47 protein-coding genes and 2 tRNA genes are annotated in these 57671 nt (G+C 33.3%); 16 read left to right on the top strand and 33 right to left on the bottom strand.

Translation table 11 applies throughout. The features are described 5' to 3' along the window. The first annotated feature begins 14 nt into the window (after nt 1-14). Complete coding sequence (locus tag ABIN61_04245; protein ID MEO0293418.1) at nt 15-3746, top strand: FG-GAP-like repeat-containing protein; 3732 nt, start codon at nt 15-17, stop codon at nt 3744-3746. Nucleotides 3747-3804: 58 nt separating this feature from the next. Here the strand turns inward: ABIN61_04245 and ABIN61_04240 are convergent, their stop codons facing one another. The 13 genes from ABIN61_04240 to ABIN61_04180 all read right to left on the bottom strand — a co-directional run bounded on the left by ABIN61_04240 (nt 3805) and on the right by ABIN61_04180 (nt 16588). Next, nucleotides 3805-4773, bottom strand: coding sequence for a UDP-glucuronic acid decarboxylase family protein (locus tag ABIN61_04240; GenBank protein ID MEO0293417.1), 969 nt, complete (start codon nt 4771-4773; stop codon nt 3805-3807). Between the two features lie 58 nt (nt 4774-4831). Further along, nucleotides 4832-6766 carry a sialate O-acetylesterase gene (locus ABIN61_04235; protein MEO0293416.1) on the bottom strand — a complete coding sequence of 645 codons (1935 nt, stop codon included), beginning with the start codon at nt 6764-6766 and terminating at the stop codon, nt 4832-4834. 10 nt (nt 6767-6776) lie between these two features. Continuing rightward, nucleotides 6777-8186: an amidophosphoribosyltransferase gene (locus tag ABIN61_04230; protein ID MEO0293415.1), complete on the bottom strand. Its 1410-nt coding sequence runs from the start codon at nt 8184-8186 to the stop codon at nt 6777-6779. 17 nt (nt 8187-8203) lie between these two features. Then, nucleotides 8204-9364 (bottom strand): O-antigen ligase family protein, encoded by a 1161-nt coding sequence (locus ABIN61_04225; protein MEO0293414.1) that lies wholly within the window; start codon nt 9362-9364, stop codon nt 8204-8206. 31 nt (nt 9365-9395) lie between these two features. Next, nucleotides 9396-10385, bottom strand: coding sequence for an endolytic transglycosylase MltG (mltG, locus tag ABIN61_04220; GenBank protein MEO0293413.1), 990 nt, complete (start codon nt 10383-10385; stop codon nt 9396-9398). Beyond that, nucleotides 10375-10770, bottom strand: a complete 396-nt coding sequence (gene ruvX / locus ABIN61_04215) for a Holliday junction resolvase RuvX (GenBank protein ID MEO0293412.1) — start codon at nt 10768-10770, stop codon at nt 10375-10377. Before ruvX ends, mltG begins: the two co-directional genes overlap by 11 nt. Nucleotides 10771-10818: 48 nt before the next feature. Beyond that, the gene (locus ABIN61_04210; GenBank protein MEO0293411.1) at nt 10819-11982 is read right to left on the bottom strand and encodes an iron-containing alcohol dehydrogenase; all 1164 of its coding nucleotides are present in this window, start codon (nt 11980-11982) and stop codon (nt 10819-10821) included. After that, a complete protein-coding gene (locus tag ABIN61_04205) occupies nt 11979-12284 on the bottom strand; it encodes an antibiotic biosynthesis monooxygenase (protein ID MEO0293410.1) in 306 nt (101 codons plus the stop codon). Before ABIN61_04205 ends, ABIN61_04210 begins: the two co-directional genes overlap by 4 nt. Nucleotides 12285-12386: 102 nt before the next feature. Next, nucleotides 12387-13043: a sugar transferase gene (locus ABIN61_04200; GenBank protein ID MEO0293409.1), complete on the bottom strand. Its 657-nt coding sequence runs from the start codon at nt 13041-13043 to the stop codon at nt 12387-12389. 52 nt (nt 13044-13095) lie between these two features. Continuing rightward, on the bottom strand, nt 13096-14079 hold the full coding sequence (locus ABIN61_04195) for an NAD-dependent epimerase/dehydratase family protein (GenBank protein ID MEO0293408.1): 984 nt from the start codon (nt 14077-14079) through the stop codon (nt 13096-13098). A gap of 67 nt (nt 14080-14146) precedes the next feature. Further along, nucleotides 14147-14668, bottom strand: a complete 522-nt coding sequence (locus ABIN61_04190; protein MEO0293407.1) for an NUDIX hydrolase — start codon at nt 14666-14668, stop codon at nt 14147-14149. Continuing rightward, nucleotides 14649-15959 carry a ComEC/Rec2 family competence protein gene (locus tag ABIN61_04185; GenBank protein ID MEO0293406.1) on the bottom strand — a complete coding sequence of 437 codons (1311 nt, stop codon included), beginning with the start codon at nt 15957-15959 and terminating at the stop codon, nt 14649-14651. The genes ABIN61_04190 and ABIN61_04185 overlap by 20 nt, the downstream gene beginning before the upstream one ends. A gap of 5 nt (nt 15960-15964) precedes the next feature. After that, nucleotides 15965-16588, bottom strand: a complete 624-nt coding sequence (locus ABIN61_04180; GenBank protein ID MEO0293405.1) for a DnaJ domain-containing protein — start codon at nt 16586-16588, stop codon at nt 15965-15967. 117 nt (nt 16589-16705) lie between these two features. Between ABIN61_04180 and ABIN61_04175 the strand changes: the two genes are divergently transcribed. The 3 genes from ABIN61_04175 to ABIN61_04165 are packed head-to-tail and all read left to right on the top strand — an operon-like array spanning nt 16706 to nt 19942. After that, complete coding sequence (locus ABIN61_04175) at nt 16706-17845, top strand: glycosyltransferase (protein ID MEO0293404.1); 1140 nt, start codon at nt 16706-16708, stop codon at nt 17843-17845. Further along, the gene (locus ABIN61_04170; GenBank protein ID MEO0293403.1) at nt 17838-18923 is read left to right on the top strand and encodes an NAD-dependent epimerase/dehydratase family protein; all 1086 of its coding nucleotides are present in this window, start codon (nt 17838-17840) and stop codon (nt 18921-18923) included. Before ABIN61_04175 ends, ABIN61_04170 begins: the two co-directional genes overlap by 8 nt. Then, nucleotides 18923-19942, top strand: coding sequence for a lysylphosphatidylglycerol synthase transmembrane domain-containing protein (locus ABIN61_04165; protein MEO0293402.1), 1020 nt, complete (start codon nt 18923-18925; stop codon nt 19940-19942). The genes ABIN61_04170 and ABIN61_04165 overlap by 1 nt, the downstream gene beginning before the upstream one ends. Here the strand turns inward: ABIN61_04165 and ABIN61_04160 are convergent. The 4 genes from ABIN61_04160 to ABIN61_04145 form a co-directional block, all read right to left on the bottom strand. Beyond that, a complete protein-coding gene (locus ABIN61_04160) occupies nt 19884-21218 on the bottom strand; it encodes an HD domain-containing phosphohydrolase (GenBank protein MEO0293401.1) in 1335 nt (444 codons plus the stop codon). The genes ABIN61_04165 and ABIN61_04160 overlap by 59 nt on opposite strands. Further along, nucleotides 21205-22755: a hypothetical protein gene (locus ABIN61_04155; protein MEO0293400.1), complete on the bottom strand. Its 1551-nt coding sequence runs from the start codon at nt 22753-22755 to the stop codon at nt 21205-21207. Before ABIN61_04155 ends, ABIN61_04160 begins: the two co-directional genes overlap by 14 nt. Before the next feature lie 82 nt (nt 22756-22837). Continuing rightward, nucleotides 22838-23647, bottom strand: a complete 810-nt coding sequence (locus ABIN61_04150) for a phospholipase D family protein (protein MEO0293399.1) — start codon at nt 23645-23647, stop codon at nt 22838-22840. 59 nt (nt 23648-23706) lie between these two features. Then, nucleotides 23707-24051, bottom strand: coding sequence for a hypothetical protein (locus tag ABIN61_04145; protein ID MEO0293398.1), 345 nt, complete (start codon nt 24049-24051; stop codon nt 23707-23709). A 148-nt stretch (nt 24052-24199) separates the two neighbouring features. Between ABIN61_04145 and ABIN61_04140 the strand changes: the two genes are divergently transcribed. From ABIN61_04140 to ABIN61_04110, 7 genes are all read left to right on the top strand, one after another. Beyond that, nucleotides 24200-24273: transfer RNA gene (locus tag ABIN61_04140), tRNA-Met, on the top strand. A 14-nt stretch (nt 24274-24287) separates the two neighbouring features. Then, on the top strand, nt 24288-24866 hold the full coding sequence (locus ABIN61_04135; GenBank protein ID MEO0293397.1) for a glycerol-3-phosphate acyltransferase: 579 nt from the start codon (nt 24288-24290) through the stop codon (nt 24864-24866). Continuing rightward, nucleotides 24863-25447 carry a hypothetical protein gene (locus ABIN61_04130; protein MEO0293396.1) on the top strand — a complete coding sequence of 195 codons (585 nt, stop codon included), beginning with the start codon at nt 24863-24865 and terminating at the stop codon, nt 25445-25447. The genes ABIN61_04135 and ABIN61_04130 overlap by 4 nt, the downstream gene beginning before the upstream one ends. A 117-nt stretch (nt 25448-25564) precedes the next feature. After that, nucleotides 25565-25786 (top strand): hypothetical protein, encoded by a 222-nt coding sequence (locus tag ABIN61_04125; protein MEO0293395.1) that lies wholly within the window; start codon nt 25565-25567, stop codon nt 25784-25786. A gap of 21 nt (nt 25787-25807) precedes the next feature. Continuing rightward, nucleotides 25808-27346 carry a YifB family Mg chelatase-like AAA ATPase gene (locus ABIN61_04120; protein ID MEO0293394.1) on the top strand — a complete coding sequence of 513 codons (1539 nt, stop codon included), beginning with the start codon at nt 25808-25810 and terminating at the stop codon, nt 27344-27346. Then, nucleotides 27331-27819, top strand: a complete 489-nt coding sequence (locus tag ABIN61_04115; GenBank protein ID MEO0293393.1) for a hypothetical protein — start codon at nt 27331-27333, stop codon at nt 27817-27819. Before ABIN61_04120 ends, ABIN61_04115 begins: the two co-directional genes overlap by 16 nt. Then, entirely contained in the window at nt 27816-30617 is a 2802-nt protein-coding gene (locus ABIN61_04110; protein ID MEO0293392.1) for a hypothetical protein, read from the top strand. The genes ABIN61_04115 and ABIN61_04110 overlap by 4 nt, the downstream gene beginning before the upstream one ends. Nucleotides 30618-30629: 12 nt before the next feature. On the opposite strand, the gene ybeY is transcribed toward ABIN61_04110, so the two are convergent. From ybeY to ABIN61_04085, 5 genes are all read right to left on the bottom strand, one after another. Beyond that, nucleotides 30630-31007: an rRNA maturation RNase YbeY gene (ybeY, locus tag ABIN61_04105; protein MEO0293391.1), complete on the bottom strand. Its 378-nt coding sequence runs from the start codon at nt 31005-31007 to the stop codon at nt 30630-30632. A gap of 3 nt (nt 31008-31010) precedes the next feature. Beyond that, nucleotides 31011-33026 (bottom strand): HDIG domain-containing metalloprotein, encoded by a 2016-nt coding sequence (locus tag ABIN61_04100; GenBank protein MEO0293390.1) that lies wholly within the window; start codon nt 33024-33026, stop codon nt 31011-31013. After that, nucleotides 33004-33933, bottom strand: coding sequence for a PhoH family protein (locus tag ABIN61_04095; protein MEO0293389.1), 930 nt, complete (start codon nt 33931-33933; stop codon nt 33004-33006). Before ABIN61_04095 ends, ABIN61_04100 begins: the two co-directional genes overlap by 23 nt. A gap of 63 nt (nt 33934-33996) precedes the next feature. Then, on the bottom strand, nt 33997-34590 hold the full coding sequence (locus tag ABIN61_04090) for a LysM peptidoglycan-binding domain-containing protein (GenBank protein MEO0293388.1): 594 nt from the start codon (nt 34588-34590) through the stop codon (nt 33997-33999). Between the two features lie 61 nt (nt 34591-34651). Continuing rightward, a tRNA-Glu gene (locus tag ABIN61_04085) sits at nt 34652-34724 on the bottom strand. A gap of 84 nt (nt 34725-34808) precedes the next feature. Between ABIN61_04085 and ABIN61_04080 the strand changes: the two genes are divergently transcribed. Together ABIN61_04080 and ABIN61_04075 are read left to right on the top strand one after the other, a co-directional pair. Beyond that, nucleotides 34809-37745 (top strand): hypothetical protein, encoded by a 2937-nt coding sequence (locus ABIN61_04080; GenBank protein MEO0293387.1) that lies wholly within the window; start codon nt 34809-34811, stop codon nt 37743-37745. After that, nucleotides 37742-38302, top strand: coding sequence for a hypothetical protein (locus ABIN61_04075; GenBank protein MEO0293386.1), 561 nt, complete (start codon nt 37742-37744; stop codon nt 38300-38302). Before ABIN61_04080 ends, ABIN61_04075 begins: the two co-directional genes overlap by 4 nt. A gap of 8 nt (nt 38303-38310) precedes the next feature. Here the strand turns inward: ABIN61_04075 and ABIN61_04070 are convergent, their stop codons facing one another. The 4 genes from ABIN61_04070 to ABIN61_04055 form a co-directional block, all read right to left on the bottom strand. After that, entirely contained in the window at nt 38311-39486 is a 1176-nt protein-coding gene (locus ABIN61_04070) for a hypothetical protein (GenBank protein ID MEO0293385.1), read from the bottom strand. A gap of 67 nt (nt 39487-39553) precedes the next feature. Further along, nucleotides 39554-40858 (bottom strand): replication-associated recombination protein A, encoded by a 1305-nt coding sequence (locus tag ABIN61_04065; protein ID MEO0293384.1) that lies wholly within the window; start codon nt 40856-40858, stop codon nt 39554-39556. Nucleotides 40859-40886: 28 nt separating this feature from the next. Then, nucleotides 40887-42143, bottom strand: coding sequence for a phosphoribosylamine--glycine ligase (purD, locus tag ABIN61_04060; GenBank protein MEO0293383.1), 1257 nt, complete (start codon nt 42141-42143; stop codon nt 40887-40889). Next, on the bottom strand, nt 42143-42940 hold the full coding sequence (locus ABIN61_04055) for a hypothetical protein (protein ID MEO0293382.1): 798 nt from the start codon (nt 42938-42940) through the stop codon (nt 42143-42145). The genes purD and ABIN61_04055 overlap by 1 nt, the downstream gene beginning before the upstream one ends. Nucleotides 42941-43243: 303 nt before the next feature. Between ABIN61_04055 and ABIN61_04050 the strand changes: the two genes are divergently transcribed. After that, nucleotides 43244-49621: a C25 family cysteine peptidase gene (locus ABIN61_04050; GenBank protein ID MEO0293381.1), complete on the top strand. Its 6378-nt coding sequence runs from the start codon at nt 43244-43246 to the stop codon at nt 49619-49621. A gap of 1247 nt (nt 49622-50868) precedes the next feature. After that, nucleotides 50869-51561, top strand: a complete 693-nt coding sequence (rpiA, locus tag ABIN61_04045) for a ribose-5-phosphate isomerase RpiA (GenBank protein ID MEO0293380.1) — start codon at nt 50869-50871, stop codon at nt 51559-51561. 12 nt (nt 51562-51573) lie between these two features. On the opposite strand, the gene ABIN61_04040 is transcribed toward rpiA, so the two are convergent. The 3 genes from ABIN61_04040 to ABIN61_04030 are packed head-to-tail and all read right to left on the bottom strand — an operon-like array spanning nt 51574 to nt 52842. Then, complete coding sequence (locus tag ABIN61_04040; protein ID MEO0293379.1) at nt 51574-51891, bottom strand: YbjQ family protein; 318 nt, start codon at nt 51889-51891, stop codon at nt 51574-51576. Continuing rightward, nucleotides 51888-52328 (bottom strand): hypothetical protein, encoded by a 441-nt coding sequence (locus ABIN61_04035; GenBank protein ID MEO0293378.1) that lies wholly within the window; start codon nt 52326-52328, stop codon nt 51888-51890. Before ABIN61_04035 ends, ABIN61_04040 begins: the two co-directional genes overlap by 4 nt. Then, entirely contained in the window at nt 52321-52842 is a 522-nt protein-coding gene (locus ABIN61_04030) for a sigma-70 family RNA polymerase sigma factor (GenBank protein ID MEO0293377.1), read from the bottom strand. Before ABIN61_04030 ends, ABIN61_04035 begins: the two co-directional genes overlap by 8 nt. A gap of 184 nt (nt 52843-53026) precedes the next feature. Here ABIN61_04030 and ABIN61_04025 point away from each other — a divergent pair, with 184 nt between their 5' ends. Beyond that, nucleotides 53027-53320, top strand: a complete 294-nt coding sequence (locus tag ABIN61_04025; protein MEO0293376.1) for a DUF3467 domain-containing protein — start codon at nt 53027-53029, stop codon at nt 53318-53320. A 10-nt stretch (nt 53321-53330) separates the two neighbouring features. Here ABIN61_04025 and ABIN61_04020 read toward each other — a convergent pair whose 3' ends face one another. The 4 genes from ABIN61_04020 to ABIN61_04005 are packed head-to-tail and all read right to left on the bottom strand — an operon-like array spanning nt 53331 to nt 57389. Further along, nucleotides 53331-53798, bottom strand: a complete 468-nt coding sequence (locus tag ABIN61_04020; protein MEO0293375.1) for a cytidine/deoxycytidylate deaminase family protein — start codon at nt 53796-53798, stop codon at nt 53331-53333. Further along, the gene (locus ABIN61_04015; protein MEO0293374.1) at nt 53776-54579 is read right to left on the bottom strand and encodes an inositol monophosphatase family protein; all 804 of its coding nucleotides are present in this window, start codon (nt 54577-54579) and stop codon (nt 53776-53778) included. The genes ABIN61_04020 and ABIN61_04015 overlap by 23 nt, the downstream gene beginning before the upstream one ends. Continuing rightward, nucleotides 54580-55092 carry a hypothetical protein gene (locus tag ABIN61_04010; protein MEO0293373.1) on the bottom strand — a complete coding sequence of 171 codons (513 nt, stop codon included), beginning with the start codon at nt 55090-55092 and terminating at the stop codon, nt 54580-54582. Beyond that, nucleotides 55092-57389, bottom strand: a complete 2298-nt coding sequence (locus tag ABIN61_04005; protein ID MEO0293372.1) for a DNA translocase FtsK 4TM domain-containing protein — start codon at nt 57387-57389, stop codon at nt 55092-55094. Before ABIN61_04005 ends, ABIN61_04010 begins: the two co-directional genes overlap by 1 nt. Nucleotides 57390-57671 lie beyond the last annotated feature (282 nt).

The raw sequence follows: 57671 nt of genomic DNA, 5'->3' as shown, positions 1-57671 counted from the left end.
TAAAAGGAGGTCAAATGCGAGAAATAAAAATTTTAGTTATATTATGTTTTCTTATGTTTGCAAGTAGTATGTTTGCACAGCTTTCTTTTGAGGATGTAACAGGGAAGTCTGGAATAGTGGGTAACGGCAATGTAGGATTTTCTTGGGGTGATTATAACAACGATGGTCTGATAGATTTCTTCCATAGTTCAGCAGGTAAATTGTATATCAACATGGGAATAGGTGATACATTTGCACTTGTTTCTAAGAACCCGGATCCTTCGACTGCAACTACCTATGGTTCCCTGATGGCGGACTTCACTGTAGATGGTAATTTAGACCTATTAATGACGCAGGGTAATTATTTATCTCTTGTAGAAAACACAGGGGATACTTTATCGTTTCCGGATATTACATCTGCTGTAGGTTTGAACCTGATTACCATACCCAGTGGTAATATTGCTGAGGCAGCGGCAGCGGACTTTGACCGGGATGGAAGATTGGAGATAGCCTTTGCCGGTGGTTATGGTGCAAACACCCAAACACCTGTCCGATTGGCAAAGTTGAATACAGGAACAGGTCAATACGAGGATGTAGCATCTGGAGTGCTTGATGATATTACTCATCAATTCGAGGCATGGAATCCTGCCTGGGTTGATGTCAACAATGATGGGTATCTGGATTTATTTATGCCATCGATCAGAAGTAATTTCCCGACAAACAGGTCTGGATTATACATAAACAATAATGGTAGTGCGTTAAATTGGAGTGAGATTATTGTTGATGGTTCAGCCAGAAATGTTTCGGCAATTGCTTCTGCCTGGGGAGATATTGATAATGATGGAGATATGGATTTGATTGCACAAGCGTTTACAGATGACGGTGGTGCTTTGAATGTATTGTTGAACAATGGAGATGGCACATTTACTGATGCTACAGGCTCATCAGGTATAGTAGCGAACGTTCAGATGAGAGGTTTATCTTTGGGAGACTATGACAATGACGGAGACTTGGACTTATTAATTGGTGGAGGTGGTATGGATTTGACGATATACCAGAACCAATTAATAGAGTCAAGCGCTCTTACATTTACCAATGTTACAGCGAGCACAGTAGGAACTGGAATACAGCAGCATCGTTCTGCGTTATTTATTGACTATAATAATGATGGTAAGCTTGATATATTTGCTGGCTGGACAAGCTCTACTTTCAGGTTATTCAGGAATAAGGTAGAAAACACAAATAACTGGATTGGGTTCCGTCTTGCGATGATTGGGACGTATAATAAGTCAGCCATTGGAGCTCGGATTAAAGTTGAAGCTGGATCTCTCTCTATGATTAGAGACATTCAAGCAGGTGGTTGTGGAGGAATGACAGGTGGAAATATTTGGGCTAATTTTGGTCTTGGAGAAAATACCTCTGCAACTGTCACAGTTTATTGGCCAAATGGGGTTACCCAAGTAATTGGTGATTTGGCTATTAATCAGTATCATTATTTAGAATCACCTCTTGCACCTCCAGCACTCCTATCCCCAGAAAATAACGCTGTTTTAGACCCAGGGGATGTGACCTTAGAGTGGCAAGAGCTCCCAGATGTAGATGGTTATCATCTTCAAGTGGCAAGAGATGCTAATTTCTCAGAGTTGATTGTGGATGAATATCTTTCTGAGACAAGCTATATTTTAACAAGTTTGTCCTATGGAGAAAGACTCTATTGGCATGTAAGCTCATATATTGAGGACGAAGAAGAAAGTGAATTCTCAGGAGCTTGGACATTTAGAATTAGAACTATATACACCGATGTAACAACCATCTTACCAGCTCCGACAGCGAATCCTGATTTAGGATTCTCTTGGGGAGATTATGATGACGATTGGGATTTAGATTTATATATTCCTGGAGCAAGTGGAAAGGGTTCTTTAATGAGGAATGAGGGTGAGAGTTTTACCCTTATTAAGAATATTGGAGTTGGTTATAAGCAGGGTAGTGCATTTGCAGATGTGGATAACGATGGGAATCTTGACCTTGTTGTTCAGTCTGGGAATAGGATTATCGTTTATTATGGAAATTTAGAGAATGCGACCCTTGATTCAACTATCTTGGGTCCGATTGGTTCTGGGAACCTTGGTAATCCTGCGGTTGGTGATTACAATCAGGATGGGCTTCTTGATATAGCTGCTGCTGGGAATACTACGGGTTCTGGTGGAGGGACAATTATAGGTCTTTATAAGCAAGTGAGCCCAAGGAGTTTTGAATTGGCTTCAGGTGATGCAACTGCTGACCTTGATACGACAGATGGTAGGAAATTTGAGAGCTGGAATATGGCATTTTTAGATGTGGATAATGATGGAGATCTTGATTTGTGGGCTCCTTCAATTCGTAGTGATTGGCCTACGAATAAGAGTGCGATATACATAAACAATGGTGGTAAGTTTGGTCAGGCTCAGCCGATAATTGTAGAAGGTAATGAATTAAATGTTTCTGCGATTGCTTCTGCCTGGGGTGATTTTGACAATGATGGAGATTATGATTTACTTGCTCAAGGTCTTGGTGCTGATGGTGGAAGGTTGTATTTATTGAAGAATCTAATTGAAGGTGGAACATTGGTATTTGACACATTAACAGCAGCAACCGGTTTGGGTATAGCTCAGAATGCTGCTTATCGTGGATTTTCCTGGGGTGACTTTGACAATGATGGAGATCTGGATTTGGTAGCTGGAACAGCGGGCGCTGATTTTAAGGTTTATTCTAATAATGGTGATGGGACATTTAGTGATGTATCAAGTGAGGCTGTTGGTTCTATAGGTCAGCATCGTCGTTCGGTTTTGTTTGTTGATTACAATAATGATGGTAAGCTTGATATATACACGAACTATCAAGCCAATAGGCATTTATTGAGAAATGACCTAGTTGACCCTGGGAACTGGATTGGGTTCCGTCTTGCGATGATTGGGACGTATAATAAGTCAGCCATTGGAGCTCGGATTAAAGTTGAAGCTGGATCTCTCTCTATGATTAGAGACATTCAAGCAGGTGGTTGTGGAGGAATGACAGGTGGAAATATTTGGGCTAATTTTGGTCTTGGAGAAAATACCTCTGCAACTGTCACAGTTTATTGGCCAAATGGGGTTACCCAAGTAATTGGTGATTTGGCTATTAATCAGTATCATTATTTGAATAATGCTGCGGAAGTTCCTCCAGCACCCACTCTTGTTTCACCTCCAAATGGTGCAGAGAATCAACCACTTTCTTTAAATTTGATATGGAATAAAGTTCTCACTGCTACAGGATACCGTTGTCAGGTTGCGACTACAGAGACATTTGAAGATCCTTCTATTATAGTAGATGCGACCTCTTACGATACCGTCGAAGCTATTAGTGGCCTTACAGAAAATACGCAATACTATTGGCGCGTTCTTGCATTTAATTCTCTGGGTGAGGGGGAATGGTCAAGTGTTTGGAGCTTTAAGACCCTGGCTCAGGGTGTACTAGAGGAAGCTTTACCCAAAGTCTTTGCTTTAAGAGAAAATGGTTCTCTTGTGAATACGAAAGCGGTAATAACTTATGATGTCCCACACGAAAGCTCTGTAAGAATTGTAATTTGTGATTTACTCGGTAGAGAAATTGCTTCTCTGGTTAACGAGGTTAAGAAACCTGGAAGATACACTGTTGATTGGAATGTGGGTAACTTGAAAAATGGTGTTTACTTCTGTAAGATGGAAGCAAGCAACTTTACTGCTGTAAGAAAGCTGATCTTAATGAAATAAGGGATTTTTTAACTAAAAGAAAGAGTGGGGCTTTGGAGTTAATCAAGCCCCACTCTTTTTATTCTAAGCCAAGTTCTTCTTTAAAATAAGGGAGAACTTTCTTAAGCCCTTCTTCTCTTTTTATCTTTGGCTCCCAATTTAGAAATTTTTTAGCTTTACTTATGTCAGGCCTTCTCTTTTTTGGATCGTTAATAGGCAAAGGCTTAAAAATAATTTTGCTTTTGCTTTTGGTGAGGCTTAAGATTTCTTTTGCGAAGTCAAGAATACTTATTTCGCTTGGATTCCCTAAATTGATTGGAGTATTTACATTAGAAAGCATCAATCTGTAAATCCCCTCAATTAAGTCATCTACATAACAGAAGGAGCGAGTTTGAGATCCATCTCCAAAAACTGTTATTGGCTCATTTCTTAAAGCCTGGCATATAAAAGTTGGCAAAACTCTTCCATCCTCAATGCGCATCCTTGGACCATAAGTATTAAAAATTCTCGCTATTTTTATATCTATTTTATGGACATTGTGGTAAGCTGTTGTGATTGCCTCAGCATACCTTTTCGCTTCATCATAAACACTTCTTGGCCCTACTGGGTTTACATTTCCCCAATATTCCTCAGTTTGAGGGGAGAGTTCTGGATCTCCATATACTTCTGAAGAAGAAGCTAAAAGAAAACTTGCTTTTTTAGCCTTTGCTAAGCCAAGTAAGTTATAGGTTCCAAGGGCTCCGACTTTTAAGGTATGAATTGGATATTTAAGGTAGTCTTTTGGACTTGCAGGACTTGCAAAATGAAGGATGTAATTTAATTCTCCTTCTATATTTACATAGCTTGTTACATCGTGATTTATAAAAGTAAAATTTTTGTTTTTAAAAAGATGTTGTATATTTTTTATCCTTCCTGTTATTAAGTTATCCATACATATAACATAATAACCTTCCTTTAACAATCTTTCACAAAGATGGGATCCTAAAAAGCCTGCTCCACCTGTTATTAAGACCCTTTTTGAGTTTTCATCTTTGACTTTTTCTTTCATTTTTTCTTCAATTCTATCTTGGGATAGAAATGTGTCAAGTAGTATTTAATTTTTAATATTATTCCCAATCATCGGTTCTAAAAGGAGAAGCTGGGAGCCCTTCTTTATTGTATAGATTCGCTTCCTCTGGATTATCTGCCCAAGCGTATCTAACAGCAATAGGATTTTTCACATTTTTATTCCAAACAATCACTTTATCTTTCTCAATTTTCGCTTTTGCCCATACAAATTTTTTATTGTGCCCCGCTATGGCAAAATGTTTAAGTTCTTTATTCCCTTTTGCCATAAGACCACTACCAACTTCCTTAAAGCTCAGAATTATCTTATTATCTTTTATCTCCATTGATTTGTAAATAGGCCCTGATGAAACAACATTCTCTTCACCATAAGCTATTTTTTGAGCAAGAAGGGAAAGACGCTTGCCCACATCTTTTTTATTTAGAGGATGGATGTCATTCCATTCTCCAATGTCAATTGTTACAGCCATTCCTGTATTTGGTAAAGATAAAGCCTTAAGTTGTGCTTCTCTTAAAAGCGCCCAATTACTTTCGGAAGGTTCTTTCTTTGCTTCCATAAAATTAGAAAGTTGGACAAAAAGAAATGGGAAGTCACCCTCTTGCCATTTTTCTCTCCAGTTTTTTATAAGAGCTGGGAATAGCTCTCTATACTCAATTGGTCTATCTGTATTGGATTCTCCTTGATACCATATTACTCCTTTAATACGATATTTGAGAAGAGGGGCAATCATTCCGTTAAATAGACCAACTGGCTTCCAGCTTATGAAAGTTTCTGGCAAAAGAGGCTCCATCTTTGCACCAAGTTGATATTTCCATTTTCCTTTCAAGTCAATTTTTTTGTTATTATAAGAGATCTCATAAGGTTTGTCTGGGACAAAACCTCCTATTCCTCTTTCACTTATAACTCTTATTACAATTATATTTTTCCCTTCTTTTAATAACCCCTCTGGAAGTTTATATCTTCTTGGAGGATATTGATAAGTAGTATTTCCTACAAAAACTCCATTTACAAATGTGGAGTCAGCATCTATAATTCTGCCTAAGATAAGTTCAGCTGGTTGCCCTGCCATAAATTTTGGTATGTTTACTTCTCGGCGGAACCATAAAACTCCATTTACAGGACCTAATTGATTAGCCCAGTAACCTGGGATTTTTATCTCAGGCCATTTAGATGCCTCAAATTTTGGGTTATACCATTTTTCAGATTCTTTATACCCCATATCTTTTTCTCTTAGTTCTTTATACCAATTTTGAATTCTTTCTCTATCTTCTTTTTTTATCTTGTTTATGAGAGAGCTATCCTTAAATCGCAAAGCCTCTTCGTAATAATGTGGGAATTGGTCTTTTAAAGCGTCTTCGCTCATCCAAGCTTCAGCTGGAGAACCTCCTAGACTCGCATTTATTATACCAATTGGGATTTTGTATTTTTCATAAAGCTCTCTACTGAAAAAATAAGCCACGCTTGAAAACTCAAGAACAGTTTCTGGATTTGTTTTTGTCCATTTCCCTCCTTTTAAATCTTCCTCAGGCTTATTAAAGTTATATTTTTCTGGAACCTTAAAGAATCTTATAAAACTGTTTTCTGAGGATGCGATTTCAGATTTATATATGTGGGAAACTCTTCGCATTGGTAATTCCATATTAGATTGTCCGGAAGCTACCCAAACATCACCGATTAGAATATCTTTTATAAAGAGAGTGTCTTTAGAATCCGTTATTTTCATTTCATGTGGGCCTCCAGCTATTAGCTTTGGTAAAGAAATTTCCCATTTTCCTGAATCATTAGTAGTGGTATTGTAAATAGAATCCAGAAAAACAATAGAAATTTTCTCCCCCTTTTTAGCCCAACCCCAAATTTTTAATTCTATATCTCTTTGTAAGACCATCCCATCACTTATAAGCTTTGGCAATTTTATCTCTCCATAAATTGTTATAGAAAGAAAGAATATAAAATAAAAGCTAAAAAACTTTTTCATTCTTTTCCTCCTAATCTAACTTTTCCTTTCCGTTCCAGCAATATGTGCATAAGTTTTCTTTTGGAAGACAAGTTGCTTTTATCAAATCTTCAAGTTCTTGATATTTTAAAGAAGTTACATTAAGGTCTTTTTCCATCTCCTTTATCATCCTAAGATATTCTTTTGAATTAGGGTCAAGATAAGGTTCTATATTATAGAGAGGCTTTTTATGAATTTTTTTAATGATCCTTCTTGCAAATAATTCTTCAATCTTCCTTGTTGAGAAAAGAAATTTGCAAGGAAACATAAGTGGAGGACAGGCAGGTCGGACGTGTATCTCTTTTGCACCTGCATTCCAGAGTTTAACCAAAAGATAATTTTTTAGTTGAGTTCCTCTAACAATAGAATCCTCTGTTATTATAAGTCTCTGTCCTTTGATGAGAGCGTCTGCGGTTATCTGTTTCATTAAAGCAATTAAGTTTCTTGTTTCCTGGCTTATTGGAACATAACTTCTTGCCCACCCTGGGGTATATTTAAGTAAAGGAGCTTTAACTGGAATTCCTGACTGAGAAGAATATCCATAGGCGTATGCCGTTCCTGAATCTGCAACTCCAGTGACAAGATCAGCTTTAACATTGTCTTTTTTCGCCATAAGCCTTCCAGAATACTCTCTAAATTCCTCTACGTTCTTTCCTTCATATTCTGAGGCTGGGAATCCTGTATACACATATAAAAAAGTGCATAATCTTAAGTCTTTACCAGGTTCTTTTAATACTTCTTTTTTGTCTTCATTTAAAAGCATTACTTCTCCAGGTCCAAGAAATTTCTTTGTAGAATATCCTAAATTTTTATAAGAGGAAGTTTCTGAAACGATAATTTTTGCTCCTTTTTTTTCTCCTAAGACAAGAGGGGTCCTACCATACTTATCTCTCGCAGCTATTAGACCTTCTTTTCCAAGAAGAAGTAAAGACATTGAACCTTCAATCCGAGAGTACATATATTCTATACCATCTAATAAGTCTTTCCCTCTATTAATAAGTTTTGCAATGAGTTCTATTTGATTTACATAACCATTAGACATTTCAGAAAAAATTTCTCCCTCTTTAACTAATTCAGCAGCGAGCTCAGTTTGGTTATTTATAAAACCTGCTCCACAGATTGAATACTCGCCAAATTTTAATCTTAGAATTAGAGGTTGTGAATCTCTATCGCTTATTACTCCAATTCCTGAATGTCCGTGCATATGTATATAGTCAAGATCCTCAACAAATCTTGTTTTGAATTGTGCCTTCTCTATTGTGTGGATTTTTTTATGCATTTTATTTCCATCAAAAATTGCAAGGCCACCATAAGAAGTCCCAAGATGTGAATGATAGTCAGTTGCATAAAGAAGTTCTTCTTTACAGTCTTTTTTTGAAACAATTCCAACAATTCCACTCATTATTTTTCTCCTTTTTATTAAATCAAATTTTTATTTTGAATACCACTTATTATTCCCATTCCTATCCAGAAAAGAAGACCAAGCCCTACCACATAAATAGTGTTGTCAATGAAATTGTGAATGAGAATTCCCCAAAAAGAAGAAAATAAAGCTTCCGAGATCCACTTTTTGTGAGTATGTTTTCTATTTAAGTTTTCATAACTACCTTTGAGGGCTCCTCCAAATAATAATAAAAGAGCAAATAAGCCTATAATCCCCGCTTCTACCATAAAATTTATATACATATTGTGAACATAAGGAGAACCTATTTTATGAGAGGGAGAGTACTTTGGGCATAAAAGATAATAATTGTGAATGCCTACTCCAGTGTATATTGAATGTTCTTCCCACATTTTGAGTCCAATCTTTATTCCTATTATTCTATTTGTGTCATTTTTATCTTTAAAGGTGTTTAAGAATCTCCATCTTAAATGAGGAGTTAAAAATGTTACTCCAATTAAGATAGTAAAAACCGCCAGAGCTAAAACTCTTTTTCTTTTTATAAAAAATAAGATTAATAAAGAAATAATTAAAGCTATTGTAGGCCCCCTTGAGAAAGTCAAGAAAAAAGCTACTGTTCCAAGAATTATTGCAAGCCAGTAAAATGTAAATCTTTTCTCTTCAATAGCAAAAGAGGCCAAAATTGGTAAACAAAATAAAATAAGAGAGGCCAAAATTAAGGGATTATGACAAACTGAGGTTATCCTTTCCTCTTTCATAGGGGTTATTATTGGGATTCCCTTATATACAAAAGAGGCTTTTGTTATATACTGAATTATTCCAATTGCGGATACAAAAGTAATTAACAAAGCTACCACGTTTAGAAATTTCTTTATTTGTTCTTCTTCCTTTATTAATTCTTTCCCAAGAAAATAAGCTAAAATATAAGAAAGAAAAGCAGAACCCGCATAAAAGCTATGTTTTTTATAAACTCCAAACAAAGAAGAAATTATAATGGCGAGAAGAAGAAAAAGCTGTAGTTTGTCTAAGAGATTAATTTTGAACTTCTTTTTACAAAATAATAATAAAATAAAGGAGATAAGAAATAAAGGAATTGAAAAATAAGCAGAAATAGGGGAAAAGAAAATCCCTGTGAGTAGAAAATAAAAAGCTGCATTTTGAAAAGAATGTTTTTTCACGATTATATTTATAACTCAAAAAAATAGAAAATCAAGATTTCGGTTTCTCTTTTCTCTCTTGAAGCTCTTTTTTCACTTGTAGATGTTCTTTATATGTCCGAGTAAATATATGGGTTCCTTTACCTGTAGCTACATAATATAAATAATCTGTTTTTGCAGGATAAAGAGCAGCTATTATTGATTTTTGGCCTGGATTGGCAATTGGCCCAGGGGGGAGTCCTTTATTCTGATAGGTGTTATAAGAAGATTCTATCTTAAGGTCTTTATATAAAACTCTATTTTTATGCCTTCCTAACGCATAAATCACTGTAGCATCTATTTGCAAAGGTAACTGTTTTTTTAGTCTATTGTATATTACTGAGGCAATTATTGGCTTTTCTCTATCTACCATTGCTTCTTTTTCAATCATAGAAGCTATTGTTAAAATCTCATGGAGATTAAATTTCATCTTTTCCACCTCAAAATATTCTCCTTTTGGGATAATTGAGAAGAGAGTAAAAACCATTTTTTTTATCACATTTTCTGCTCTTTCCCCTTTATAAAAAAAATAAGTGTTTGGGAAAAGATAACCTTCAAGAGTTTTCGCTTCTATCCCGAGTTCTTTAATGAAGTTCTTATCCCTTATAAGGGAGTCTATTCTTCTAACATCTATATCCAGTTCTTCTCTATGTTGCCAGAAAATATTTATAATTTCACTTGCTTTTAATCCTTCAGGGATTGTAATTTTTACAGTGAGTCTCCTCCTCTCAAGGAGACTTCTAATAACATTTCTTGGGTTCTCATAGATTTTAAATTTATACCAACCATAGGATAATGAACGGGATTTCTTCGTGAGAATAACTAAAAAATTAAAACCGATTCTGTCTTGGATTATTTTACTATCTTTTAAATTTTTGGAAATAACTTCTAAGTTATCCCCCTCTCTAATTTTTATTATAATATCTCTTTTCTTAGGAGAGAAAATTATTGGAAATAGAATTGATCCAATTAAAAAAATTAGAAGAAAACACTTAATTCTCATCAAGAAATTCTTTAAGAATCAAGGAGGCTGAAATTTTATCTATGAATCTTTTGTCTTTTGTTTTTCCCAATTGAGAAGCAATCTTTGTGGCTTCTTTTGTCGTAAAGCGCTCGTCTTGAAGTTTTACAGGGATATTCAATTCTTTCTGTATCTTTTTCTTCATTTCTTGGACAATTTTTGCTCTTTGTCCTATTTTGCCAGTTGTGGTTAACGGAAATCCAAGTATTATTCCTTTAAAATCGTATTCTTTATTCATTTCTTTAAGTTCTTTTATTAAGTGTTCAGTTTTAACAGTCTTTTTTGGGCTTGCTATCTTTACAAGCTCGTTACTTATTGCTATTCCAGTCCATTTTGTTCCTATATCTAAACCAATCCAATATTTCATTATTAAATTATAACCTTTTATATTTTATTTTTCAAGGGTTTTGAAAAATTAGAAAGCTTCTTTTATTATTTCTCTGAGTTCCTCATCAGTAAGGACAATTGGGTTTCCTTGCATACTACTTGATTTTTTAGCATTTTCAACAATCTCTTCTAACTTCTCTTTCTCTAATTTTAATTCGGAGAGGCAGGGAATATTAAAATTCCCATATAGATCTTCTATCCAGGAAATGAGATCCTTTTCTTCTGCTTTTTCTTTTCCTGTCACTATTTTTGCAATTTCTTTATATTTTATAAGAGTTGGAGAAAGAGGTTCTCTTTCCTTTAATGCTTTAATGTTCATCTTAATAACAAAAGGTAAGAGGATTCCGCAAAGTAGGCCGTGAGAAACATCGATAACACCACCCAAAGCTCCAGCGAATCCATGGACTGCTCCAAGTTTTGCGTTAGCAAGAGCAATTCCTCCAAAAAGACTTCCGATGCACATATCTTCTCTTGCTCTTGTGTTAGAACCATCCTTAATTACTTCAAGAATGGAACGACTTATTCTTTTAATTCCTTCTTTACATATTGAATCTGTTAAGGGATTTGATTTGTTTGAAACAAATGGTTCTATAACTTGAGTAAAAGCATCAAGACCTGTGTTTAAGGTAATTTCCTTAGGCATTGAATAGGTAAGAGCAGGATCAACAATTGCAATCCTGGGGAGCATAAAATTACTTCTAAGACTTACTTTAATAGAATGCTCTTTTGACTTTATAACAGCGTTTTTTGTAACTTCTGCTCCTGTGCCTGCTGTTGTAGGAACAGCTATGAAAGGAATGCCTGGATTCTTGAATGGTTTACCTTTGCCAATAACTTCTAAATAGTTAAAGAGATTTCCTTCGTTTGTGAGGAGAACAGCAATAGCCTTTCCTGTATCAATTGCACTTCCGCCACCAATTCCTATAACTACATCTACCTTTTTTCTTTTTCCTAACCCCAGACACTCTATAATTGTTTCTGTCGTTGGTTCACCTTCTACACTGTATATCTCCGGAGTTATTCTTTCTCTTATAAAAGAGTCGAAAAGAAAATTATATCTTTTTTGATTTTTACCTGTGACTATAAGAGGTCTTTTACCAAAGTTCAAAGCGTTTGAAGAAATTTCTTTTGAAGAACCTACTCCAAATATTATTTTTTCTGGGACTCTGAATTCAAAATTAATACTACTCACCAACCTGCCTCGGTAGGAAATATGTTTGTGTATTTTATACTATGTCTTGGGGTAGCCATCATCTTTTCTACTGTGTCTCTCCATTTTTTATAATGTTCAGTCTCCTTATGCTTACTAGCATCTTCTTGTTTTTTATAAACTTCCACAAGAATAAACTTGGTTTTATCATCAATTTGTTGGAGCACATCAAACCTAGCTATTCCAGGTTCTTTAACACTATTTTTAGCATTTTCTATCGTGGCTTTTTTAAAATCTTCTATATACTCTTCTTTTACATCTACATGAACGTGGACAATAAACATAAAAAACCTCCTTTTCTTTTATAAAAGTAGTAGTGTTTTTTTAAGAGTCAAGAGTTTCTTTTGGGTTGAAAACTTAGGTAGTTCCTTAAATCAATTTATTTTTTAATCCCACTTACCGAGGAAGCTTACAAAAAAAGAGATTAGAATAAGTTTTAAATCAAGGGTGAAACATTGCTTTTTTAAATATAACAAATCGTATTTTAATTTTCTTTCAAAATAATCATGCTTTCTTCTGTAAATTTGAGCCAGCCCTGTTAATCCCGGCTTCACTGAACATCTTTTATGAAAATCTGGAATTTCTTCCAAGTTTTCGTATCTACTTCCATTTATCTTTAGCTCCTCTGGATGAATTGGTCTTGGCCCTACAAAACTCATATTTCCTAGGAAGATAGAAATAAGTTGAGGGAGTTCATCCATTGCTGTTGCTCTTAAGAACTTTCCAACTCTTGTAACTCGTTGATTTAAAATTTCTCCTTTATGATTTACTGGAGATTCAAGGTGAGCATTTCTATCCATAGATCTAAATTTAAGAATTTTAAATATTTTTCCTCCTATCCCAATCCTCTTTTGTTTTATAAAAATGGGGCCTCCATCTTCCATAACAATAAAAATAGCAATAAGAACCCAAAAAGGGAAAGAAAGAATTAATCCTATTCCAGAAAGAAAAATGTCAAAAATTCTTTTAATATAAATGTATAATTTATTCTTTTTTTTAATTTTTTTATTCTCTTTTGTGCTTAACTCAAAAGATTTGATCATTTATAATATTTTATAATAATTTACTATTTCTGTCAAGTTTTTTTGGAATATTTTATAAATTTTTCTCTATTCTTTGATTTTGGATTTCTTTTTCAATCCAATTATAAGTTTTTTTAAGGCCCTCTTTTAAAGGTATAGAAGGTTCCCATCCAAGGACCTTTTTGATTAGAGTATTGTCAGAGTTTCTCCCTCTAACCCCTTGGGGTTTTGAAAGATCGTATTTTTTACTAATTTTTTTCCCAGAAATTTCAATTATTATATCTGCCATTTCGTCTATTGTCACTAATTCGTTTGAACCAATATTTAATGGTCCTTTAAACTCGGAATTCATTAATCTAATGCTTCCTTCTATGCAATCATCTATATAACAGAAAGATCTTGTTTGTTTCCCATCACCCCATATTTCAATCTCTCCTGGATTAGAGGCCAGAGCTACCTTTCTACAGAGAGCTGCAGGAGCTTTTTCTCTACCTCCTTCATATACTCCGAAGGGACCGTATATGTTATGATAACGTGCGATAGTAAAATTTAGTCTATAGTCTTTTCCAAAAGCTTCATAGAGCTTTTCGGCAAATAATTTTTCCCATCCATAAAATTGATCTGGTTGAGCAGGGATTGCATCTTCTTCCTTTAGAGGTTTTACTTTTGAGCTCAATTGTTTATATTCTGGATAGACACATGCCGAAGAAGAAAAGAATATTTTTTCTATCTTGTTTTCAATAGAAGCTCTAATTATGTTAATGTTTATAAGAGAATTGTTTTTCATAATTTCTGCCCCAACTTTTGTTATATATCCAATTCCTCCCATATCTGCTGCAAATTGATATACCAACTCAATTCCTTTTGTTGCTCTTAAGCAATTTTTGTAGTCTCTTAAATCAAGGGTTAATTTCTCTGAATAATAAGGTTCTTCCATAAAACCATCCCATTTTATATCAACGGCCCGGACGAAGTGTCCTTCTTTATATAGCCTTTTAGCCATATGGCTCCCTATGAAACCTCCAGCTCCACAGATTAAAATTTTCTTTTTAGACAAGTAACTCTCCTTTTTCTTTCTAATTTTATTAAATAAGTTTGTTTATGCAAGTAAAAAATTTCTTTATTTAAAAATTTTCTAAAATATGTTTAGCTATTCTTATAGCATCCCTATAAATTTCTTGTTTCAATTCAGGTAGTTCATCCCAAGAGAAAAAATCCACATCTATTGCATCATCTCTAGCTTTTGCTTTTCCTCCTGTTACTTCAACAAGAAAAGTAATTATAACAAGATCCCCATATATTTCTATTTTTTGAGAATAAACTCCAAGAAGATCTACAATTCTACCTCTTAAAGAAGTTTCTTCATAAAATTCTCTTAATGCCGCTTCTTCAGGACTTTCCCCTACTTCCATAAATCCTGAAGGAAGAGCCCACTCTCCTTTTGAAGGTTCTATACCCCTCTTTATAAGAACTATTTTGTTCTTTTTGAAACCTACAATTGATACACAAGGAAGAGGATTTTTGTAATCAACAAAACCGCAATAAACACAATTTTTTCTGTTTCTTCCTTCTATGAAACTAAGGCAAAGCTCTTTTCCACAAATAGGGCAGTAATGAAATTCTCTTTTATTCTTTGCTTTTTCCATATTTCCTTGAGAAAGTAAAAATTAGAATTAAATAAACTATATACAAAAGAAAACATCTATAGTCTTTTTCTGGAAGAGTTAAAATTGCAAAAGGGGAATTTTCTATTCCTATCATTATTTTATTAAATATAAAGCCAACTAACCAGAGAAAATTACCTGTAATCTCAGATAGAAAAGGGAGAAGTAACAACATAAAGCATCCTGAGATTAAAATTCCTGTTAAAGGGATAAGGATTAGATTCGCAAGAAGACTGAGTAAAGGAACATAACCAAAGTAAAAAGCAATTAAAGGAATAGTTCCAACTTGGGCGCTTAAGGTTATAAAAAAGGGAAGTAAAATCCAATGTTTAAACCAATTGTTTGGTATTTTTTCTAATTGCTCTTTTAATAGATTAAACATAATAAAAATTGAAAAAATAGCTAAAAAAGATAATTGAAAACTTATTGTAAATAAGCTTTTAGGGATTAAAAGTAGCATAAAAAGGCCTGTTACACAGAGAATATTTAAAAGATCGATATTTTTGTTTCTTATTTCTCCAATAGTCCAAAAAAAAGACATTATTGAAGCTCTAATTACGGGTGTCCGAAAACCTGAAAGGAGAGCATAAAAGAATATAAATAATTGTGATAGTAAAAGGGAGATATTCCTCTTTAATTGAAAAGCTCTCAAAAAAATGAAGACCACTGTGAAAGTAATCCCTATATGTAAACCACTTACTGCTAAAAGATGAGCAGCACCACAGGTTCTGAATCTTTTTTGGATGGAATAAGGAAGATTATCTCTTTTCCCAAGAGAAAGAGCCGAACAAATTTTTCCGACATCTCCTGGACAATACTTTTGAATTTTGTAATCAAAATAGTCCCTTAAAGAAAAAATTTTATTAAAAATTGTTGGGTAAGAGGTTTCTATATTAATATCCTTTAGCTTAGAATAACCATTTTTAAATTCAATAATTCCCTTGCCTTTAATAAAGAAGCCTTCTTTATTTGGTGTTCTTAGATACAATTCTCCTAAAACAAGGTCTATTATCCTGTCTCCAAAATAAATTCCTTTAAAATTTATCCTTTCTCCTATATGTTGGAAACCAATTTGTTGGTATAAACCTCCAGCAAAAAATAAAAGAATAAAGAGAAATATATCTATTTTTTTTATAAAATAAAAAATGGAAAAAAAGCAGATCCCTATAAGGAATATTCTTAAGTCTAAAAATGCCCCAACGGAAAGTCCTAATACAAAGGTAAAGAAAGGAAGTAATGCAGGTCTTTTTTTAAGAAATTCTTTTACGCTCACTAAAACTATTTTCTCTTAAAAAAGCTCCCTCCACCGTGATTTTTTAGCTTCTCATAGAAATTCTTTGCCTGTAAGTGATCTCTATCAAGTTTAAGAGCTCTTTTTGCATGGTCTAAAGCATGTCTATATTTACCGAGCTTAGCGTAACATTTGGCTAAGTTAAGATGGAGGTCCGCGCTTTCTTTATTTAATACAGCTTCTAGACAAAGATCTATGCCTTTACCATCCAATCCTGAGAGAACCAAAGATAGACCATAATAACTCTTATAAACTTCATTATTCTTATCAAGTGCAAAGGCTTTTCTAAAATATTTTGAAGCTCTTAAAGGGTCCGCAGAAAGGATTTTACACCCTTGCTCAAACAATTTTTCTCTACTTTCTCTTCTTTCTCTTTCTTCTTCTTCTTCAAATATCCCTAATTTACAATGTCTTATATATTCATTTCTTCTTTTTGGATCTTTAAGGGTAAGATAAGCACGGGTTATTTTCAGAAAATAAGGTAGGACCTTTTTAGCTTCTTCTGGAGATAAATGGTCAGGATGATATTTTGCAGCGAGTTTATAATATGCCTTTTTTATTTCAGCTTCACTAGCGTCTTCAGAAACGCCTAATAATCTAAAATATTCCATTGTTTTATTATAAATTTAAGAAAAATACGATAGATGTCAAGAGTTTTTTTAAACTTTCCTTAAGAATAATAAAGATGGGTTGACATATTTAAATTTTTGTTTTATAATTCTCGCTGTATGAAGAATCTTTGGATTGTTTATAGTTCAAGAAAAGGAGGACATAGATATCCGGCAGAGAGTCTCTTCGCCTACATAATGAATTATTATAGGGATAAATTTAAGAGTGTATGCATAAATTTTCTGGATTTCTGTTCATTGGCTTCTTTTTTTGACAGTTTTGGAAGATTCGCAGATTTAAAATTGAGAAAGATAACAAAAGTGTGTTATAAATCTGCAAAGGAAAATAGGAGTTCTTTGCTTATTCCTTATAAAAAAATAATCTCTTTAATTTTTAAAACTGGTAACCTTAAGAGAAAACTTCTTTCAAGTTTTGAGAGACCAGATTTGATTATATCAATTCAACCAGAAATAAATGCTATTGCTGGATTGCTAAAATTGTGGTTTGAGGTTCCAGTATATACTGTGATAATAGATCTTGTTGCTCATGGATTATGGGTAGATAAAAATATTGATCTTTTTTTTGTGCCGAATGAACTGGTGAAGAGAGAATTATTGAGATATGGAGTAGCAGCAAACAAAATTTTTATTACAGGAATTCCAATAAGAGAGGGTTTTAGAACCGTTTTTAAAAAAGAAAAAGACTCCTTAAGAAAATCTTTAGGAATAGAAATGGGATTACCAACAATTCTTATTATGGGTGGTCTACTTGGCGAGATGGTAAATTTTATTGAAATACTTGACTCTATTGGGAGAATAAAAATCCCTCATCAAACAATTTGTATTTTTGGAGAAAATATTGAAGGGAAAAAGGAAGTAGGGAAGATAAAATATCCATATAAATTATTAATAAGAGGGGTTACCGAAAATATTTATGATTGGATGTGGGCTTCAGATTTTATTGTTACAAAGCCCGGTTCTGTTACAATTGCTGAATTAACAGCTTTAGGGAAACCGGGTATCTTTGTTACTCCTCTTGCAGGTTCACTTCAGGAGACAAAATTTGCAGAACTTCTTGAAGAAGAGGAAGCTGGGGTTTGGGTTGAAAGAGGAGAAGATGTTGGTAAATGTATCCGGGAACTTCTCTTACGACCCGAAACAATCGAAAGAATTAAAAAAAACTCTCTCCTTTTTGGGGAGAGAAATCTCTATGCAACAGAAAAAATTATAGAATTTATCAGGAAGGAGTTTTATGGATAATGGAATAATACTTGTTACAGGCTCAGGTGGACTTATTGGATCAGAATCTGTGACTTTCTTTATAAAAAAGGGTTTCAAGGTAATAGGTATAGATAACGATATGAGAAAATATTTCTTTGGAGAGGAAGCTTCTACCTCCTGGAATATAGAGAGATTGAAAAAACTCTATAAGAAAGATTATATCCATTATGATGTTGATATAAGAGATTTCGAAAGTATAAGGAGAATTTTTTCTCAATATAAACCTTCTTGCATAATTCACACTGCAGCACAACCTTCTCATGATTGGGCGGCAAGGGAGCCTTTCACAGATTTTACAGTGAATGCGAATGGGACTTTGAATCTCCTTGAAGCGACAAGACAAATTGTTCCTGAAGCTGTATTCATATTTACATCTACCAATAAAGTTTATGGAGATACCCCGAACTCTTTGCCTCTAATTGAGTTAGAGAAAAGATATGAATTGCCAGAAGACCACTTTTATTATAACGGAATAGATGAGACAATGAGTATTGATTATAGCCTTCATTCTCTATTTGGAGCCTCAAAATTAGCGGCGGATATCCTTGTTCAAGAATATGGAAAATATTTTGGTATGAAAACCGTGTGTTTTAGAGGAGGATGTCTTACAGGTCCTTCTCATTCTGGAACAATGCTTCATGGGTTTCTTTCCTATATTGTGAGGTGTGCAATTACTGGGAAAAAATATCTTATATATGGATATAAAGGGAAACAGGTTAGAGATAACATCCATTCTTATGATCTTGTTAATGCTTTTTATCATTTCTTTAAAAACCCAAAAATTGGAGAAGTATATAACATTGGAGGGAGTAGATTTTCACATTGTTCAATGCTTGAGGCAATAGAACTTGTGGAAGAAATTTTAAAGAAGAAATTGAATTACGAATATAAAGAACAAAATAGGATAGGAGATCACATCTGGTATATAAGTTCTGTAAGGAAATTCAAAGCTCACTTCCCAAATTGGGATTTTGAAAAAGACCTTAGAACAATTCTTGAGGAAACCTGTGACTTTCAATCAACTCTTTATAAAAAAGGAGAAATTAAAGGATTTTAATGAATTTTGAAGAGAAAGGTTTCTATAAAGGTATTAGATTATTCCTTTTTATAAGTTTTCTCTCAATAACTGTAATTCTTTTAACCACTGTTAGTAAAGAAACAAAAAAGGGGCTTCAATTAATTTCTCCATTGTTTATTGGGATTACGCTTCTTTCCTCTTCTTTTAGTCAATTTTTTAATATATGGAGGCTTCGTTATATCATAAAAGCTATGGGGAAAAATTTAAGTTGGTCTGGTTCTTTTTATTACACAATAGGGGGGGCTTTCTTAGGAGGGATTACGCCTTTTCAGGTTGGAGGAATACCTCTTCAGTTATATTTATGTAAAAGAGAAAATATTACCATTCCAGAAGCAAGTGTGGCAATATTCACTCGGGGACTCTTATCTGCACTTGTGCTTCCATTATTAATTCCTCTTATCTATTATTATCGAGTTTATTTTACAAAAGGGATAATCCAGGGGATTATTAAATACGTTTCTATCTTTTATGGTTTACTTGTTTTACTCTTAATATTTGCTCTTTTGAAAACTGAATGGTTCATAAAAAAATTGAAGGGTAATTTTTTTAAAGGAATTTTAGAATTCAAAGAAGTTTTAGGGAAAGAGTTTTTCAAAAGGAAAAAAGATTTTTCAAAAGCATACATCCTAACAGCTATTTCTCTTTTCTTTAATTTTCTTATTGCCTTTTTTCTAATTCGTGGATTGGGGGTTGGTGTAGATTTCATAAAAGCCACGGTTATCCAGATCATTTTAACTTATGCTTTAGCCTTTATGCCTACCCCAGGAGCTTCTGGTCTTGCTGAGGGGAGTGCATATGGATTGTTTAAAGAACTTATGCCTCAGTCAATCCTTGGAGTTTATGTTATTCTTTGGAGATTCTTCACTGGATATCTTTGGATGATAATTGGGGGGTTTTCTTTAACTCGCCTTTTCTCTAAATTAAGAAAGAAGCAAAAACTTAGTTATGATGAGCCACAGCCGTTAAAACAGCACAAGGGTCAAAATCAACTTCGTTAGGAGATAGAGCTTTTATAATTTTGACTTCTTTTGGGAAGCTCTTTTTAATCTCTCCTTTATGCACAACAGCGACTTCTTTATCAGAAATCATTACCCCTTTTAGTCCTCCCTCAAGAAGAACTATTGAGCCAGGAGGATAAATCCCCATTATATCTAAAAATATCTTAACTAAAGAAGGGTCATAAATTTCCTTACTTTTTATTATATACTTGACAGCTTCAAAAGGAGTTCTTACCTCTTGGTAAACTCGGGGAGTTGTCATCGCATCATAGGAATCAACGATTCTTATAATTCTGGCAAAAAGAGTTGGCTTTTTTATGCTTAAATCGGGATAACCTGTTCCACAATAATCAATGTGATGTTCAAGAATGCCTCTAAGAGCAAAAACAGGAACTTCGTCAATTCCTTTTAAGAAAATTATTCTTTCAGCGGATAGATAAGGGTGTTGTTTCATCTTTTCGTATTCAACATTAGTAAGGATATCAGGTTTATTTAGAATATCTCCAGGAATATCTATTTTGCCAAGGTCATGGAAAAGCGCTGCAATTCCAAGTTCAAATAAGTCTTTTCTTGTAAGCCCAAGCTCTATCCCCATTGCTATAGCTAAAATGCAAACATTGGCAGAGTGATTAAAGGTGTAAGAACCTATATCTTTGATTATAGTTAAGGCGATCAAATAACTTCTTTCTTTAAGAAGAAGTTCAGAAAATTTCCTTACAATCCTTCGGGCCTCATAGATATTGGTTTCCTCTTCGGAGGAAATCCTCTTTAAATAAGAAATTGCGTCAAGAAGAGTAGAAACAGCTTCTTCCCTTACTGAAGCAAGGATGTCTTCTTTCTGTTTTACATTCTCTATTCTCCTTATTATTATTGATTTTACTCCTTCTTCTTCTAACTCAGCTAAAATTTCTTCAAAAGAATGACGGGATGAAGCGAGTTTCTTTCCTAAACAGCAAAGTAGAGATAGTAGCTCTTCAATAGGAGGAAGATTTGGGAAAAAGATCGTTCCTATCTCTAATGTTTTTAGATCATGAATAAGAGAAATATATCTTTCCATGAAACCCATTTCAACATTTGCTCTTTCATTATTAAAGAAGAGGTGATTATCAGAAATAGAGACTTCTATCTTGTTGAAATCTTTAAACAAAGATTCTAAAAATTGGTGGGTTTTTTCTACATGATGATAAAGAGTTCTACTTTTTGTTTGAAAAACCCGCGCTATATGGAGAGAAGAAGAGAAATATAAAATGAAGTTTCTGATATCATTTTCTTTCATATTTTTTTAAGATCTCCTCAACTGTTTTTTTAAGGCGTCTTCTTTTTCTATACTGTGAAATAATCTGGAGGGCTTTCTCATTTTTGTTTTTAGAGAGGATCCAAAGAGCCATTTCTTTAATCTCATAAATTTTTTCATTAAATAAATGTCTTTTACGAAGAATATCGCTAAAGATTTTTATTGCGTCGTCTGTAGAAAGAGAGCCAAGAAGTTCTAAAAGGGCTTTTATTTCATTTTTAGGAAGATTCCAAAAATTTTTGGAGATTATTATATTCTTTATGATTTCAAATTCTTCTGGATCCCATATTGCTTTAAGCTTTTCAAGAGCCATTGTTCTTACATCAGAGTTGGGATGACTTAAATATTGTAAGAGTTCTTTTCTTGGTAAGAGAGAAAATAGTATTTCTTGGACCTCTATGGAATTCCTTTTTTCAAATAATTCTTTTAAACATGGAATAAAATATGGATCCTTTAATTTCTTTATAATGAGCAATAAAATCTTAAAAACTTCATCTGAGACAGTAAAGAGTTTTGCCTTAAGTTTTTCCTTGTGTCCCGCAAATATATTTTTCAATATGGATAAAATTAAGTCCTTAACTATAAAATCTGTTGTGATCTCAAGTTCATTTATTAAGCTATCAACCGCTTTTATACCAACAAACTCGATTAGTTCAACAGCTTCCTCTTTTATTTTACTTGAAGCAGCACAGGATAAGCTCTTTACATATAATTGTAGAGCTTCCTCAGAAGTCAGCTTTTCTTTGATTTCTTCAATACTCTCAATAAAATCTCTTTTATTCTCTTCAATACTTTCTAACAACTTTTTCGTCTGATATAAAGCAGAAATGTTCCCACTAGATAGAAAATTAGGAATGGAATCTTTAAGAATTGAATAAAGACTTTTTCTCCTTCTATAGACTTTCTCGTAAGAGAGAAGATCTTTAATACTTTCAATTAATAGAAAATAAGCATTCTCTCTATCTAAAGAAAATTTCGGTTTGTAACTCAATCCTAAGGCTTTTTTCCCTTCGGAAGATTCCTTTTCTCCAACTTTAACAGAAAGAATCGCAATCTCATCACTTTTTATCCCTTTTGGAATTTTTATATCTTCATATTCACTTATTCCTTTCATTTTTTCCACAGCATGATAAATGATATGAGGGAATTTTTCTTCCCATAGGTCTTCTAAGAGTCCGACCTTAGAGGAATATTCTCTACTTGCAATAATTCTTATTAAAGACTCAAGTTCTTCTTTCTCTATCCCTTCAAGAAAAGTTAAAGACCTTATTCCATTCCGATACAGAAAAAGAGGAACAGAAGTGATACGTTTTGGGTCAGAATGCAACACTTTTGAATCGCTAATAATTTTATCTTCATTTATTAAAAGAACCACAGGCCCAGAGTTTTCCTGAACTTTTTTTAGACTCAAATAACTTTTATCTATAAAATCTCTCGTTGTATCTGATAGTTTCTGATATAATTTATGATTTTTAATTGCCTTTATAAAATTTGTAACAAAAAGACTCAAATCCTCCATTATAGTATAAATTTTACTCTTCTATAAAAAAATTTCAACCCCCTTTTGAAATTGTTTTTGTTGAGATGTTTTCTTAAGAAATCTAATTTTTTACAATCTGAATTGCCGTAGGATCAGATGTAGTAATTTCCAAACCGTATTTTTCGTGATCTATGAGTTTTCCTTCTATTTTTACTTTTGAGTTCGTTAATTTATTAAAATCAAAACCTTTTTCTTTTAGTTCATTAACTCCTTCTTTCCAAAGAACAAAAGTGAGATGGTCTTTCCCTTCTCCAAAATTTAAAAACAAATTTGTAGAGCGGGAGATTTTCCAACTTGTGGGTTTACCACAAATTATAACCCATTCTCCTATATATTCTCTTAATTTCTTTACATTGTAAGGATCTAATTCTGGATAAATAATTGGGCTTTTCCCTTTTTCCCAAAGTTTTGAAAACTCATGTTGAAATTTTTTAATAAGTTCTTTCTCATCCTTTATAATTAAGAGATTTTCATTATTTAGCTCTTCTGCAGAGTGTGTCCAATTAAAAGATCCTGTTATAATTGTTTTTTTATCTATTATCGCAAATTTGTTATGCATTATCCCTTTATATTTTCTATAGTTAGAAGGAGGAGCTTCGTATAACCTTACATCTACATTTTTATTTTTCAGAAAAAGATGTTTAGAATATTCTATTTCTTTAGCACTTTTGCCATCCAAAAGAACTTTTATAGTTACCCCTCTTTCTCTTGCCAAGACAAGAGCGTTTGATAATTCTCTATCAGTTAAGATATACATTGCTACATCTATGGTATTTTTAGCATTCTCTATCTCTCGTAAAATTGCTTCCTTTGCTCCACCATTAGGGCTAAAATAAACTTGGATAGAAAAAAATATCATTAATAAAAACATTCTACGCCTCTTTTTAATAAGGGATCCCCCATTAATGAGAGATCCCTTATTAATCTTCTTTACCTATAGAAAAGACCAACAATTCCAGCTATTATTGCAAGTATCCCAATTGGTATGGATAAACCTGCCATTACATTTTCAAGTTGCTTTTCGCTTTCCTTTTTAGATACTAAAAGCTTTAGCAAATCAAGTATTAATACTGCCCCTGCTATAAAACCAACGATTCCTTGGAAGGTTCCAGCTGCTCCGTGAGAGCCCCAGAATCCAATGCTTGTTAATATAACAACAATGCCAATTGGAACTTTTAATGCAGAGAGCGCTTTGATTGAGTTTCCAAACTCCTCACTTGCTTTTTTAAAGAGATCCATTGTTAATATTAGACCGCCTAAAATTAAAAACTCCATTTACTCCTCCTTTTTAGTTTTTCATTATTAACTCCTTATTTCTATTTTGTCAACCCTTTTAGAAACTTGGGTAAAAATAATTTGATTTTGAATGAACCGAGAAAAAGGACTTGACAAGAGAAAATTAAATCCTATATTATAATTTGACCGCGGGGTGGAGCAGTCAGGTAGCTCGTTGGGCTCATAACCCAAAGGTCGTGGGTTCAAATCCCACCCCCGCTATTAAAATTGATATTATGGTTAAAGTATTATTTCTAATTTTACTCGGATATTTATTTGGTTCTATCCCTAATGCTGTTTTAATTTCAAAGTTAAAAAGAATTGATATTAGGAAAGTTGGGACTGGTAATCCAGGAGCAGGGAATGTCTTTAGAGAAGTTGGGGCTATTTGGGGAATTTTAACTTTTGTTTTAGATGCAATAAAAGCAGTTATCCCAATGTTAATAGCTGATAAAGTTTTGCATTTTAGTTTATTTTGGACTGGTATTGTTGGTCTTTTTGCAGTGATTGGACATTGCCATTCTTTATTTTTGAATTTTAGAGGAGGGAAAGGAGTTGCAAGTTCAGGAGGTGTTCTTATATATCTATTCCCTAAATTCTCCTTAATAGCCATTGCCTCATATTTTATAATTCAAAGAAGCCCAAGAAACCCTAAGTTTGTTTTACCGATTTTTCTTTTAGCTTTTAGTTTATGGATTCTTTTGTATTGGAATTCTATGCCTCTTTTTTTCCCGTTTATTTTTATATTCTTTACTGTGGGGATTATCTTGAATATAGATGTGGTTAAAGAGTTTATAAAAGGAGGGAATAAATGAGTTTAAAAGCAAGAAAGACTTATAGGATTTTCGCAGGTATTGTATTTCCACTTATTTACTATTTTTCTCCAAATAAAATAATTGTTGAAATGTTGATTTTATACCTATTAGGGATAATGACGCCTATTGAAGTAATAAGGCACCTTTCTCCAAATCTTTGGAAAGTGATGGTTGAACACTCTCATGGGATTTTAAGAGAGAAGGAAGGCTTTATTATTTCAGGGACAACAGCTTTCCTTCTTTCTAACGCGATAGTAATCGCATTTTTCAAAAAATGGATAGCTATTGTTAGTTTATCATATATGCTTTTTGGGGATGCCGCTGCCTCCATTATTGGAACAAAATATGGAAAAATAAAAATAGGAGAGAAAACTTTGGAAGGAAGTCTTGCATTCTTTATTACGACAATGATAATTGCTCTTATTTTCTCTGAATGGATAAAAGTTCCAATCCATCTTATAATTTTGATATTTGGGGCAATAGCAGCTACTATTGGGGAAGCTCTACCATTAAAAATAAATGACAATTTTACAGTAGCTCTTATTTCCGCCATTATAATGCATATTTTTTCTCTTTATTGAAATCCATTTTGCTTAAAATTTTATAGGGCTTGACTTATTTATGCAGTAAATTATAATTTTAGACAAAGCAGATCCTGGAGTTAAATTGTGTTTGTTAACCTAAAAAGGGAGGTGGATGTGGATTTTATTATAGAATATCCAAAATGCTTAAAGTGTAATTTTGGTGTTCTTGTTCCTTTATCTGACTATGGACAAGGTGGTGCTTCAATACACTATAAAGCTTGGGTGTGTACCAATCCTGATTGCCATTATCATATTAGAGTGGATAATGGAGAGATAAGCTACGGAACAGGAATTGGAATGAGTCAGAAGCATCTCAGCAAAAAGGACTCTATTTAAAGGGACGAAGGGAGAAGATTATTGGAATTAGCCAGGGTTATTTCCTGTGCCCTTTTGGGTATTGAAGCTAAAACTGTTGAGGTTGAGGTTAGTTTATCGAGAGGGCTTCCTTCTTTCACAATAGTGGGTCTTCCAGAAACAGCGGTAAAGGAGTCAAAGGAAAGAGTTGAATCTGCAATAAAAAGTCTTAATTTAGAATTTCCTCTTAAGAAAATTACTGTAAATCTTGCCCCTGCAGATATTAGAAAAGAAGGAACAGCCTTAGATCTCCCAATAGCAATAGGGATCCTCTCTGCTTCAGGCCAGATCACTCCTCTTCATTTAGAAGAAACATTAATAATTGGAGAACTTGCCCTAGATGGTAGGATTAGAAAAGTAAAGGGGGTTTTATCTGCTTCAATTCTTGCAAAAGAGAGTAAGATAAAAAGAATTGTTGTTCCAACATCGAATGCTAAAGAGGCTGGAATTGTAGAAGGGATTCTTGTTTACCCTGTTGATAATTTGCAAGAATGTCTTCTTGTTTTAGAGGATAAATATAAACCGTCTTTTTCGATGAATGTGAAAGAGATTTTTGAAGAGAATTCCAAATTTGATCTGGATTTTTCTGATGTTAGAGGACAACATTTGGCAAAAAGGGCTCTTGAAATCGCAGTTGCAGGAGGACATAATGTGCTGATGATAGGGCCTCCAGGTTCTGGGAAAACAATGCTTGCCAAAAGAATTCCTACAATTCTTCCTTTAATGAGTATTGAAGAAGCTATAGAAACAACAAAGATTCATTCTGTTGCAGGAATTTTATCTCCAAAGACTTCTCTTATAGCAAGAAGGCCTTTTAGAGCGCCTCATCATACAATCTCTTATGCAGGGTTAATTGGAGGAGGAGCTTATCCTCAACCAGGAGAAGTTAGCCTTGCTCATAATGGAATTCTTTTTTTAGATGAGTTACCAGAATTTAATAGAAATGTCCTTGAGGTTCTCAGGCAACCTCTGGAAGATGGTTTTGTCACAATCTCAAGAGCAAAAACCACGATTGTTTACCCTGCTCGGTTTATGTTAATTGGGGCTATGAATCCCTGTCCCTGCGGATATTTTGGAGATTCTTATATAGAATGCACCTGCTCTCCTTCTCAAATAGAACGTTATCGTGCAAAGATTTCTGGTCCCTTACTTGACAGAATTGATATGCATATTACTGTGGGAAGAGTTAAGTATAATGAAATAATGAATGAAGAACCTGGTGAGAGTTCAGAAGTAATAAGGGATAGAATCGAACGTTGTAGAAAGATTCAGGAGGAAAGATACAAAAAAGAAGGAATATTTTTTAATGCTCATCTAAATTCAAGGATGGTGAGAAAATATTGCGAAATTGGAGAGGATGGAAAAGAAATACTTAACACCGCAATGGAGAAGTTTGGGTTTTCTTTAAGAGCTTTAGATAGAGTCTTAAAGATGGCGAGAACAATCTCTGATCTTGAAGGGGAAGAAAGAATTCAACCTCATCATCTAGCCGAAGCAATTCAATATAGAACCCTTGACAAAAAATTATGGTTGATAAAATAAAGAAGAGGGGAACTGTTATTAACTCGAAAAGGTCTAAAGATAAGAAACAAAATATGGTTTCTCTTGAGAAAGTAAAAATAGAGAATAGTATTTTATTGGAAGAGTCGGAGACTCCAAGAAGGAAGTGGATTCAATTGATTGTTCTTATTTTTGTAAGTGGTATTGTGATTTCCTTGGGGATTTATTACCGATGGGATAAACTCTTAATAGGAATAGGGGTGTTTCTTTTTGGTTTAGTAGCTCAGGGTTGGGCAAGTCTTGTTTCTCTTTTGGGTGGGATCCCTATTATAGGGAATGTGATAGTTAAATTTTTAGCTCTTCCTTTTCTTTTTCTCATAAATGCAATAGGGAATTTTTTGTCTTTTTTGGCAATTAAGATGGGTTATAAAAGAGAAATAATGGATGCAAAATTACTTGCTTGGGTTTTTGCGGGAGGGCTTCTTATAGGTTTTATAATAGGAGCGATATTATGATTTTATTTCTTTTATTAACCTCTCAATACCTTTTTGAGCAAAACAAAATTCAGTATAGAAGTCATCATTGGCTTTTGCACGAAACAGACCATTTCTCTATATATTATTATGAAGAAGAAAAGATTCTTTTGCCTTTTGCAATTAAGGTGCTTGAAGAAACTTACGAAAAGTTGAAAAAAAGACTCAATTACAAAGAAAGAAAATTTGAAGAGAAGATCCCTGTAATTCTTTATAAGTCTCATCCAGATTTTCAAGAAACTAATATAATCCTGGATAGGATTCCGGAAGGAGTTGGAGGATTTTCTGAGATTTTTAAGCACAGAATTGTTTTGCCTTTCACAGGATCTTATTCTGATTTTAGACACGTCTTGGCTCATGAGTTAGTTCATATATTTCAATACCGTCTTCTTTATGGAAAAGGTGTAGATGCAATTAAAAGAGCTTTAGCTTCTGATATTCCTTTATGGTTTATAGAAGGAATGGCAGAATTCGAATCTTTGGGATGGGATGAGAGTGCAGAAACTTACATAAAGGATGCTGTTCTAACCAATAAACTCTTCTCTATTTCTCAATTAAGTAGAATGGGAGGTTATCCTATCTACAAACAAGGGCAATCAATCTTATATTACATAAGAAAAAAATATGGTGATGAGAAAATCGGAGAAATTGTGAGTAAAATGAGACACACAAATTCTTTTGAAGAAGCCTTAAGTAGTGTGTTGGGTATTGGTGTCGGGAGATTAAACACGGAGTGGGAGCAGGAATTAAAGAAAAAATACTGGCCTATTATAAAAGAAAAACAATACATAAATGATTTTGCAAGACCAATTGTTACGCATAAAGGTTTTGAAGATTTATATAATTATGCTCCAGCCATTTCTCCAGAAGGAGACAAGGTAATTTATTTTACAGATAAAGTTGGAGAAGTTCAAATTAAGGTGATCTCTACTCTTACTAAAGAAGATCTGGGAACTCTTGTTAAGGGTGGGCTTACTTCGAAGTTTGAATCTCTTCACCTTATGGATGGGCATGTTGATTTTTCTCAGGATGGAAATAGAATTGTTTTTTCTGCTATGGAGAAAGGGAAAGATGTCCTATATGTAATGGATATAAGAGAAAAGAGGATATTAGATAGAATAGATTTAGACTTGGACAGAATAAGATGGCCAGAGTTTTCTCCTAATGGAGTAAAAATCGCTTTTAGTGGGCTTAAAAATGCTTCTTCAGATATTTACGTTTATGACCTTAAAAGCAAAGAAGTTTTAAATATAACCCATGATATTTATTCTGATGATTATCCTACCTGGTTTGGTGATTCTATAATTTTTGTTAGTGATAGACCAGAAATGGATCTTTGGGAATATGAGAAAAAAGATTTATATATTACTGATTTAAAAGGTAAAATAAGAAAATATTTTTCCTTTGGTAAAGAAATTATAGCTCCTCAGGTTTACAATTCTATGGTGTATTTCATCTCTTATAGAGATGGGAGTAAGAATTTATATGTGTATAAACCCAAAGAAAAGGCTATAAAACAACTTACAGATATTGTTGGTTCTATTGATGGTTTTTCTATCTCAAATTCAGGGCATCTATCTCTTTGTGTTTATTCAAATCTTGGATGGGATATATATTTTTTAGATTCAATAGAAGAATTAAAAGAAAAAGACCCAAATCCACCTATGGATTTTGAGTTAGAAGAGTTTATCCCTGTGGTTATGGAAAAAGAAGGGAAAGGGGACGAAAGAGCTCCTTTAATGTTTGGGGTTGATTATTTATTTGGAGCTTTGGGTTATTATTTAGATTATGGTGTTTATGGATATGGAGCATTGGGTCTTAGCGATATGCTTGGTAATCATCAAATCTATGGGGTATTTGATAATACAGGAGATCTTACAGAAAGTAATTTTTATATTGAATACCTTTATCTCAAAAATAGAGTGGATTTCGCAGCTTCTGTAATAAGACAAGTGGGATATTTTCTTCTTGGAGGAGGGCTTCCGGCCGCAGGAGATATTTGGAATTTAAATGGTATTGTTATATATCCTTTTAATAGGTTTAGAAGAATTGAGCTTGGTTTAAGTTCTTACTATCTTGGGGAAGAATTATGGATACCTTTACCAGAATACCCAGGATGGTGGATAAGAATTCCTTCTACAGGTTTACCTAATTTTGGTTTAATGGGAGATATATCTCTAATCCATGATAATGCAGTTTGGGGGAATATAAATCCTATAAAAGGAACAAGAGGAAGAATTTCTTTTAGTAAGTCTCTTTTGAAAGGAGAAAGGTATTGGGATATTTCCACAGCTTATTTAGATTTCAGAGATTACTTTTATCTCACCACTGGATATAGTTTAGCATTCCGCTTATTCTTGATCCACTCTTGGGGTAGAGATGCGGAATTATTTGGAATTTTCGGGATTGGTGGTAGTAGGACGGTTAGAGGATATGATTATTATACTCAAACAGGAAACTCTGCAGGGTTAATAAAGATGGAATTGAGACTTCCTTTAATAAAAAGGTTGGAGCTAGGTTTTCCTCCTATTTCCTTAAGTGGAATTGATGGGGCTCTTTTCTCAGACTTTGGAGTTGCTACATATGATTATAAAAAATTAAAGTTTTTCACAATAGAGGAAAATTGGATAAGACTTGTGGATCCCGTTATGTCCTTTGGTGTAGAATTTAGACTTAACCTTGGAATAGCAGTTTTGAATTTTGATATTTCTAAAAGGACCGATTTACACAGTATTTACGAAGGAACCTATTACGAAATCTATTTAGGATTGCCTTTCTAAGAAGAAATTTAATTAAGATAGATATTCTTTTTCTTTCTCCCTCATTTTTTTTCTATCTTCCTCTGTTTCGTCAGAGTAACCCGCAATGTGTAAAATTCCATGAACTGTAAGAAGTTTCAGTTCATCAAGAATACTTCCCTTCTTCTGACGCAAAGCTTGAGGAACGCAAATATAAATATCTCCTAAAAGTTGAGGAATATGAAAGGCAAAAGCTAAAACATCTGTGACCCCTTCTCTTTTTCTAAACTTCTTATTTAGTTCCTCCATTTGTGCGTCATCTATAAAAGTTATGGATAGTTCTCCTTCTAATTTCTCACCTTTCACTACTTTTTCAGCAACTTCTCTTATTTCTTTTTCAAATAGAGGAAGATTATTAATAAAAATTTCCATAATTTATTTAACCTCCGTAGGGTATTTAGGACGATGATGATAAAAACCACCTAAGTTCTGCGAAAATTCTTGAATTATAAGTTCAATTTCTTCTAAAGAGAGTTCTGATTTGCTGAGTAAGCCATTACTAATAGCTCTATTTATTCTCTCTTTTACTGTATTTTGTATTTCTTCTAATGTAGGATTGTCAAGAGATCTAACAGTAGCTTCAACCATATCGGCAAGCATAATAATACTGGCTTCCTTACTAGTTGGTAACTCAGCGTTGTATCTAAAAAACTCTTCATCTACTTCATCAAGCATTTTTTTTGCTTTTTCGTAAAAAGGTCTTATCAAAGATCTCCCTTGATGTTGTTTAATAATATTAATTATTTCTTCTGGGAGTTTGTTTTCTTTTGCCATTTCTATTGCGTCTTTAACGTGTGATTTGATAATAATTGCCGAAAGTTTTGGAGGAAGTTCGTCATGGGGATTGTTATTATCTTTAAAGTTTTCTGCAAAATATTGAGGTCTTTTTAATTTCCCAATATCATGAAATAGACCTCCAACTTTTGCAAGAAGAGAATTTGCTCCTATTACCTCTCCCGCGTTTTCCGCAAGAGTGCTTACCATAAGAGCGTGTTGATAGGTTCCAGGAGCTTCTTTTGCTAATCTTTTAAGTAATGGATAATTTAAATCAGAGTATTCCATCCAGGTAAAATTAGTGGTTATGTGAAATAAACGCTCAAAAACATATAGAAGTCCAAATAATATGAGAATAGAGAAGGCTCCATTACTAACCCCTGAGAAAAAACCAACCAGAATATTGATTAAACTTGAATTATTATAAAGTTCAATACCAAGAATTAAAAACGCTGTTACCCCTCCAACAACAAATCCAATACGATAAAGTTCCTCTCTATTCTTAAAATTAGTACTAAGAGCACCCCCAACAAGAGCTCCTGTAATTATAGGAATCAGATTAACAACAGAGAAATTTTCGTATATTGAGATGGTAAGAAAGCTTGTTAATACTAATAATATTCCAAAGTCTACGCCAATAGAAAGGGAAAGAAAAATGACAAAGCTTGAAAGTGGAATTAAATATTTAGGTAGAATTCTATATAAGAAGAGGATTATTGAAATATTTATTAAAAACAAATAAAGATATTTATTGTTTTTATAAACTTTTTCTATCCGAAAGAAGATAAATATAAAGACAAAAAGAGAAACGAAGATAAAGTATAATTGTGTTCTTCCAAGAATAGAAAAAATGGAATAATAATATTTCTGATCTTGATGTTTTCTAAGAGAATATAATTTTCTATAAATGTCTAGGGTTACAACTTCATGAGCATCAATTATTTTTTCTCCTTCCCGAACGACTCCGATTGAGTCAGAGACTGATTTCTTTGCTTCATCTCTCATTTTTTCTGTTTCAGCAAAATCAATTAGTAAATTTGGCTCAATATATTTTTTTATCTCTTCAATAAATGTTTCTTTAACTTCATATGGTTTAAAAGCTTCCTTAATTTTTTGAGCAAAAATTTCTGCTGCTTCTTTCTGACTTAGAATCACATCTCGATCTATAAGAATATCTTTACCATTCCCTTCTATAAGAATTTTGCTACTCTCACTCTCAGGTAAATTTTCTTTATTTGATATAATACCTCTTCTGTAAATCTCAAAAAATACTTCCTTTATTTCTTCTTTTTCTCCTAAAATTTTGTTTTTGTGTGGAGATTCATTGGCACGGAAAGTAATAAGGGAATCTACTTTAGGAAATAACCTTTCTGGAGTTCTCTCCTTTATCAATTTAAGGACAGGCGGAACCTGAGCCGCAACTTTTTCTCTTTCTTCATTTAAGACTTCGGGTAATTTTAGGATTTTGAAAGTTGTGGGAGCTATTATAGGTTTTAAGGCTATCTCTCCTTCTTTTAAAACTCTAATCTTCCATTTATATGGGTAAAAAACATCGAAGATAAAAAGAAGTAAAATAGAAAATATGAAAGTCTCTTTATTTACTTTTATTTTCTTCATATTTCTTATAAGCCCGGACTATTTTTTCAACCACAGGATTTCTTACGACGTCACTTTCATCAAGATACACAAAAGAAATGTCCTTTAATCCCTTTAAAATATCCTTAAGTTCTATAAGACCTGATGTGGTTCTATCTGGAAGGTCTATTTGCGTTATATCTCCTGTTATTACAGCTTTTGATCTTTCTCCAATTCTAGTTAAAAACATCTTCATTTGTGTGTGAGTTGTGTTTTGTGCTTCATCAAGAATTATAAAAGAGTCTTTTAAGTTTCTTCCTCGCATAAAAGCAAGAGGAGCTATTTCTATAATGTTGTTATCCATATACTGTTGGATTCTTCTAGCGGGCATCATTTCAGAAATTGCATCATAAAGAGGGGTAAGATAAGGTCTAACTTTTTCTTCATAATCTCCAGGTAAAAATCCTAAACTTTCTCCAGCTTCAACAGCTGGTCTTGCGAGTATTATTCGAGAGACCTTCTTAGAGAGAAGAGCAGAAATGGCTGAAGCCACAGCTAGATAAGTTTTCCCTGTTCCTGCTGGTCCTATTGCGATTGTTATAACGTTCTTTTCTATTTCTTCAAGATACTTTGATTGATTAGAAGTTCTTGGCTTTATAACATAATCTGGCAATAATATAATGTTTTTCTTGTTATTATTTTTGGTATAAAGGAAGTATTCTATATCACTTGTTGTAAGCCTACTTCCTTTTTCAAGTGACTTTATTAATTCTTCTATTAGTGTAACGGACTTTTGAACCCTTTCTTCTTCCCCTGTGATTGTTAAATAAGAACCTCTAACTGTTATCTTTACTCCTAGATGTTTCTCAAGGAAGTTTATATTTTCATCTTTTATCCCTAAAAGAGCAATACTTGGGATATTATCTAAGTTTAATGATTGTTTAATCATAGATTTTTGGAAACCCTCCCTTTAATAGATAGAAAGCTATCTCTTTGTTAATTATGTTAAAAGTCAAGGTCTTGGTATATTCAGATTCCACCCTGGTAATATCAAATTAGGATCTTTAATTTTATCCTTGTTTGCGTTATAAATGTCTCTCCATCTCCTATAATTTCCTCTACCATAGATTTCTGGGAATTCCGCTATTTTAGATAGATAATCACCTGGTTTTACTTTATAAGAGAGAATCTCTACATTTTTGGGAGAAAGTTTTTCCTCAAAGACAACACTTTTTTCCTCTGGAGAAAAAATTCCCACATCCTTCGCTTCAAATTTTTCTTGAAGCTTTTCAAGTTCTTTTTTTAATTCTTCTTCTTCCATTCTTAATGCCTTAATAATAGAATCCGCTTCTTCTGGATTTAATTTTCTACATAGGCTAAATTCTTTTTTTTCTGATAATTGAGGTTCCAACTGGACAACTTTATTTCTTTTCTCAGTCTCTTCTTCTAACTGAGATAAATTCTTTTTTGTTTTCTCTATCTCTAATTTTAAAGCTTTAACAGCGCTTTCCCTTACTTTTATTTCATTAAATTGTTCTTCTGAGGCATATTTAATGCATCCATAAATTAAAAGAATGCATATTATGCCTCTTAGAAGCTTCCTCAACGTTTCTATTTTCCTCCAATAAAATATTAATAAATTTTTGGTATTTTGTCAAGAATATAATTAGCTCCGAGGGGAATCGAACCCCCATCTTCACCTTGAAAGAGTGATGTCCTAAGCCATTAGACGACGGAGCCTCTTTGAGGCTATTTTAACCAGAAGTATATTTTTGTCAAGGTCTTCTTATTGATTTTTTATAAATAAAGGATATTATTTAAAAAATGGAAAAGATAAATAAGTTTTTAATTCCTATCTATAAAAGAATGTTTATAAATTGGATGGTGAACAAGTTCATTATTGGAGCTTCCTTTTCAATTTCCTTTTATCTTTTTTGGTTGTTTTACAATAGATTTTTTTATATGACCACCTTGGAATGGTTTCTTTTCCCTTTGACATTAATTTCCCCATTTTTCTACTCGTTCAGAAGAAAACCTTCTTTATTAGAAGTTGTAGAGTTTCTTGAGAATAAGCTTCAAGGTTTAGAGGGGAGATTATATCTTTTAATAGATCCTTATCCTTCTATTTTTGATTCTTCAAAATATAAGAAAAGAGCGGTAGAAGAAGCTTATTCTATATTAAGAAAGATCAACATAAAGGAATTGGTTCCTATAAAAATAGGAAAGAAAAGTCTTATGTCTTTAATCCTTTTATCTATAATAGCTATATTTTTTTATTTTCAAAATATAATTCTTATAAGAATATCAGAGAAACCTTCTATAACTTATCTAAGTGAGGTGGCAAGAGAAGAAGGGAATACACTTGTTCTTGCAAGAAGCAATCAATTAAAAAAAATGTATGCATTTTATGGGGAAGAGAAGAAAAAAATGTTTAATTTTGGAAATGGAAAATTTGGGGTTATATTAAATCTTGAAAAAACTACAGAAATTCAAGTTGGTTATAGAATATGGAAAAGCGAAAAAAGGAAGATCGAGGTATTTTCTCCCTTATTGTTAAGAAAATTAATACTTACCTATCAATTTCCTTCTTATCTTGGGAAGAGGCCCTTTTCCGATACTTTGTATAAGATAGAAAAAGAGATTTTTATTCAGGCTTTAGAAGGGACGAAGATCGTTATTAGTGGGGAGGCGAACGTTGAAATAGGTAAACTGGAAGGAGAAGTATTTGATAAATCAATAAGTGGAAAGAACTTTTATTGTAGTTTTGTTTTAAAAGAAAAGGAAGAAAAGGTCTTAAATTTAAGAGATTGTTTAGAACTTTTTTCTTATAGTCTTCGTTTTCTTGTAGAACCTATAAAAGATGAACCTCCTTATGTTGAGTTTCTTTACCCTAAAGGGGAATATAAACTTGGGGAGTCAATGGAGGTTCCTATTATACTAAATGCAGAAGATGATTATGGGTTGAGATCAATAAGCTTATTATATGGAAAAGATAAAATAAGAATTAAAATTCCAGAGGGTTCAAAAATGATCGTGGATTCTACGGTATTAGCGATAGAAAACCTCCCACCTGGAGATACTATTAAACTCAAAGCTATAGCAATAGATTTTGCAGGGAATAAGACCTTTTCTCAACCTGTTTTCATTTATATGCCAACTTTGGAGGAGATATTTGCAAAGTATAGGAATTTAAGTGATTCTGCTATAGAATCAACAAGTGATTTTGAAGATAAAAGCAAAGAGATGGTTGAGAGGATTGAGGATTTCTTATATAAGGGTTATCATAAACCTGAAGATCAAATTGAGTTAAGAAAGACTCTCCAAACTCAGAGAGATATAATTGAAGGTGTAGAAAAACTTGTAGAATTTACAGAAAAAATAAAAAGCCCGGAGATTTCAAGGGAAATAGAAAACATAAGAGAAATTCTAAATAATAAGTATGTGAAAGAATTTTTAAATGCTCTTGAAAAATTAATAGAAAAAAAAGAGTTTTCTCCTGAGGAATTAAAAAAACTAACAAAAGATCAGAAGGAACTTTTGGAATCGTTAGAAATTTTCAAAAAAAGCCTTGAATATTTGAAGAGTCTGTTAGAGATAAGTGATTTTTCAAAAAGGGCAGAAGAAATATACGAGGAGCAAAAAGAAATAACTCAGGGAAAGCCAAGTGATTCTCTTTCACCTCAGGAAGAAAAATTGGCTCAAGAACTTGAAAAATTGCTACAAGAGATGAGAGAGTCGAAAAATAGTGAAATAAAAAAATTGGCTTCGGACTTTAAGGAAACAATGACCATAGAGAATATGAAGAAATTAGCTGAATTTATGAAAGAAGGAAAGATGGATAAAGAAATTGCAAAAAATATTGAAGAGAACTTAAGGAATCTAAACTTATCTCTTAATTCTTTAAGAAATTCCAAGTTTGGAGAAGAAGTAAAAAACCTGATTAGAAAAAAAGGTTGGGAACTTTGTTTTGTCCTCAACACTCATAATGAGCTTATTGAAAGAAGACATGGTATTGAAAAAGCTTTAATTGAACTTGGGCTTTCAGAATCTATTGATAGAATAGAAAAGGAATTAAAGAGTATATTTCTTAAGAGTCTTTCATTCTCACCAGAGGTTTTCAAAGACCTTCAAAGAGCAAAAGAAAAGATGAGAGCCTTAAGCGAAGAGTTAAAGGTAAGAGAAGTTCCACGGACATCAATGGAAAGGGTTAATGATTTAATAATTCAAGCAATATTAAAACTTTTTTCCCCTCCTGGAGGGGGGAAGAGTCTTGCGGGTGCTCTAAAAGAGCTCATTGAAGAACAAAGTGCGATCTTGAATGAGTTAAATAAAATGTCCCTTTTACCTGTGCCTACTTCAGGAGGGGAGAGCTATTTAAAAGAATTGGCAGAGAAACAACGTCAACTTGCTCAAAAATTAGAAGAAATGGGAAGTGCTTTTGGTCCTCTTTCGGATGAAATGAAAGAAATGGCAGAAAGCTTAGAAAAGGGATTTATTGATAAGGAAATTATTGAAAGGCAGAGAAAGGTTTTAGATAGATTGCTTGAGGCAGAAAGATCAATAAGGGAAGGAGATTTGTCAACCAGAAGATATTCCGAACCTGGGATTTTTGTAGCTCCAGAGAGGGTAAAACTTCCAGAGAATTTGGGAGAAGAGAAGAAGAGATTAAGAGAACTTCTTAAGAAAAGAATAGAAGAGGAGCCTTATCCTTATGAATATAAGAAGGAAATAGAGGATTATTTTAGGAGGTTAATTGAATGATTCCTTTAATATTATTATTTTTTTTCTCCGAGGACCAAAAGATAGAAAACGAAAAAATAATTCTTGATTTTATTAGAAATAGTGAATATGAAAAAGCTTTGTCTCTAACTCAAGATAAAAGACTTACAGGGTGTATTAAAATTTTAAAGGGTGATATTAAAGGAGGAATTGAAGAAATAAAAGAATCTGCCACAAAAGGTGATATTTTTTCCTTAAATTTATTCTTGCTCTTTAATCTTGAGGTGGATAGAGAAGAACTCATAGAATATATAAAAAGAGAAATAGGAGTTTCTAAAGATAGTTTATTTTCTTTTCACTCTCCTTATATTCGGTATTTTGTTATTTCTCCGGAAACTCTTTATTTAAAAAAAATACCCTCAGACTCTATTATTTATCCTTATGTGATTTTTAAACTTGGTATGAATTGGATGGAAGAGAAACCCAAAAAGACAAAAGAGTATTTTAAAGAATTGATAAAAAATTACCCTCTTCTTCCTCCCGGAATTTTGTCCAGAAATACACTTAGAATCTTAGAAGAGAAAGTAAATAAGCAATAAATTTTAAACTATTTTTTCTTTTCTGCTTTTTTCTTTCTTACTCTTCTTTTTGGTGTGGCTTTCTTCTCTTTTTCTTCCTCTTTTTTCTCTTCTTCTTTAACTTCTTCTCCAAAAAGTTCTTCTTTCTCTTCAAGAAGGTCTTTCTTATCTTTAAACTTCACAAGTATTGTATAGATAACTGTTTGTCCAGAACCTAAAACTGATAATCCATATCCTAATACGATGAAGACTATAAGATATAGTGTAAGACCTAAGATGAAACTTGCCACAAGAGTAGATTTAGCCACCCCTTCAGTTACAAATTCTACGTTTGGAAAGACAATCGAGGGAAAGAATTTCCCGACAATAATAGGGAAGAAATTCGGGATATATAATAACCATTTTGCATTTCCCCACATAATAGGCCAATTCTTTCCACCCCATTTTGTAAAAACAATATTTGTTAGCCACAAGGCTTTTTTAGCTAAATATGCAAGAATAAAAGTGCAAATTAAGGTAAACAAAAGAAGAATTACTTCCCATAGCAGAAATCTCCAAGTTTGGTCATTAATTAAAGAAAAGCCCTCAAATACAGTATCAAAAGTATCACTATTTGTAGTTCCCACTATAGCAGGACCAGCAATGAGAACAACCATTGTCACAATTGTTAGATAAACAATTAAGAAAGCTCCTCCTATAAGAGGAAAAGAAAACAAACTTATAAAGATTGGTCCCACATGAGGGAGACGAACAATTAATGCCATCACCACACCCACTAAGAGGAAACAGAAGATGGCTATTGCTAAGAATAAAGGAGATCCAAAAGCTCCTTTCCAATTCTTCCAAGCAAAGGACCAAGCTTCTTTCGCTTCGTAGAACTCATCCCCTTTTAATTGCTCAAAAGTAATCTTAGAAATTGCTGTAAGAGTCACAAGATAAAAGAAAAGGGTGCCCAAGCAAGCTATTATGTAAATTATAATCCCAATAAGATTTAGATTTCCTTTAACAAAAGGAGCTGGAATAAATCTAAATGTTTGCCAAATTTCCTTTATCTGCCATCCTGAAACTACTAAGGCTATATAAGATAGGACACTGTATAGTAAGACCCCATAAAATAAACCTTTTACTCCAACACTTATTTTTCTTGGATTCACCCCTAAACGTCCAGCTTTAAATATATCTTCCCATTTGTATTGAAGTTCCATTTTACCTCCTTTTTATGAAGAATGATAAGGATAATTTTAAAAATGTCAAGGGGAAAAATTTCAAGGACTATATTTCTTTCTGCTCTTCTTTTAACTTTTTGAGCCTCTCTTTTATATTTTTCTCCCATCCTTCATCTGTTGGCTCATAAAATATTTTTTTCTTAATCCCATCCGGGAAATAGTTTTCAGGGACAAAATGTCCTGGGTAATTATGGGGATACTTATAACCTTCTCCATAACCAATTTCTTTCATAAATTCAGTAGGAGCGTTTCTAAGATGAAGTGGGACTTTTCCATTTGGATGCTCTTTAAAAAATGCCCGAGCTTTATTATAAGCTAAATATGAAGCATTACTTTTTGGAGCAGAAGCGAGATAAGTTACGGCATGGGCAAGAATTATACCGGCCTCAGGCATTCCAACAAAATCAATGGCTTCTTTAGCGGCCACGGCTAAAGGAAGGGCTCTTGGGTCAGCGTTACCAATGTCTTCTGAAGCAAGGATAACCAACCTTCTTGCAATAAAAAGTGGATCTTCTCCTCCTTCTAACATTCTCACCATCCAATAAAGAGCTGCATCAGGATCACTCCCACGAATAGATTTTATAAAAGCCGAAATGATATTATAATGTTCTTCACCTGATTTATCGTATATAACTTGTCTTTGAAGAACGCTTGATATTAAATCCTTGTCTATTTTCCTTTTGTCTCTTGCGCAAATCTTTACACTTGTTTCAAGCACATTTAGGGCTACTCTTGCATCTCCTAAAGATATTTTTGCAAGATAATCTTTTTCCTCTTCTCCTATTTCTATCTCAATTTTTTTAAGTTCTTCATCTATCTTTAAAGCTCTATTTATTATCTTTTTGATTTCTTCTGGAGTTAACGGTTTTAAAATGTATGTTCTTACCCTGGAAAGCAGAGGAGAAATTACTTCAAAGGAAGGATTTTCAGTTGTTGCCCCTATAAGAATGAGAGTCCCATCTTCAAGAGCTGGAAGTAAGACATCCTGTTGTGCTTTATTGAAGCGATGAATTTCGTCAATAAAAAGGATTGTCTTTTTATTTTTATTTTGTAAAAGATATTTTGCTTTTTGGATTATCTCTCTTACATCTTTAACACCACTCTCTGTGGCACTGAGGCTTTCAAAATTAGCTTTTAGATAATTAGAGATTATGTAAGCAAGGGTAGTTTTCCCTGAACCTGGAGGTCCCCAGAAAATTAAAGAAGGAACTTCCCCCATCTCAATGAGTTTTCTTAGGGGAGAACCAGGCCCTATTATCTCTTCCTGACCTATAAAATCTTCTAATTTCTTTGGTCTAACTCTATATGATAAAGGAGCCTTTCCTTTTCCTCTTTCAAATAAATTATTCAAATTTAAAAAGATTTAGGAAAAACATTTTCTAAGATAAAAATTTAATTCCTCTTTCTCCAATATCCTTTCTATAAAATAGTTTTTCCCCTTCCATTTTTCTTATGCACTGATAAGCTTTTTCTTTTGCAATAGGTAATGTTTCTCCTACTCCAACACAAGAAAGGACCCTTCCCCCAGTTACGTAAAAATGTCCATCTCTAAGTTCTGTTCCTGCATGGAATATATTACAAGTAGGATCAGAAGGGATAATAACCTCAAAATCTTTTTCGTATTTTTCTGGGTATCCTTTTGAAGCCAAAACAACCGCAAGAGCAAAGTTCTTGCTGAAATTCAACTTATCTGGTAATTTATATTCATTCGCCATTAAAAGAAGTTCTAATAAGTCGTCTTCTAAGAGAGGTAAAATAGCTTGGGTTTCAGGATCTCCAAATCTTACATTAAACTCAAGAACTAAAGGGCCTTCTTTTGTAATAATTAATCCGCCATAAAGAACGCCTTTATATTCTATTCCTTTTCTTCCTAAGCCTTTTATTATTGGGCTAAATATTTTCTCTTTTATCTCAGAAAGTTCCCTTTCTCTAATAAAGGGAACGGGTGCATAAGCCCCCATCCCTCCTGTGTTGGGTCCTTTATCTCCATCGAAGGCTCTTTTATGATCCTGTGAAGGGATAAAAGGGATGATTTTATCTCCAGAAATAAGAGCTAAAATTGAAACTTCCTCTCCTTCTAAGATTTCCTCGATTACAACAGTTTCTCCAGCCTCTCCAAATTTTTTCTCCACCATTAAAGATTCAAGAGCCTTAATTCCTTCTTCTTTGCTATGACAAACTGTAACACCTTTTCCGGCGGCTAAACCACTTGCTTTCACCACAACTTTTCCATTCTTTTTTTCAATGTATCTTTTTGCTGCATTAAAATCATCGAAGATTTCAAAATAAGCAGTGGGAATATTCATAGAAGCCATAATCTCTTTTGAAAAAGCTTTGCTTCCTTCTAATTGAGCCGCATCTTTTTTTGGCCCAAATATATTTAATCCTTCTTTTAAAAAGGAGTCAACAATACCTTCTACCAATGGTTTTTCTGGCCCCACAACGGTAAAATCAATTTTTTCTTCTATTGCAAAATTAAGAATATCTTCGTTACTTGAATAATTTATATTTTTTCCTAAAAGACTTGTTCCCCCATTCCCTGGAGCGAAATAAAGCTTTGACAATTTCTTACTCTTTGAAAGTTTCCACCCTATAGCGTGTTCTCTTCCCCCACCTCCAATCACTAATACTTTCATTATTCCACTCGGACAAATTTTTCTCTCTTTAATTTTACATCTACTTCTTCTACTTCAGCTGCCAAATCTGCATTTATAAGAGTATATCCGTTGAATGTTTTAGAGGATGCTCCCGGAACCTCAAGATTTTCTAAAATTTCGGTTGTAACTGTTATTCCCTTTTTGTTAATAAAATTAATCTTTCCTGAAAATGATATATTGTTTTTTTCCTGGTTATAAACTGTAAATTCCCAGAAAAATTTCCAATTATCAATGTTTTTTTCAACTATCTTGGAGTGTATTCCTATTATATCCCAGCTTGAACTTTTTACACTATCCTCTTCTACCTTTCTTCTACCCAAAAGAGTTCCTTCATCTATTTTTTCTTTTTTCTCTTCTGAAGAGGCTTTTGCCCCCAAGTAAAGCTTAATAGTATCATTAACACCATAACCCGTTATTTTACAAAATGTTCCGTTTATGTCACTTTCAAAACCTATAATACCTGGTTTATTTGCCTTCCCAGAGGTGTATGCTTCCCCTTCTCCTCTTTTGTAAGTAATTGGATTTTCAATTTCTAATGGAGTTTCTAACCACGAAACAGAGCTATTTTTGGGATAGTGTCCATATTTTTCGGCATACTTTTTTGCTTCTATTTCCATAATTCTCATATTCTCTTTCAGAGAAGAAATAATAACAACATTAGTAACTTCTCTATAAGATTCCAAACTCTTAGAAATATATGGAGCGAAGAAATAACCAATCCCAACTCCTATAAAAAAAGCTATGAATATTAAAAATATAGCAACTCCTTTTTTCATTCTTACCTCTTAATTCAAATTTATATTAAAAAGTATAATAAAAAATTTTCTTTAAGCAAGTCTCTATTTGGTTAAGGGATAAAAAAGTGGGGGTGGATTTAAATATAAGCCTAAAAGAAATTAGGGAAAAATGTAAGTTTGACAAGGCAAATTAAATAAGAGAAACTTGATAAATGATAAAATTATATTAAATAACATAGTATAAAAGTGAAATAAGGCAAAAAGAGAATTATAAAATTATAATTAATAATCTTAGAAGGCATGTGGAGGTTAAATTATAAAAATTAAATTAGGAGGTAGGAAATGAGATTTTTTAACTTTGTTAAAACTAATTTTGTCCTGATTGTTTTCTCTGCTTTCTTTATAATATCATTCGTAAATATGGAACTTTATGGCGAAACAAAAACAATCAAGCTATTTTATAAGGAGAACGAAGTCAAATTTTCTAAACTCCGCGGTTATGACATTGTGTCTTTGCCTGAATTTGATTTTATCCAGGATTCTTTAAAAGTAGGTGAACCTATGCTCCCCGTAAAGGGTGTTAAGGTTTTACTTCCGTCGGGGACAGAAGTAAGAAACGTAAGAGTTATTTCAACCCGCGAAAAAAAACTAGAAGGAGAGTATTATATCTATCCAGTTCAGTATCCTATTCCTGTGGGTGAAGTAAAACAAAGGGGATTTGTAGAACCTAAAAAAGAAATATATTCATCAAGTAAAATCTATCCTGGTAAATTGGTAGAATTTTTGTATGAAGGTTATTTTAGAGAATATCATCTCGTAGATATTATAGTATATCCTATTCAGTATAAACCGGCAAAAAGAGAACTTATTTTAAATACGGAGATGGTGATTGAGATAGAATATTTTACTTCTGATAAATACCAACTTCCTCCGCGACTAAGAAAAAATGAAGTGGAAGACAACGAATTTAAAGAAAAAATAAGAAAACTTATTGTTAATCCTGAAGATATTTCATATAATATATCTCAATCTTCGTTAGATATAGAAACAAGTCTACAAGTAATAACTCAGCCATTATCAGTACCTTCGTTCCCATCAGCTACTGAAGGGCTTGATGTTAAATATATAATCATCACTGCTGATTCATTAGTTGATGCCTTTCAACCTTTGGCGGACTGGAAAACGAAAAAAGGTATAGTATCTACAATCAAAACTGTTTCCTGGATTTCCCAAAATTATTCAGGTTGTGATCTCCAAGAGAAAATTCGTCATTTTATTCAAGATGCCTATATAAAATGGGGAACAGAATACATTTTACTGGGTGGAGATGTAGATATTGTTCCTGTCCGACTAAATTCTTACGGACCTTATCCTGCCATAACAGATCTATATTATTCTGCCATATACCCAATAAATAATAATTGGAATTCGAACGGAGATCATAAATTCGGAGATGGTGCTGATTATCTTCCAGATATTTGGGTGGGAAGGGCACCTGTTCATAATAAGAAAGAGGTGAGGGTATTTATAGATAAGGTTTTTACTTATGAAAGAAATTCTTTAGCTCCAAATCTTCCTCCAGCGACATATTTAACGACTATGTTATCTTTAGGAGGTATAGTATATGATATTTTTGATGACTCCGGCAAATTTGCTGCGTGGTGGTCAGAATCTGGAATCTATGATAAAGATTACATAAATGATAAGCTTCTTCCACCGTGGTTTACTCATTGGCAAATGTATGAATATGATTATCACTTTGACTCTGCTTATGGGGCATATTTTAACCGTGATGAGGTATTAAATCCAGCAAATGCTATTAGGAGGTTGAATGAAGGTTATGGCATTGTTAATCACATCGACCATTCAAATCCACAAGAAATGGGAGCAGGAACGAAGACAGGTTGTGGAGGAATAACAAATAATGATGCGAGTAATTTGGCTAATGGGAACAAATATTTTATTATGGTTAGTGGGGGTTGTTCACCTGGAGCATTTGATTATGATTGTATTGGTGAGCGTTTATTGTTAAATAAAAATGGTGGGGCTGTTGCATTTATAGGTGGGTCAAGGTATAATTTTGTTAATTTTGTTTTTTCTTTTGATTCTAAATTCTATAAAAATTTATTCCGTAATGAGATCTATAATATTGGTCATACTCTTGGCGCTACGCACATAGAAAATGGTATTCCTTACGAAGCAACCATTATGAATTTACTTGGGGACCCTGAATTGCCTATTTGGACAGCGCCTCCAGATACTCTTATCGTTAGACATCCTTCCACAATTACAAACGGTGTAAATATTTTCCCTGTAACCATCTCTAATTTACCGGTTGGTAAGAAAGCTGTTATATGTTTGAAGAAAGGCGTAGAAGATTATGCGATAAAGACTGTTACAGGGACAGGTAATCCAGTTAATGTAGATTTTGTCTTCACTCCTGATACGCCTGGCGAATTGAGTGTTACGGTAACTGCTCACAATTTTGTTCCGTATGAAGCGAGTGTGCCTGTTACTCAAATAGGTGATGGTGACTTCCATTTATATGTAGAAAGATACATAATTAATGATGATGAGTCTGGTGACAGTAGAGGTAATGGAGATGGTAAAGTTGATGCTGGTGAAACAATAGAGCTACCTATAACGTTGAGAAACAGTAGTAAAATAGGGATTGGAAATGTTGTTGCTACTCTAGCTGCTTATAAAAAGGGAACAAATACCCTTCATCCTTATATTACCATAATAGATAGTATAGAAAATTTTGGAGATATCGGTCCAGGGAGTTCTGTAACTTGTTTGGATGATTTTAAATTCACTGTCTCTTCAGATTGCCCTGACGGAGAAGTCGTGGAGTTTAGGTTAACAGTGGCAGGTTTTACAGATAATTTCTATCTACAAATTTATGCACCTCAGGTTCAACATACGGGTCATACAGTTTATGGAAATTTACAGCCAGGAGCTACAGTTGGTTTGACAGTTGAACTTTCAAATTACGGTCATGGTGTAGCTAGAGAAATAACAGCTACTCTAAGTTCATCATCTCCATACATAACCTCGATAACTAATAATCCTCAAACATTTGAAGATATTCTTCCTAATAGTTCAAAAAAACCGTGGGGTAGTAAGTATTATTTTACTATAAGTCCGAGTTATCCAAATACCCCGGAGGCATTAACTTTTAAACTGACAATTCAAGATGCATACGGGAAAACATGGATTCACAATTTTGATTTGAAGGGTCCTGCAACACCTACCGGTTTAAATTTTATAGGATACGAAAATTCTATTGATTTAATTTGGAAGAAACCCGCAGATTCAGATTTGAAAGGATATAATGTCTACCGTTCTGATAGCCCCACAGGTGTATATAAGAAGATAAACGATCGATTGATCGAAGGGACTTCGTATTTCAAAGATGTTGGCTTGCAAAATGAAACCGTTTATTATTATAAAGTGTCAGCAGTAGATGAGTCTGCTAATGAAAGTAATTTGAGTGATTATCTGGAAGCCTGGACTACAGTCAAGCAGGTAAGTGGTTGGCCAGTTAAGTTAAATGAAAAAATATTTTCGTCCCCCACTTTATTTGATGTTAACAATGATGGGAAAATGGAAATATTTATTGCCGACCAATCAGGTAGGGTATATGCTTTTAATAATACAGGCGCCGAATTGTTTGACATCGATAATAACCCCACTACGATAAGTGGATTTGCTTATAGAAAGGGTGCAAATTTTTGGAGTTCACCTGCTATAGCCGATTTAGATAACAATCTTAATAATGGATACGAGTTGGTGATTGCTAGTAGAGGGAATGATACTCTTTACTGCTGGCATATAAAGGATATTGATGGAGACAGGAAGCCAGACCCATTTTGGAGTGTAAAGCTCGGTGCCCCATGTTTAAGTTCTCCCGTAATAGGTGATATTGATAATGATGGTTATCCTGAGGTCGTCATTATGACTCATAGTGGCCAAGTTCACATTCGGAGATATAATGGAGACGTTTATGGGCCATCTCCTTGGATGGTGATTGGTGGAAACTCAGATCAAATAGAGGCTTATTGCACGCCGTCATTGATTGATCTTGATGGTGATAGTGACCTTGAAATTATAATTGGGGGAAGTGATGGATATATATATGTATGTCACCATAACGGTATATCTTTTTCTACTAACTGGCCATTTTATACAGGACGGAATAATTTGGGCTCGTCACCTGCAGTTGCAGATATCGATATAGATGGACATTATGAAATTATTTATGTTGCCGGGAATAAGGTAAACAACGACTTAAGTGATAATTGTGTTGTATATGTCAAAGATGAGTATGGCAATGATAAATCTGGGTGGGTTTCTGGTAAATCAATCTCTGATATAGGAGGTGTAGTGCTTACTTCCCCTGCTGTTTGTAACCTGGATGGCGACAGAGAGCTGGAAATCGTAGTAGGAACAAGATCGACTGTTTATGCATGGAATCATGACGGTTCGCCTTTACCTGGTTGGCCAAAAACAGAAGCTGGATTTCAAGGAACGTGCTCAAGCCCCATAATTGCAAATGTAGATGAGAATCCTGATCCAGAGATTATAATTGGATCTTTTCATAAAAATTTGTATGGTTGGCATGCTGACGGAACCAGAATTAAAGGCTGGCCATTGGTGACAGGAGATATGAACTTAGGCACCCCTGCAGTAGGAGATGTTGACGGTGATGGAGACAATGAAGTTGTTGTTGGTTCTTGGGATTGGGAAGTCTATGTATGGGATACGAAAGGAATAGGTAAAAGAGATTGGTCTATGTTTCATTATGACCCTCAACATACAGGATGGTATGAGATGATTATTTCTGGAACTATACCTGGGAATACCACCTTAAGTGGGAGATGCAGAGTCGCTGAGACTGTGACGATTCCATGTGGAGCAACACTCACGATTAAGCCTTGTGCCACTATAGCGTTTGCACCAGGAAAATCGCTCATTGTTGAAGGCATTCTAAATGCTAATGCTACAAATTTTTCCAAAATTACATTTACCTCAACAGAGGCGAAAAAACGGGGTAGCTGGGGGTCGATCGTTTTTAGTGGCTCAGGAGCAAATGGCTCAATTTTGAATCATGTGAATGTAAGATACGGAACACAAATACAAATTCTTAATTCCTCAAACATCACCATCCAAAATTCGATAATCAAAGATATGATCAATGGCGTCTATGCGTATAATTCATCAGGTTCTATTTTGAATAATACTATCAAGAATGTTCGTGACCACGGAATTAATTTAAATTTATCAACATTTACCTGCAACCAGAATGTAATTATTAAAACCTCGAACTTTGCTTACTATCACACCGGTTTTGGAATTTTATATGGTGGAGGTTCCTCAGGAACCGTTTGGCAGAATGACATAAGGGGGATGAATCAGGGTATTGGTGCAATCTGGGGTTCTTCGCCAGCATCTCTTGGGTCTTACTCTATTCCTAGAAATAACCGAGTAACTGACTGCTTAAAAGGTTTAGTGGTATACCGAGAAAGCTATCCTGTATTTGGTACCCCTCCTCTAAGCAAGTATATGTGGAATAGTATTTATGGTAATACGATTAATGTTTCAGTGGGAACTTCCTATCCCACCTATAGTAGCGGACTTTTAGCTTATGGAAACTGGTGGGGAAGTAATCCTCCAAATACTTATTTGTTTGAAGTTGGACCTAATTCATGGTTTTATTATAATCCCACTTGCACAAGTGACCCTTGGGCAGATATTCCATTACCTTCAGGGGAAATGGGTAGTGATGTTACTTTAATAACCCAAGAAAATGCGAAGCTATACTCTTTGAGTGAATCAAATGGAGTTATACCAACTCATTTAGAACCCAATGGTGTAAATATAGTGGATGGAGAGCTAAGTTTGCAGACTGATAAACTTTCCGGAGTATCTCTATATTCAACCGTGGAGTTACGGCTCCAAAACAAATATAGGGAAACAAAAGACTTTTTAATATCTTATCTAGCCGAGCATCCTGAGAATCAGGCAGCGTATGTGGAACTTTACAATTGTTATTCTCCTGAAACAGTAGATGCTCTAATTGAATATTTTTCTTCTCTCCCAAAGGAAGCTGCTAAGGAGCATAAATTACTTCTTTCTTATCTGTATATTAAGCAAGGCCAAATTGATATGGCAAAGAAGATAAATAGTAAAATAATAGGTGAAAATCCAAACACAGAACTTGCAGCGAGAGCAAAAATCAACAATTTCTATATTGCTTTGCACAATGAGAACGATTTTAACGGTGCCACTAAAATTCTTAATGAAGTATTAAACAATCCCGAATTGCTAAATGAGATAGATCTCTCACTTGCTCAGGAAGTGATTGAGACGTATGCGATGACCTATGGCAAAGAGATTCCTTTGTTTACCATTAAGGTAGAGAATCCAAATATACCTGAGGAGTTTGGCCTTTCTCAGAACCATCAAACCCTATTTGGTCTTACAACAATTGTTAAATATCAGTTAAAAACCCCTAGCCATGTAACGCTGAAGGTTTACGATATACTTGGTCGTGAGGTGGCAAACCTAGTAGATGGAGTAAAGGAAGCAGGATACCATTCTGTAATATTTGACGGTTCGAAGCTTACAAATGGGGTTTACTTCATTCGATTTGTTGCAAAATCGCAAGAAGAGCCAAAGGAGTTCATTCAGGTAAGGAAAGTGGTATTGAGCAGGTAGGTAAAAGAAGATATAAACCGATAACATAAAGGAAGTAAAACATAAAACCTAGTCTTGTTTTTATTAAAAAGTATTTTTTACGTTTGAAGTTAAGGAATATTTCACTATTTATATGAAGTTATTTCTTTCTTAATAAATTTATTGGGGGATACTTATGATATTGGATTTATAGGCAAGGCCATTTTTCTGCAAAATTTAAAAGAGCTGCCAAGCATCTATTTCATTTAACTTAAATTTTATAACTCTTTCTTATCTTTCATAATTTTCTATTTTTTAGCTTTTTCTCTTTATATAGATAATTTTCCCTTTCTGCAAGTCCTTATTTAATCTCTATTAGGTACAGCTTCTTATAAATTCTTCAAATTTGAGAATACTTTATTTTGCTTTCAGAATGTTTTTATTTTAACTAGTTTCTCCTTTTTCTAAAGCAGATTCGTTATTTTGCTCCTTTATTTTCCTATGATGATCTAAAGGAATCAATAAGAATATTCTATTAAACACTAATTTAATCTTTTCTTATACCTGTAGAATAAAAGTATCTTTTTGAATATCTCTTTAAAGTTGCAAATATAATTTTTCGTCTATTTTTACCTCATAAAATCTTAATTTAAATATCCCCAACAAATGGTTCTAGAAGGAGAAATAATTTAAAAACTCATTCCACACGTATGAGGCTGATTTTGACTCCTCTAATCTTAGAAAATTTAAAACCGAGCTGTTAATATTCTTCTTTCTAATTTCTAAGGCATTTTTGATTTTGATATTTTCCTCTCTTGTAATTTAACAGAAAAATAAGTTTAAAATTAATAAACAACCCTTCTTAGCATAAACATAAAATTTAGTAAAATAAATTATTATTTAATTTAAACTGCATAAATAGATGATACTTCGGAGATTGCTGGTGTTTCTCCAACGAAAAATCATTCAGAATTAAATAATAATTAATGAGGTAAGGTGTAGGGGTAATTAAGATACTGTAAGGCAATAAAAATAAAAAGGAATGTTAGAAGGTGTTCATAATATATGGAGTTAGAGAAGGAAGATAAGACCTTAGGGGAAAGGAAGTAATCTTAAAACTCCTTTACTTAATTTATTCGAAAAGAGAAATGGAACTATCTCTTTTGATATGGAATTGAACTTTAATATTTATAATCTCAAAGTATACTCTATCTAGGTTATAGGAGGTCATTTCTTGACATAAAAAGGTTTCCTTTTATATTTGTTTAAGTCAAAAGGAGGAGTTTTCTATGAGAGAGAAAGAGAAGGAATTAGCTGGTTCAAAAGTTTCTGATTTTATTAAAGATGGAATGCTCTTAGGTCTTGGAACAGGTTCTACTTTTTTTTATGCAATAAGAAAGATTGGAGAAATGATAAAGGAAGGGTTGAAAATAAAAGCTGTTTCTACATCTCGTGCGACGACTGAACTAGCTAAATCTTTAGGTATCCCTCTTGTTTCTATCGATGAGGTAGAAGAGATTGATTTAACCATTGATGGAGCCGATGAGGTTGATCTGAATTTTAATGGAATTAAAGGAGGGGGTGGGGCATTATTATTCGAGAAAATAGTGGCAAAGATTTCTAAGAAGAATCTATGGGTTGTTGATTCTTCTAAGTTGGTAAAAAAATTAGGTAAATTTCCTCTTCCTGTAGAAGTGGTTCCTTTTGGTAAAAGCAGTGTCTTGAAAAAATTTGAAAAACTCGGGTTTAATCCTAAGCTTAGGATGAGTAATGGGAAAGAGTTTATTACGGATAGTGGAAACTTTATAATAGATTTAAATTTAGGAGAAATTAAAGACCCGTATGAGATGGAAGTTGAACTAAATATGATTCCAGGGGTAGTAGAAAACGGCCTTTTTTTAGATGTGGTTGATATTGTGATTGTCGGAAAGGGAGATGGAGTAGAAATTTTTGAGAAAGGGAAAAGTTTCCCTTGTTGGTAGAAAGATTTTTCTCTATTTACTTAATTTGACTGCAGTTCCATATGCGAGAAGTTCGGCAGCTCCTCCCATAACGAAAGAGGTTGCAAAACGAACTCCTATTACAGCATCCGCTCCAAGTTCTTTTGCATTTTCTATCATTCTATCCAAGGCTTGTTCTCTGGATTCTGCTAGTAACTTTGTATAATCAGTAATTTCTCCCCCTACAATATTTTTAAGAGTTGCCATAATGTCTTTCCCTATATGCCTAGCTCGAATTGTGTTTCCCTTAACAAGCCCGAGAATTTCTTTTATTTCTTTTCCTGGAATAAAATCAATAGTTGATAAGATCATTTTTTCACCTCCTTAGAATATCTGTCTGTTTTTATTAGAGTTAATCTTTCTCTTACAACTGACACTAAAAGGATTACAAATCCCAACAGTAGTGATATAAATCCAACCTTTGCATAAAGAGCAATCTTAGGATCTTTGATTACCTCCTTTAAAAACTGAACCCCAAGAAAAGTTAGGGTTAGGATTGCTCCTATAGAGAATACAATCCATCCTATTCGTCTCTCCAATCTATTGTAGAGAGAACTCCAATACTCTTCCCACTCTTTTTCGGGGTTAATTGGTCTTAGCATTTTCATCACCTCCTTTAATTTGTCTATTTCTTTCAGTTCCTCTTTTAATTTTTTATTTTTGGAAGATAACTCTTTTAGTTGTTTCATTTCTTCTTCGGATAAAGTCCCATCAAAATATTTATTTTTAAGTTTTTCAAGCCTATTCAATTTTTTTAAACTCCTCAAGTAAAGCCTTTCTTGCGTAATAAAGTCGAGACATCACTGTTCCTATAGGTAGATTTAAGACAATGGAGATTTCTTTATAGCTCATCTCAGCATAATGTCTTAGATAAATAATTTGCCTTTTTTCTTCATCAAGTTTTAAAAGAGCTTCTTTTAACTTCATTATTTCTTCTTTTTTCTCTAAATTTTCTTCAGGAGAGGCAATTTTAAGAGGTAGCTCTTCCTCTATTACTTCTCTTTTTTCTTTTTTTAACTTCGCCAATGCTTTATTTTTGATTATTGTATATAGCCACGGGGAAAAAGGGCTTTTTGTGTCAAAATTCTTTATCCCTTTCCAAGCGCTAATGAATCCTTCTTGAGAAATATCCCAAGCATCCGCTGGGTTTTTTGTGAAGTATAAGGCTACATTGTAAGCTTTTTTCATATACTTCTTAACCAACATTTCGTAGGCTTCTATGTCTCCCTTTTTACATTTCTCTAATAAGAGTTTGTCTTCCATAAATTAAATTATAATAAAAATAACAAAGTTGAAAAGAACGTAAATAAAATTTCTTTATTCTTTATTTTATTATATAGTCTTAAAAATAAAAATTATTCAATTTATTTTTTAAAGTGGGAGAGATTTTGAATAATTCTTGACTAATATGAGAATTAGGGTATTTTGAATAAAAAAGGAGGAATTTATGGAAGAGAAAAAACAAGAAGTTAAAGTGAGGTTTCCGGAAGAATTAATGAGTGGAGCTTATGCGAATCATATGATAGTTCTACATACAATGGAGGAATTTATTATGGATTTCATTTTAGTTTCTCCTCCCGTGGGAAGTGTTGTGGCTCGAGTGATTACGAGTCCCGGACATATGAAGAGAATAATTAATGCTCTCCAGGATAATGTGAGAAAATATGAAGAAAAATTTGGTAAAATAAAAGAAGCACAGGCTCCGGGTCTTATTATTTCTGAAGAGGTTAAACCTGCCTAATTTAAATTCTTTAAGAGCCTTCTTTTAAAAGATCTTCAAATTTAATGACCTTTACTCCTGCTTCTTTTAATATTTCTTTCGCAAATTCATCAGGATAGCCTTCTTTATAGATAATTTCTTTTATTCCTGCATTTATAAGCATTTTAGCACAAGTAAAACAAGGATGAGTTGTCACATATAGAGTTGAATTTTGTATTGATATTCCTTCTTTTGCCGCCTGAATTATTGCATTTTGTTCGGCGTGAATTGCTCTTGAAAGCTCCATCCTTTCTCCAGATGGGATCTTAAGTTGCTCTCTTATACATCCACCTCTTTCTTCGCAATGAATTATATTCTCAGGAGGACCATTATAACCCGTTGTTAAAATACGTTTGTTTCGAACAATAATTGCTCCAACTTTTCTCCTCAAGCAGGTTGCTCTTTTACTTACCAACTCTGTTATTTCCATAAAGTATTCATGCCAGGAAGGTCTTTTCATTTCTTACCCTTTCTATTATTTCTTTCATTTTGTCGTGAATTTTTCCATTTGATGCAATAATATCAGAATTTTTATAATTCCAACTCTCTTTGTAGAAATTTGTAACTTTTCCACCTGCTTCTTCTACGATTAAACCACCAGCTGAGATATCCCATATTTTTAAGTGCTTTTCCCAGTATCCATCAAATCGACCACAAGCTACATAGCAAAGATCAAGGGCAGCCGAACCTAATCGCCTAATACACCTTGATTTCATTAAGAGAGCATTAAATTCTGGAATATTAGAGTCTTCCTCTCTTATTTTTATATAGGGAAACCCTGTTGCAAGAATTGATTCTTCTAATTTGAGTCTCTCTGAAACTCTTATAGGTTTTCCATTTAAGAAAGCACCACCATCTTTGGTTGCATGAAATAATTCCTTATGAATAGGATCATAAACAACCCCAATTTTTAATTTTCCTTCAAGTTGATAAGCAATAGAAACAGAAAAAATGGGGATTCCAAAAGAAAAATTGTTCGTTCCGTCTAAAGGGTCAATAATAAAAGCTTCCTCTACGTCCCAGTTATTTGGTTTCGTTTCTTCAGCTATTATCTCTATTTTGGGGTATTTTTTAGAAAGAGCTTCAATAATAAAATTTTCGGATTTTTTATCTGCAGTAGTCAAAAGTTCTGCTCCCTTTTTATTTTCTATCTCAAAGTCCTTTCTGAACAAGCGAAGAAGAATCACCCCTGCTTTTTTTGCAAGATAAATTAAGAAATTAAGTTTATCTCTATTGTCCATTTAATTCATCTTATCTAAAGAGAAGAACCCTTCTGGATATTTTTTGTTTAACTTATACGAACTGAATGTAAAAACACCACTCCCCTCTTCTTGAGCAAAGCGAATTTTTTTGGGTAAGAGGTCTTTATTGAGAAGAACAGAAATTGGATAAATGAGTTCATCCTTTAATGGAGATAAATAAATCCACCCAGATGAAGTAGAGTCTATTTTGTAGTTTAAGTTTGGGGAAAATAAAACATTATAAAAAATTATAGGAGCTTTTCTACGAAAAACCTGATTTGTTTTTTCTGTCCATAAAAAAATAGAATCATTTATAAAGATCATAATTTGTCTCTCTGGTTTATAAACATCAATTCTTGCTCTTTTTTTCTCTGCATAAACAGAACCTCTGAACTTTAAAGTGTCTCCCTTAACAATTAAAATTTCCGTGAAGTTACATTCAATAGCTCTAACTTCTTTTAATTTTTCTGAAATCTCTTCTAATATTGATGAAAAAAATAAAAGAATTATCACTATCTCTCCTTTTTTATTAAAACTTCCCTTGGCTTTGAACCTTTAAATTTACCTACAACACCGGTTTTTTCCAATTGATCAATCAATCTACCAGCTCTTGCATACCCTATCTTTAATTTTCTTTGCAATAGAGAAACAGAAGCTGTTTGCTCTTCTATTATTATCTCTTTGGCTTGTTCGTAAAGCTCATCTAACTCTCCAATTTCTCCCTCAGCTCTTTCTTCCAAAAGGAATTCTTCAATTTCTTCTGTGGGTGGATAGTATTCTAAGTTATCTATAAATTCAGTGAATGTGGTTTCATCAATACCAAGGCGAAGTTTTAGGAGTTTACTGAATTCTTCAATTCTTTCAGGAGCCCCGGGTAAGGTTCTATCTGCAATAACATCTAACATTTCTTCTTCCTCTGCAAGAGCACAGATTTCTTCAGCGTTACTAAATTTTGTTTTTAATAAATTTTTAAGATGAGCAAATCCAATTATAGAAACAATTCTTTTTGTCTCTTCTGTTGTTATGAGTGGTCCATGAAATCTTTTTGGGATTCCTTCATCTGGGGGTATAAATAACATATCCCCACCACCCAGCAATTTTTCAGCTCCTTTTGTGTCGAGAATGGTTTTAGAGTCGTGGATAGAGGCGACTTGAAAAGCTATTCTTGCTGGGAAATTAGCTTTTATAAGCCCTGTAATAACATCTACTGATGGTCTTTGAGTTGCAAGAATTAGATGTATTCCAACTGCTCTGCTCATTTGAGCAAGTCTTATTACTGCATTTTCAACCTCTCTACCACTTCGCATCATTAAGTCAGCAAGCTCATCAATAATTATAAGAATGTATGGCTTTTTATCTCTTATTTTACTATTATATCCTTGAATATCTCTTACACCAACTCTCGCGAATTCTTTATATCTTTGTTCCATACACTCAAGTGCTTTATTTAAATACTGAATCGCAATAGATTGTTCTGTTATTACACTTCTAATTAAATGAGGGATCCCATTGTAAATGGAAAGTTCTATTCTTTTTGGATCTATCAAAATAAAACGAATGTCATCTGGGGTTGCCTTGTATAAAAGGGAAGTGATAATTGAATTTATAAAAACAGATTTCCCTGAGCCTGTAGCGCCTGCAATAAGTAAATGAGGCATCAAAGCTATTGAGTAATAAAAAGGTTGTCCTGTTATATTCTTGCCAATAGGGACATAAGTTATAGAGGTATTGTTTTGGAATGTTTCGTTTTCAATTAATTCTTTAAGGAAAACTGTTTCTCTTGTTTTATTTGGGACTTCAATCCCAACTACTCCTTTACCAGGTATTGGAGCTATAATTCTTATTTTCTCAGAATGGAGCGCAAGAGCTATATCGTTTGCAAGATTAGAGATTTTAGATAGCTTTATACCAAGATCTGGTTTAAATTCAAATCGGCTGACAACAGGACCTCTTGAGACTCCTGTGATCTTTCCTGTAATTCCAAAACTTTTTAATTTCCCTTCTATTATGTTTTTGTAATTATTTATTGTTTCTGGAGTCATCCACTCCACAGGAACAGGGTCTTTAAGCGAGTCCAAAAATTTTCTTTTGAACTCTTCCTGGTCTTCTTCTTTTGTTTTTTCTTTAATAGAGATTGAAGGTTTCTGGAGTTTTTTTTCTATTGGTTTTATTTCTATTTCTTCTCTTTCTTCCTCTTTTACTGAGATAGGAACTTCTTCCTTTTTAGGTAGAATCCCTTTTGTTTTTCTCCCAATTATTTGGAAGATTGATTTAATTATGTTATAAGAGGGTTGGAGATACACATAGAAAATTAATAAAGAAAGAAAAATCAGTAATGTAATACTTCCTCCAAGACTTAATTTAGATATTAGGAAAGAGCTAATAAATGTGCCAAACGCTCCCTTACTTGATGTGGGAATTTTTTGATTTAAAGAAACAGCCATTAAGGATATAAAGAAAAGTCCCAAAAATAATCCTCCAATCCGATAAAATATTAATTTAATGTTATTTTTGAATAAGGCAAAAGCTGCAATTATTAAAATTAATGGTAAAGGTAGAGAAAGAATGCCAAAAGTGTCATAAAGGCTTTTGGCAATAAAAGCTCCAACTACTCCTCCAAAATTTTCCTTAAAACTTTCCTTAGGAGAATAAGAGATAAGAGAACCAAGAATAAGAATGGATAAGAATAAGATTATTATCCCATTTGTAATCATTTTTTTTCTATGGTCCATTTCTTTTACTGTAACTATAAGAGATCTTATTATAAGCCCTATAAGAACAATTATTATTGTGAAATTTAATATTTTCATAATTGAAATAATATATTTATAAGAAACTATGTCAAGTTTAATACCCTATTTGCTCTTTAAGACAAGGGGTTGACAATTCTCTATTAAGGATTAATTTTTTTATTCCACTCCCTAAAATAGATAGTTTTGCCAAAAGGAGGTAAAATGAGTATAGATTTGCAAAGCCTTAATGCTGAAACAAAAGAGAAAAGTGCTGTAATTGAGACCTTACTTGCAGAGATTGGTAAATCTATTATTGGGCAAAGAGAAATAATAGAGAAAACTATAATTGGGCTTCTAACA

Source organism: candidate division WOR-3 bacterium, assembly GCA_039804165.1.
In the GTDB taxonomy this organism is placed as follows: domain Bacteria; phylum Hydrothermota; class UBA3072; order UBA3072; family UBA3072; genus JAFGHJ01.
Note: the sequence above shows the minus strand (reverse complement) of the source record. Positions and strands in the feature narration are given on the sequence as shown.

Bases quoted from the DNA above. Each gene is read 5' to 3' on its own strand.
- ABIN61_04245 (MEO0293418.1), top strand. From the start codon at position 15: ATGCGAGAAATAAAAATTTTAGTTATATTATGTTTTCTTATGTTTGCA.
- ABIN61_04240 (MEO0293417.1), bottom strand. From the start codon at position 4,773: ATGAAAGAAAAAGTCAAAGATGAAAACTCAAAAAGGGTCTTAATAACA.
- ABIN61_04235 (MEO0293416.1), bottom strand. From the start codon at position 6,766: ATGAAAAAGTTTTTTAGCTTTTATTTTATATTCTTTCTTTCTATAACA.
- ABIN61_04230 (MEO0293415.1), bottom strand. From the start codon at position 8,186: ATGAGTGGAATTGTTGGAATTGTTTCAAAAAAAGACTGTAAAGAAGAA.
- mltG (MEO0293413.1), bottom strand. From the start codon at position 10,385: ATGAGAATTAAGTGTTTTCTTCTAATTTTTTTAATTGGATCAATTCTA.
- ruvX (MEO0293412.1), bottom strand. From the start codon at position 10,770: ATGAAATATTGGATTGGTTTAGATATAGGAACAAAATGGACTGGAATA.
- ABIN61_04205 (MEO0293410.1), bottom strand. From the start codon at position 12,284: ATGTTTATTGTCCACGTTCATGTAGATGTAAAAGAAGAGTATATAGAA.
- ABIN61_04200 (MEO0293409.1), bottom strand. From the start codon at position 13,043: ATGATCAAATCTTTTGAGTTAAGCACAAAAGAGAATAAAAAAATTAAA.
- ABIN61_04190 (MEO0293407.1), bottom strand. From the start codon at position 14,668: ATGGAAAAAGCAAAGAATAAAAGAGAATTTCATTACTGCCCTATTTGT.
- ABIN61_04180 (MEO0293405.1), bottom strand. From the start codon at position 16,588: ATGGAATATTTTAGATTATTAGGCGTTTCTGAAGACGCTAGTGAAGCT.
- ABIN61_04175 (MEO0293404.1), top strand. From the start codon at position 16,706: ATGAAGAATCTTTGGATTGTTTATAGTTCAAGAAAAGGAGGACATAGA.
- ABIN61_04170 (MEO0293403.1), top strand. From the start codon at position 17,838: ATGGATAATGGAATAATACTTGTTACAGGCTCAGGTGGACTTATTGGA.
- ABIN61_04165 (MEO0293402.1), top strand. From the start codon at position 18,923: ATGAATTTTGAAGAGAAAGGTTTCTATAAAGGTATTAGATTATTCCTT.
- ABIN61_04160 (MEO0293401.1), bottom strand. From the start codon at position 21,218: ATGAAAGAAAATGATATCAGAAACTTCATTTTATATTTCTCTTCTTCT.
- ABIN61_04155 (MEO0293400.1), bottom strand. From the start codon at position 22,755: ATGGAGGATTTGAGTCTTTTTGTTACAAATTTTATAAAGGCAATTAAA.
- ABIN61_04150 (MEO0293399.1), bottom strand. From the start codon at position 23,647: ATGTTTTTATTAATGATATTTTTTTCTATCCAAGTTTATTTTAGCCCT.
- ABIN61_04145 (MEO0293398.1), bottom strand. From the start codon at position 24,051: ATGGAGTTTTTAATTTTAGGCGGTCTAATATTAACAATGGATCTCTTT.
- ABIN61_04135 (MEO0293397.1), top strand. From the start codon at position 24,288: ATGGTTAAAGTATTATTTCTAATTTTACTCGGATATTTATTTGGTTCT.
- ABIN61_04130 (MEO0293396.1), top strand. From the start codon at position 24,863: ATGAGTTTAAAAGCAAGAAAGACTTATAGGATTTTCGCAGGTATTGTA.
- ABIN61_04115 (MEO0293393.1), top strand. From the start codon at position 27,331: ATGGTTGATAAAATAAAGAAGAGGGGAACTGTTATTAACTCGAAAAGG.
- ABIN61_04110 (MEO0293392.1), top strand. From the start codon at position 27,816: ATGATTTTATTTCTTTTATTAACCTCTCAATACCTTTTTGAGCAAAAC.
- ybeY (MEO0293391.1), bottom strand. From the start codon at position 31,007: ATGGAAATTTTTATTAATAATCTTCCTCTATTTGAAAAAGAAATAAGA.
- ABIN61_04100 (MEO0293390.1), bottom strand. From the start codon at position 33,026: ATGAAGAAAATAAAAGTAAATAAAGAGACTTTCATATTTTCTATTTTA.
- ABIN61_04095 (MEO0293389.1), bottom strand. From the start codon at position 33,933: ATGATTAAACAATCATTAAACTTAGATAATATCCCAAGTATTGCTCTT.
- ABIN61_04080 (MEO0293387.1), top strand. From the start codon at position 34,809: ATGGAAAAGATAAATAAGTTTTTAATTCCTATCTATAAAAGAATGTTT.
- ABIN61_04075 (MEO0293386.1), top strand. From the start codon at position 37,742: ATGATTCCTTTAATATTATTATTTTTTTTCTCCGAGGACCAAAAGATA.
- ABIN61_04070 (MEO0293385.1), bottom strand. From the start codon at position 39,486: ATGGAACTTCAATACAAATGGGAAGATATATTTAAAGCTGGACGTTTA.
- purD (MEO0293383.1), bottom strand. From the start codon at position 42,143: ATGAAAGTATTAGTGATTGGAGGTGGGGGAAGAGAACACGCTATAGGG.
- ABIN61_04055 (MEO0293382.1), bottom strand. From the start codon at position 42,940: ATGAAAAAAGGAGTTGCTATATTTTTAATATTCATAGCTTTTTTTATA.
- ABIN61_04050 (MEO0293381.1), top strand. From the start codon at position 43,244: ATGAGATTTTTTAACTTTGTTAAAACTAATTTTGTCCTGATTGTTTTC.
- rpiA (MEO0293380.1), top strand. From the start codon at position 50,869: ATGAGAGAGAAAGAGAAGGAATTAGCTGGTTCAAAAGTTTCTGATTTT.
- ABIN61_04040 (MEO0293379.1), bottom strand. From the start codon at position 51,891: ATGATCTTATCAACTATTGATTTTATTCCAGGAAAAGAAATAAAAGAA.
- ABIN61_04030 (MEO0293377.1), bottom strand. From the start codon at position 52,842: ATGGAAGACAAACTCTTATTAGAGAAATGTAAAAAGGGAGACATAGAA.
- ABIN61_04025 (MEO0293376.1), top strand. From the start codon at position 53,027: ATGGAAGAGAAAAAACAAGAAGTTAAAGTGAGGTTTCCGGAAGAATTA.
- ABIN61_04020 (MEO0293375.1), bottom strand. From the start codon at position 53,798: ATGAAAAGACCTTCCTGGCATGAATACTTTATGGAAATAACAGAGTTG.
- ABIN61_04015 (MEO0293374.1), bottom strand. From the start codon at position 54,579: ATGGACAATAGAGATAAACTTAATTTCTTAATTTATCTTGCAAAAAAA.
- ABIN61_04005 (MEO0293372.1), bottom strand. From the start codon at position 57,389: ATGAAAATATTAAATTTCACAATAATAATTGTTCTTATAGGGCTTATA.